This is a genomic window from Vreelandella populi, assembly GCF_003989825.1.
Classification (GTDB): domain Bacteria; phylum Pseudomonadota; class Gammaproteobacteria; order Pseudomonadales; family Halomonadaceae; genus Vreelandella; species Vreelandella populi.
In genome coordinates this window covers 1-57,671 of sequence record NZ_RZHE01000009.1, presented here as the reverse complement: position 1 = coordinate 57,671, position 57,671 = coordinate 1, and the positions used below count along the sequence as shown (strand labels likewise).

At 53.6% G+C, this 57,671-nt stretch carries 50 protein-coding genes; 36 read left to right on the top strand and 14 right to left on the bottom strand.

The features are described from left to right. Window positions 1-21 precede the first annotated feature (21 nt). The 4 genes from guaD to xdhA are packed head-to-tail and all read right to left on the bottom strand — an operon-like array spanning window position 22 to window position 6,067. Window positions 22-1,341, bottom strand: coding sequence for a guanine deaminase (gene guaD / locus ELY25_RS11550; RefSeq protein WP_126951439.1), 1,320 nt, complete (start codon window positions 1,339-1,341; stop codon window positions 22-24). Between the two features lies 1 nt (window position 1,342). After that, the gene (xdhC, locus tag ELY25_RS11545) at window positions 1,343-2,209 is read right to left on the bottom strand and encodes a xanthine dehydrogenase accessory protein XdhC (RefSeq protein WP_126951438.1); all 867 of its coding nucleotides are present in this window, start codon (window positions 2,207-2,209) and stop codon (window positions 1,343-1,345) included. Further along, a complete protein-coding gene (gene xdhB, locus ELY25_RS11540; protein ID WP_126951437.1) occupies window positions 2,206-4,629 on the bottom strand; it encodes a xanthine dehydrogenase molybdopterin binding subunit in 2,424 nt (807 codons plus the stop codon). The genes xdhC and xdhB overlap by 4 nt, the downstream gene beginning before the upstream one ends. After that, window positions 4,613-6,067 carry a xanthine dehydrogenase small subunit gene (gene xdhA, locus ELY25_RS11535; RefSeq protein ID WP_126951436.1) on the bottom strand — a complete coding sequence of 485 codons (1,455 nt, stop codon included), beginning with the start codon at window positions 6,065-6,067 and terminating at the stop codon, window positions 4,613-4,615. Before xdhA ends, xdhB begins: the two co-directional genes overlap by 17 nt. 208 nt (window positions 6,068-6,275) lie before the next feature. On the opposite strand from xdhA, the gene ELY25_RS11530 reads away from it, so the two are divergent. Both ELY25_RS11530 and hrpB read left to right on the top strand, forming a co-directional pair. After that, window positions 6,276-6,944, top strand: coding sequence for a TetR family transcriptional regulator C-terminal domain-containing protein (locus ELY25_RS11530; protein WP_126951435.1), 669 nt, complete (start codon window positions 6,276-6,278; stop codon window positions 6,942-6,944). Continuing rightward, window positions 6,941-9,376, top strand: a complete 2,436-nt coding sequence (hrpB, locus tag ELY25_RS11525) for an ATP-dependent helicase HrpB (RefSeq protein WP_126951434.1) — start codon at window positions 6,941-6,943, stop codon at window positions 9,374-9,376. The genes ELY25_RS11530 and hrpB overlap by 4 nt, the downstream gene beginning before the upstream one ends. Here the strand turns inward: hrpB and ELY25_RS11520 are convergent. Next, entirely contained in the window at window positions 9,373-9,588 is a 216-nt protein-coding gene (locus ELY25_RS11520) for a hypothetical protein (protein ID WP_126951433.1), read from the bottom strand. The genes hrpB and ELY25_RS11520 overlap by 4 nt on opposite strands. A 339-nt stretch (window positions 9,589-9,927) precedes the next feature. Between ELY25_RS11520 and ELY25_RS11515 the strand changes: the two genes are divergently transcribed. From ELY25_RS11515 to ELY25_RS11430, 18 genes are all read left to right on the top strand, one after another. After that, entirely contained in the window at window positions 9,928-10,980 is a 1,053-nt protein-coding gene (locus ELY25_RS11515) for a COX15/CtaA family protein (protein WP_126951432.1), read from the top strand. Between the two features lie 117 nt (window positions 10,981-11,097). Further along, complete coding sequence (locus ELY25_RS11510; protein ID WP_126951431.1) at window positions 11,098-11,565, top strand: DUF2489 domain-containing protein; 468 nt, start codon at window positions 11,098-11,100, stop codon at window positions 11,563-11,565. A gap of 294 nt (window positions 11,566-11,859) precedes the next feature. Continuing rightward, the gene (locus ELY25_RS11505; RefSeq protein ID WP_126951430.1) at window positions 11,860-12,738 is read left to right on the top strand and encodes an OmpA family protein; all 879 of its coding nucleotides are present in this window, start codon (window positions 11,860-11,862) and stop codon (window positions 12,736-12,738) included. A gap of 216 nt (window positions 12,739-12,954) precedes the next feature. Next, window positions 12,955-14,877: a threonine--tRNA ligase gene (gene thrS / locus ELY25_RS11500; RefSeq protein ID WP_126951429.1), complete on the top strand. Its 1,923-nt coding sequence runs from the start codon at window positions 12,955-12,957 to the stop codon at window positions 14,875-14,877. Between the two features lie 60 nt (window positions 14,878-14,937). Then, the gene (gene infC, locus ELY25_RS11495; protein ID WP_126951428.1) at window positions 14,938-15,429 is read left to right on the top strand and encodes a translation initiation factor IF-3; all 492 of its coding nucleotides are present in this window, start codon (window positions 14,938-14,940) and stop codon (window positions 15,427-15,429) included. Window positions 15,430-15,510: 81 nt separating this feature from the next. Then, a complete protein-coding gene (gene rpmI, locus ELY25_RS11490; RefSeq protein ID WP_009724291.1) occupies window positions 15,511-15,705 on the top strand; it encodes a 50S ribosomal protein L35 in 195 nt (64 codons plus the stop codon). A 57-nt stretch (window positions 15,706-15,762) separates the two neighbouring features. Continuing rightward, window positions 15,763-16,116 (top strand): 50S ribosomal protein L20, encoded by a 354-nt coding sequence (gene rplT / locus ELY25_RS11485; RefSeq protein ID WP_009097607.1) that lies wholly within the window; start codon window positions 15,763-15,765, stop codon window positions 16,114-16,116. Window positions 16,117-16,272: 156 nt separating this feature from the next. Beyond that, on the top strand, window positions 16,273-17,292 hold the full coding sequence (pheS, locus tag ELY25_RS11480) for a phenylalanine--tRNA ligase subunit alpha (protein ID WP_126951427.1): 1,020 nt from the start codon (window positions 16,273-16,275) through the stop codon (window positions 17,290-17,292). Between the two features lie 26 nt (window positions 17,293-17,318). Continuing rightward, the gene (pheT, locus tag ELY25_RS11475; protein ID WP_126951426.1) at window positions 17,319-19,700 is read left to right on the top strand and encodes a phenylalanine--tRNA ligase subunit beta; all 2,382 of its coding nucleotides are present in this window, start codon (window positions 17,319-17,321) and stop codon (window positions 19,698-19,700) included. Next, window positions 19,669-20,064, top strand: a complete 396-nt coding sequence (locus ELY25_RS11470; protein ID WP_260578835.1) for an integration host factor subunit alpha — start codon at window positions 19,669-19,671, stop codon at window positions 20,062-20,064. The genes pheT and ELY25_RS11470 overlap by 32 nt, the downstream gene beginning before the upstream one ends. A 246-nt stretch (window positions 20,065-20,310) precedes the next feature. Next, window positions 20,311-20,772 (top strand): flavodoxin, encoded by a 462-nt coding sequence (locus ELY25_RS11465; protein WP_126951425.1) that lies wholly within the window; start codon window positions 20,311-20,313, stop codon window positions 20,770-20,772. Between the two features lie 3 nt (window positions 20,773-20,775). Then, entirely contained in the window at window positions 20,776-21,150 is a 375-nt protein-coding gene (locus ELY25_RS11460) for a hypothetical protein (protein WP_126951424.1), read from the top strand. 193 nt (window positions 21,151-21,343) lie between these two features. Next, window positions 21,344-22,696, top strand: coding sequence for a trigger factor (tig, locus tag ELY25_RS11455; protein ID WP_126951423.1), 1,353 nt, complete (start codon window positions 21,344-21,346; stop codon window positions 22,694-22,696). 67 nt (window positions 22,697-22,763) lie between these two features. Next, on the top strand, window positions 22,764-23,381 hold the full coding sequence (gene clpP, locus ELY25_RS11450; RefSeq protein ID WP_126951422.1) for an ATP-dependent Clp endopeptidase proteolytic subunit ClpP: 618 nt from the start codon (window positions 22,764-22,766) through the stop codon (window positions 23,379-23,381). Between the two features lie 74 nt (window positions 23,382-23,455). Further along, on the top strand, window positions 23,456-24,736 hold the full coding sequence (clpX, locus tag ELY25_RS11445) for an ATP-dependent Clp protease ATP-binding subunit ClpX (RefSeq protein ID WP_126951421.1): 1,281 nt from the start codon (window positions 23,456-23,458) through the stop codon (window positions 24,734-24,736). Between the two features lie 190 nt (window positions 24,737-24,926). After that, on the top strand, window positions 24,927-27,329 hold the full coding sequence (gene lon, locus ELY25_RS11440) for an endopeptidase La (protein WP_126951420.1): 2,403 nt from the start codon (window positions 24,927-24,929) through the stop codon (window positions 27,327-27,329). A 190-nt stretch (window positions 27,330-27,519) separates the two neighbouring features. Continuing rightward, entirely contained in the window at window positions 27,520-27,792 is a 273-nt protein-coding gene (locus ELY25_RS11435) for an HU family DNA-binding protein (RefSeq protein WP_087111465.1), read from the top strand. A gap of 150 nt (window positions 27,793-27,942) precedes the next feature. Next, window positions 27,943-29,760, top strand: a complete 1,818-nt coding sequence (locus ELY25_RS11430; protein ID WP_126951419.1) for a SurA N-terminal domain-containing protein — start codon at window positions 27,943-27,945, stop codon at window positions 29,758-29,760. A gap of 121 nt (window positions 29,761-29,881) precedes the next feature. On the opposite strand, the gene ELY25_RS11425 is transcribed toward ELY25_RS11430, so the two are convergent. Beyond that, complete coding sequence (locus ELY25_RS11425; RefSeq protein ID WP_126951418.1) at window positions 29,882-30,655, bottom strand: UDP-2,3-diacylglucosamine diphosphatase; 774 nt, start codon at window positions 30,653-30,655, stop codon at window positions 29,882-29,884. Between the two features lie 12 nt (window positions 30,656-30,667). Continuing rightward, window positions 30,668-31,168: a peptidylprolyl isomerase gene (locus tag ELY25_RS11420; protein ID WP_126951417.1), complete on the bottom strand. Its 501-nt coding sequence runs from the start codon at window positions 31,166-31,168 to the stop codon at window positions 30,668-30,670. A gap of 155 nt (window positions 31,169-31,323) precedes the next feature. Here ELY25_RS11420 and ELY25_RS11410 point away from each other — a divergent pair, with 155 nt between their 5' ends. From ELY25_RS11410 to ELY25_RS11365, 10 genes are all read left to right on the top strand, one after another. Beyond that, window positions 31,324-33,003, top strand: coding sequence for a glutamine--tRNA ligase/YqeY domain fusion protein (locus ELY25_RS11410; RefSeq protein WP_126951415.1), 1,680 nt, complete (start codon window positions 31,324-31,326; stop codon window positions 33,001-33,003). 11 nt (window positions 33,004-33,014) lie between these two features. Further along, complete coding sequence (gene cysS / locus ELY25_RS11405) at window positions 33,015-34,415, top strand: cysteine--tRNA ligase (protein WP_126951414.1); 1,401 nt, start codon at window positions 33,015-33,017, stop codon at window positions 34,413-34,415. 106 nt (window positions 34,416-34,521) lie between these two features. Further along, a complete protein-coding gene (gene osmF, locus ELY25_RS11400; protein ID WP_126951413.1) occupies window positions 34,522-35,433 on the top strand; it encodes a glycine betaine ABC transporter substrate-binding protein OsmF in 912 nt (303 codons plus the stop codon). Between the two features lie 3 nt (window positions 35,434-35,436). Next, window positions 35,437-36,633 carry an ABC transporter permease gene (locus tag ELY25_RS11395; protein ID WP_126951412.1) on the top strand — a complete coding sequence of 399 codons (1,197 nt, stop codon included), beginning with the start codon at window positions 35,437-35,439 and terminating at the stop codon, window positions 36,631-36,633. Then, window positions 36,630-37,595 (top strand): ABC transporter ATP-binding protein, encoded by a 966-nt coding sequence (locus tag ELY25_RS11390; protein WP_126951411.1) that lies wholly within the window; start codon window positions 36,630-36,632, stop codon window positions 37,593-37,595. Before ELY25_RS11395 ends, ELY25_RS11390 begins: the two co-directional genes overlap by 4 nt. Further along, the gene (locus tag ELY25_RS11385) at window positions 37,585-38,358 is read left to right on the top strand and encodes an ABC transporter permease (protein WP_236995716.1); all 774 of its coding nucleotides are present in this window, start codon (window positions 37,585-37,587) and stop codon (window positions 38,356-38,358) included. Before ELY25_RS11390 ends, ELY25_RS11385 begins: the two co-directional genes overlap by 11 nt. A gap of 249 nt (window positions 38,359-38,607) precedes the next feature. Beyond that, on the top strand, window positions 38,608-39,810 hold the full coding sequence (locus tag ELY25_RS11380; RefSeq protein WP_126951409.1) for a thiamine pyrophosphate-dependent dehydrogenase E1 component subunit alpha: 1,203 nt from the start codon (window positions 38,608-38,610) through the stop codon (window positions 39,808-39,810). A 1-nt stretch (window position 39,811) separates the two neighbouring features. Beyond that, window positions 39,812-40,789: an alpha-ketoacid dehydrogenase subunit beta gene (locus ELY25_RS11375; protein WP_126951408.1), complete on the top strand. Its 978-nt coding sequence runs from the start codon at window positions 39,812-39,814 to the stop codon at window positions 40,787-40,789. Between the two features lie 16 nt (window positions 40,790-40,805). Then, the gene (locus ELY25_RS11370; protein WP_126951407.1) at window positions 40,806-42,092 is read left to right on the top strand and encodes a 2-oxo acid dehydrogenase subunit E2; all 1,287 of its coding nucleotides are present in this window, start codon (window positions 40,806-40,808) and stop codon (window positions 42,090-42,092) included. Between the two features lie 5 nt (window positions 42,093-42,097). Beyond that, window positions 42,098-43,957: a protein kinase domain-containing protein gene (locus tag ELY25_RS11365; protein WP_126951406.1), complete on the top strand. Its 1,860-nt coding sequence runs from the start codon at window positions 42,098-42,100 to the stop codon at window positions 43,955-43,957. On the opposite strand, the gene ELY25_RS11360 is transcribed toward ELY25_RS11365, so the two are convergent. The 7 genes from ELY25_RS11360 to ELY25_RS11330 all read right to left on the bottom strand — a co-directional run bounded on the left by ELY25_RS11360 (window position 43,944) and on the right by ELY25_RS11330 (window position 51,260). Continuing rightward, the gene (locus tag ELY25_RS11360) at window positions 43,944-44,591 is read right to left on the bottom strand and encodes an ABC-type transport auxiliary lipoprotein family protein (protein WP_126951405.1); all 648 of its coding nucleotides are present in this window, start codon (window positions 44,589-44,591) and stop codon (window positions 43,944-43,946) included. The genes ELY25_RS11365 and ELY25_RS11360 overlap by 14 nt on opposite strands. After that, window positions 44,588-45,529 (bottom strand): MlaD family protein, encoded by a 942-nt coding sequence (locus ELY25_RS11355; RefSeq protein WP_126951404.1) that lies wholly within the window; start codon window positions 45,527-45,529, stop codon window positions 44,588-44,590. The genes ELY25_RS11360 and ELY25_RS11355 overlap by 4 nt, the downstream gene beginning before the upstream one ends. A 7-nt stretch (window positions 45,530-45,536) precedes the next feature. Further along, a complete protein-coding gene (locus ELY25_RS11350) occupies window positions 45,537-46,373 on the bottom strand; it encodes an ABC transporter ATP-binding protein (RefSeq protein WP_126951403.1) in 837 nt (278 codons plus the stop codon). After that, entirely contained in the window at window positions 46,370-47,482 is a 1,113-nt protein-coding gene (locus ELY25_RS11345) for an MlaE family ABC transporter permease (RefSeq protein ID WP_126951402.1), read from the bottom strand. The genes ELY25_RS11350 and ELY25_RS11345 overlap by 4 nt, the downstream gene beginning before the upstream one ends. 81 nt (window positions 47,483-47,563) lie before the next feature. Continuing rightward, window positions 47,564-48,385 carry an IclR family transcriptional regulator gene (locus ELY25_RS11340; RefSeq protein WP_126951401.1) on the bottom strand — a complete coding sequence of 274 codons (822 nt, stop codon included), beginning with the start codon at window positions 48,383-48,385 and terminating at the stop codon, window positions 47,564-47,566. A gap of 85 nt (window positions 48,386-48,470) precedes the next feature. After that, window positions 48,471-49,679, bottom strand: coding sequence for a 3-oxoadipyl-CoA thiolase (locus ELY25_RS11335; protein ID WP_126951400.1), 1,209 nt, complete (start codon window positions 49,677-49,679; stop codon window positions 48,471-48,473). A 57-nt stretch (window positions 49,680-49,736) separates the two neighbouring features. Beyond that, window positions 49,737-51,260: a 3-hydroxyacyl-CoA dehydrogenase gene (locus ELY25_RS11330; RefSeq protein ID WP_126951399.1), complete on the bottom strand. Its 1,524-nt coding sequence runs from the start codon at window positions 51,258-51,260 to the stop codon at window positions 49,737-49,739. A 236-nt stretch (window positions 51,261-51,496) separates the two neighbouring features. Between ELY25_RS11330 and ELY25_RS11325 the strand changes: the two genes are divergently transcribed. The 6 genes from ELY25_RS11325 to ELY25_RS11300 all read left to right on the top strand — a co-directional run. Beyond that, window positions 51,497-52,648 (top strand): acyl-CoA dehydrogenase family protein, encoded by a 1,152-nt coding sequence (locus ELY25_RS11325; protein WP_126951398.1) that lies wholly within the window; start codon window positions 51,497-51,499, stop codon window positions 52,646-52,648. Continuing rightward, on the top strand, window positions 52,648-54,249 hold the full coding sequence (locus ELY25_RS11320; protein WP_126951397.1) for a class I adenylate-forming enzyme family protein: 1,602 nt from the start codon (window positions 52,648-52,650) through the stop codon (window positions 54,247-54,249). Before ELY25_RS11325 ends, ELY25_RS11320 begins: the two co-directional genes overlap by 1 nt. Continuing rightward, the gene (locus tag ELY25_RS11315) at window positions 54,246-54,698 is read left to right on the top strand and encodes a PaaI family thioesterase (protein WP_126951396.1); all 453 of its coding nucleotides are present in this window, start codon (window positions 54,246-54,248) and stop codon (window positions 54,696-54,698) included. The genes ELY25_RS11320 and ELY25_RS11315 overlap by 4 nt, the downstream gene beginning before the upstream one ends. Next, window positions 54,695-56,089, top strand: a complete 1,395-nt coding sequence (locus ELY25_RS11310) for a hypothetical protein (RefSeq protein WP_126951395.1) — start codon at window positions 54,695-54,697, stop codon at window positions 56,087-56,089. The genes ELY25_RS11315 and ELY25_RS11310 overlap by 4 nt, the downstream gene beginning before the upstream one ends. 177 nt (window positions 56,090-56,266) lie before the next feature. Continuing rightward, the gene (locus ELY25_RS11305) at window positions 56,267-57,016 is read left to right on the top strand and encodes an electron transfer flavoprotein subunit beta/FixA family protein (RefSeq protein ID WP_126951394.1); all 750 of its coding nucleotides are present in this window, start codon (window positions 56,267-56,269) and stop codon (window positions 57,014-57,016) included. Between the two features lie 14 nt (window positions 57,017-57,030). Continuing rightward, the coding region (locus ELY25_RS11300) for an electron transfer flavoprotein subunit alpha/FixB family protein (protein WP_126949557.1) at window positions 57,031-57,671 on the top strand (641 nt) is incomplete at its 3' end.

Sequence of the window (57,671 nt, the reverse complement as noted above, 5' to 3'; positions counted from 1 at the left end):
TGATACATGGGATTTACTTGATTAGGCTGTATCGCGTTGGTGTTGGCACTGTCCGCCGGCCCAGGTTTCATAAATGGCGCGGTCGTCAGCCAGTATCATTAATGCAAAAAGCCGCTCACCCAATGTTTTACAATGGCTAATACGCCGAGATAAGAGTGGTGTGGCGTTAGGGTCTATCACTACGAAGTCAGCCTCACAAGCAGGCGCTAACTGGCCAATGTGGCTATCCAGTGAGAGTGCCTTTGCGTTGCCCATGGTTAAGCCATAAAAGCCTTGCCAAGCAGTAAGCGGTTGGCCGCTTAGTTGGCCTACCTGATAAGCTGCCTTGAGCGTTGCGAAGCCTGATAAATCGGTTCCTGCACCGATATCGCTAGCCAATGTAAATGCCATGCCTGTTTCATGGGCCGCCTGACGATCAAAAAGGCCGCTACCAAGAAAAAGATTAGAGCTGGGACAAAAAGCAATATTCGCGCCTCGATCTGCCAAACGCTTACGCATGCCATTATCAAGGTGAATGCCGTGTGCAAAGGTGCTGCGAGGACCAACTAAGCCTGCCTCCTCGTAAACCGCTAGGTAATCGCGGCTGCCAGGAAATAATTCTGCTACCCAGTCTAATTCACCGTTATTCTCGGCTAAATGAGTTTGCAACCAAAGCGTTGGGTCATTGCGTAGAAGGGCCCCCGCAGCATCCATTTGGGCCTTAGTTGACGTCGGCGCGAAGCGTGGCGTCACGCTGTAGCCTAATCGGTCCTTGCCATGCCAGTCTTCGATCAGTCGTTCGGTATCGGTAATACCTGAGCTTCCATCCAACAGGTCATCAGGCGCATTACGATCCATTAATACCTTACCAACCATCATGCGTAAGTGACGCTTTTTGCAGGCAGTGAAGAAAGCATCTACGGAGCCAGGGTGGCTAGAGCCAAATACCTGGGCGGTAGTAGTTCCTGCGCGCAGCATTTCATCCAGAAAGACGTTTGATAGCGCTTCTGCGTGGGCATGGCTAGTAAAGCGACACTCTTCCGGAAAGGTATAATCGTTTAACCAGTCAAGCAGTTGGCGACCATACGAGGCCATGATGTCTAGCTGCACATAGTGCACGTGGGCATCAATGAACCCCGGCATGATAAGTTTATCTCGATAGTCCAGTACTTCATAACCTTCAGGTAAAGATTGCGCTAATTCGTTGAAGTGACCAACGGCATGAATATGCTGGTCTTTTAGCCAAAGTAACCCGTCACCATAGTGTTCTACACTGCTAGGCTGGGGTGTATTGCCATCGCCTGGATCGCGAGTAAAGCTAATCAATTCGGCACGAATAAGCGTTTCAGTAGAAGAATTCATATTAACTCGTGGTTGTCGTAGAGTCGGTCATCAGTGTTCGTAGTACGTGAGGATCAAGCCCACGGTTTTCCTGAGAAGAAGGTGTATCCGTCAGCCAAAGCAGTTCCGAGACTACCGTTAAGGCGATAGCATAGGGCGTTTTATCAGTAAGCTTGGCGCCATGGACGAGTCCAATCGGGCTTCGCACTCGAGCCGTTTGTTGATCAGAGTAACCTTCTCGTTTCAATCGTCCTTCAAAGCTTGCCCATTTGCTTACAGAGCCGATGAGCCCAATTGATGCCACATCATCGCGTTCAATAAGTGCTGCGATAAGGGCATAGTCTTCGTCATGGCTATGAGTCAATACCAGTGCATGGGTGTTGGGAGGTAGGGTTGCTACACTTGACTGTAACTCGTAAGGCGAGTGGCAGGTAAGGCGTACCTGGCGTTTGAAATGTTCGTCAAATACACCAGCTCGGCTGTCATACCATTGCACATTCCAGGGAAGCGGTGCACACAGAGAGATAAGTTCGCGGCCTATATGACCTGCTCCAAATACCGCTATATTCGCACTACTTCCGGGAAAAGCCTCGAGTAGAACGTTCAAATATCCGCCGCAGCACTGGCCGCTGCGCCCACCCAAGGAGAAAGCTTCTACATGAAATCCATACTGCCGCGCTTGTAATAGGCTGCGCGCAGCTGCAATGGTTTGCCACTCGAAAGTACCCCCGCCAAGAGTATCGAAGCATTCTGTTAGAGTAATTACCATCCGGGCGCCGGGTTCGCGAGGCGTTGACCCCTGACTGGTCACTTGTGTCGCCAGTACATGCGCCTCGCCTTCATTCTGCAGGCGATGCAGGGCGCCATGCCATGTTTCGCATACGCTCACAGGGCTTTCTCTCTTAACGCTTGCGCGGCGAGCAAAACACGTTCAGGTGTTGCAGGCGTATCCAGGCGGGGTGAAAGCTGGTACTGCGTTAAGCTAGAAAGCGCATCCCGTAATGCAGACCATACGCTGATACTCAGCATGAAGGGTGGCTCACCTACTGCTTTTGAGCGATAGAGGCTAGCCATGGAATTGGGATGTCCTTCAAGTAACGCGACGTTGAAAGTGGCGGGCAGGTCGCCGAACGTGGGAATTTTGTAGGTTGCCGGACCGTCGCTTACGAGTACACCTTTATCATTCCATATTAGCTCTTCGGTGGTTAGCCATCCCATGCCTTGAATAAAACCGCCTTCTACCTGGCCAATATCAATGGCAGGATTAAGTGAATTGCCCACATCGTGGAGAATATCGACGCGATCCACCTGATACTCACCACTTAAAGTATCAACGCTGACTTCGGCGACAGCGGCCCCAAACGCATAGTAATAAAAAGGGCGGCCCTGGCCGGTCGCGCGGTTGTAATGAATCAACGGGGTGGCATAAAAGCCTTTTTCAGATAAAGAGATACGGTTCAGATAGGCGGTTTGAACCAGTTCCCCCCAGGGTATCCGACGCTCGCTTTCGTCCATACCTGCGACCAGCATGCCGTCTTCAAAGCGCATTTCTTCACGGTCCAGCCCGCCATCAAAATGCGAGGCAGCAAAATCAAAGAGCCGTTCCCGCAATTTACTGGCCGCATCCCGGGCAGCCATACCGTTAAGATCAGCACCGCTAGAGGCGGCTGTGGGGGAGGTGTTGGGAACCTTGTCAGTTCTTGTTGCCGTAATACGCACCTGTTCAAGGTCAAGGCCCAGCTCACGGGCTACCACCTGACAAATTTTAGTGTGCAGGCCCTGGCCCATTTCCGTACCACCATGATTGATCATGACGCTGCCATCGGTATATACGTGAAGCAGGGCGCCAGCTTGATTTAAATGCTGCGCTGTAAACGAAATGCCAAACTTGACGGGCGTTAGAGCGAGGCCTTTTTTGACAACTGGGCTTGCCGTATTGAACTCACCAATGGATTGACGGCGCGCCCAGTACTCACTATCCATTTCCAACTTTTCGACAAGACCATGCAACAGCTTAAGTTGATCAACATGTTGGCCATAGTGGGTTATGTCATACCCATCACGATAGAAATTGCGCTTACGGATAACCAAAGGGTCGACGCCAATTTTACGGGCAATATCATCCATGGCCGCTTCAATAATCATCATTCCCTGCGGGCCGCCAAAACCCCGAAACGCTGTGTTGGAGGCCGTATGTGTCTTGGCGCGATAGCCGGTAACGCGAGCCTTGCCCAACGAGTATGCGTTATCGGCGTGAAACATGGCACGGTCCACAATTGCATCCGAAAGGTCGGGTGAGTAGCCGCAATCGCCGATCAGCTTGATGTCTCCTCCTTCGATAATGCCGTTGGCATCAATGGCCAGCTTGTAATGGCTGTGAAAAGGATGACGCTTTCCGGTGGCGCGCATATCTTCACTGCGTGGCAAACGAAGGCGCGTGGCCTTGCCTGTGCGCCGAGCGATAATGGCGGCGATGCAAGCCCATGGCGAGGCCTGAGTTTCTTTACCACCAAACCCGCCGCCCATGCGGCGAACCTCAACCGTTACGGCATGAAAAGGAATGCCCAATACTTCAGCGACCAGCTTTTGGGTTTCACTGGGGTGTTGGTTGGAGGTGTGAACAATGACACCTTCATCTTCGGTCGGTAGAACCATACAAGCCTGACCTTCCAGATAAAAGTGCTCTTGCCCGCCAATGAAAAGCTCGTTTTCAATTACTTGGCTAGCTTGCTGCAAGGCTTGTTGCCAATCGCCACGCTCTTGCATGTGGGTAGGTCTTACAAGCTCTTCGCGTTGAACAGCAGCCACAGGATCAAGGCTGGCGGGCTGTTCGTCAATGGCAATTACAGCGAGCTTTACTGCACGCCTTGCGGCTTGCAGGGTGGTAGCTGCTACTGCAAATAGACACTGCCCGGCATAGCTGATGTCGTTTTCGACAAACAGGGGGTCCCCTGGAAACACAGGACCAATATCCGTATGGCCAGGCACATCGTGAAAGGTAATGACATCTATCACGCCCGGAGCCTGTTTGACAGCCTCGAGTTCTAGGCGGGTCAGCAGGCCATGAGCTATTGGCGATAAGCCCAATGCTACATGAAGCGTATCAGGTGGCGTTTTTAAATCGTCAATGTAGGCCGCCTTTCCAGTAACGTGCTTTTCAGCGCTTTCATGAAAACTGGCCTGCCCGGCATGGCGTTGCCTTGTGCTTTTCACTGTGTGGCGTGCCAGTGGGCCATCGCCTTGAATATGATCATCAAGCTCCCGACGAGCGCGACGGCTATCCGTATCCAACCTAGTGAGCGTACGCATGAAGCATCACCTCCTGATTCGGCGTTGAAAGCGTCAAGTAGAGCCGCTCGATGAGGTTGGCCGCTGCCTGCTGGCGATAATTCTTACTACCGCGAACGTCGTCCATTGGTGAAAATTCGCTTCTCAAAGCGGCTTGAGCCAGTCGAAAGCTTTCTGGTGTGATTAATTGATTATCTAGCGCTTTCTCGGCTGCCAGAGCACGCTTGGGTATAGCCGCCATGCCGCCGAACGCCATGCGTACATCATGTAATCTGCCGTCTTCTACTCGATAGCTAAAGGCGCCCAGTATGGCCGAGATATCGTCCTCCCGACGTTTGGAAAGCTTCCATATGTGTAGTTTATAAGAGCTGGGTAGGCGGGGGATAAAGATGCGGGATAACACCTCGTCAACACCCAGCGCGGTTTTTTTATAATCAACAAAAAAGCTATCCAGCGGTAAGTGGCGAGTTGCGTTAACACTGACTATTTCTACCCAGGCCCCGAGCACTAGCAGTGCCGGTGGTGTATCGCCGATGGGGGAGGCGTTAGCGATATTTCCCCCAAGCGTGCCACGGTTACGAATTTGTTGAGAGCCTAAACGGTCTAGTAAATGGGCAAAGGCCGCAAAGTTGGCTTTTAAGAAGGGGGCAAGCTGAGTATAGGTAACCCCAGCACCCACCCACCAACCGGCCTGGCTGTTAAGCTCTGCGGCCTCAATCGTTAACAGCTCTTCTACTCGGCTAACATCAATTAATTGATTTAGCGGCTTTAAACGCTGCGTGGTTTCCAGCCATAAGTCTGTTCCGCCAGCCACTAGATAAGCGTTGGGAAAGCGCGCTCGGGCCACAGTTAAATCGGCAAGTGAGGTAGGCTGTATAAAAAAGCTTTCTGCCTCAGCCAGCGGCTGTGCTGAAGATTCAGTACTGAAACTGGCAGAATACGAATGGTACCGGCTGGGGCGTTTGTAACCATGCTGCTGCATGTGTAAAGCCGCACCGCGAATGGGGCGATAGCCAGTACAGCGGCACAGATTGCCTCCTAGGGTTGCTTCCAGTTGCTGGCTGGTTAAGGGTGGTGTATCAGCTGCTAGCGATTCGTAGAGGGTAAATAACGACATGACAACACCCGGGGTGCAAAAACCACACTGGCTTCCATGGCATTCAATCATGGCGGTTTGGGCTGGATGCAGCTGCCCATCCACTGCAAGCCCTTCAACAGTAACCAGTGATTTACCCTGTAGCTGATGAGCGGGTGTAATACAGGCATTGACGCTTTGGTACCCAGGCGTGCTGCCTATGGCACCAATCGCTACGGTGCATGCTCCGCAATCGCCTGAGGCGCAGCCTTCTTTTGTCCCTGTGGCCCCCAAATGCTCTCGTAATAACGTTAAAATGCTGGTGTCCGGAGTTACATGGCACTGTTGCGGAGCGCCATTGAAAAGGAACTCAATACTAGCCATACCCGACTCCATTATAATTGTTCTGACCGAACGGTCAGCATTGCTTGAGCTTGAGACAAAAAGGCAGGTCATGCAAGTATTTACTAGGTGCGCTGAGATGGGGCAAGCATGTGGAAAATGCTAACTTTTGGTGCAGCAAATACAATTCAATAAGTACGATCTGACGCTTTATGGCGTGCCTAAATAACGAGTCATCCAGGAAAATTATATGTCATTGGAAGCTGCGCCAAACGAAAGCGCCCATCGCGAGCGAATCGAACAGCGTATTTTGAATGCCGCAGAGCAGGTGTTCTCACAGCACGGTTACCGTGGCGCGAGCCTCCAATCTATTGCCGATCAGGCGGTTTTGCCAAAAGCCAACATACTTTACTACATGGGAAGTAAACAGGCGCTCTATATACGGCTACTCAATCGTATGATGCGGCGCTGGAATGCGGTGCTTGAAGATATCACTCCAGCTAGCGATCCAGGCAGGGTACTCAGCGAATTTATTCGCACTAAAATGGTGCTTGGGCAGCGTTATCCAGAGGGCTCAAAGCTGTTTGCCGCCGAAATATTAGCGGGTGCTCCATTTCTAAATGAATATCTGGCGGTTGAATTACGTGAATGGGTCGCTTCTCGCGCCGCCATCATTCGCCAGTGGTCGACACAAGGTAAGATGGATAATGTCGACCCGCGCTGGCTGATTTTTTTAATTTGGTCCGCAACTCAACATTACACGGAATACAGTGCTCAAGTGACGCGAGTCATTGGTAAGGATGCGCTTGATGACAAAGATCTGGCATCTATTACCCAGTTTCTTGAACACGTCATTTTAAAGGGATGCGGGGTCGCTTCTCAGCCAGTATCTGAGCTTCAGAAAACGGCTGATTCATGAGCCTTCTTCCCATTGATCAACATCTTGAGGCCATCCGGGCGGGGCTTGAAGATCATAATCGCCTAATTCTGATGGCTCAGCCGGGAGCGGGTAAAACAACCCGTGTGCCGCTGGCGTTATTAAAAAGTAATTGGGTGGCTGATCAAAAGCTTTTACTGCTTGAGCCCCGCCGGGTAGCTGCCCGTTTGGCCGCAAGTTTTATAGCCGAACAGTTGGGTGAGCCGGTAGGTCACACCGTCGGTTACAGGATGCGTGGGGATAGCTGCACAGGCGAACATACTCGGCTAGAAGTCGTTACTCAGGGTGTACTACTGCGGATGTTGCAGGAGGATCCTCTCCTGGAGGGGGTTGCAGGGATTATATTTGATGAATTTCACGAACGTAGCCTGGATGCTGATGTTGGGCTGGCGTTTGCCTTGGATGTTCAAACCAGTGTGCGCGATGATTTACGCTTGGTAGTGATGTCGGCAACGCTGGATATTAAAGCATTAACGCAGGTGCTAGGTAGCCAAACGCCGGTGATTATCAGTGAGGGGCGCCAATTCCCCGTTGATACCTATTACCGGCCGATTCTGCCAAATGAGACAGATGAGTTGGCAGCACTTCGGGTGATTCAGGAAGCCCTTGGTGAAGAAACTACCCAGGATATACTGGTTATTCTCCCAGGCGTTGCCGAGATAGAGCGGTTGATACGAACCTTGTGTAAGGCGTTACCCGAGGTAGCTCCCAGAGCGCTGCACGGGCGCATGACGCTTGCTGAACAGAGGGCAGCGTTAGCGACAGATACATCCCAGCGACGGATCATTGTTTCAACGGCTATTACCGAGTCGAGCGTAACGGTGGATGGCGTTAACGTTATTATTGATGCAGGCCTTGAGCGTGTGCCAATGTTTCAACCGCGAACAGGGCTTACGCGACTGACGACCAGACGCGTTAACCGTGCTAGTGCCGATCAGCGCCGTGGGAGAGCAGGGCGACAGCGGTCGGGGACGTGTTTTCGCCTGTGGTCGCAAGAACAGCCCTTGGTTGCCCATCGTGAGCCCGAAGTTCAGCAGGCGGATTTATCGGGTGTAGTGCTAGAGCTGGCGCGGTGGGGCGTTGACTCTCCGGATAAGCTACGTTGGATAACGTCACCTCCCCAAGGGGCTTGGCAGAGCGCTAAGGCACTGCTTGTACAGCTGGGTATACTGGATAATCAGCACAAGCTGACCCGGCTAGGCCATCAGTGTGCTCGCTGGCCCCTTGAACCACGCTTGGCGGTTATGCTGGAACGGGCAAGGGAACTTCAGGCGGTGCCGCTCGCCTGCACGGTTGCCGCGCTGTTGGAAAGCCGTGACAATACCGAGCGTTCTTGGCTAAAAGCGCTGTCTCAACGCCTTGCTACTCCCGGGCAGTTTCCATCTTGGTTGCGAGAAGCCAAGCGGCTTGCCAGACACGCCGACGTGACATTGAACCAGGTTGATCTGGCGTTTTTGGGCAAGCTCTTGGCCTTGGCGTACCCCGATCGAATTGGCCACCAAATAAGTGCTGGGCGGTTCCAGTTGGCGTCCGGTAAAACGGCCGTTATGTCCTTGAATGACCCGCTGGCCCACCAGCCTTTTCTAGTAGCTGCAGGTTTGCAGAGCAGTGCCTCAAACGAAGCCAAAATCGTTGCAGCTGAACCTCTCACCTTGGAAGCGTTAACACAGTTATATGCTCATCAGTTGCAATGGCAGTCCAGAGTCACCTGGTCCGATGAGTTAGGTAAATTAGTCGGTGAGAAAGTTCAGGCGTTCGGGGCATTAATAATCGCTAGGCACCCCATAACCACGCTACCCCAAGAAGCTGTCACTAAGGCGCTATTGAACGCTATACGCCAGCGGCCAACGTTATTGACATCCCATCAGTTACAGCAATTGCAGGGGCGTATGGCATTGCTGCGAGAAACGCTAGGCGATCAATGGCCCGACTGGTCGACGCCGGCGCTTCTGGATACTCTGGAGGTATGGCTTGAACCTTACTTGGCCGATATTACGCGGCTGGCTCAGATAGAAAAACTGTCGCTTCACCGTTACCTATTCGATACCCTGCCATGGGAGCAGCAAAATGAGACGGAACGGCTAGCACCCCAAACTCAGTTAGTCCCAAGTGGTAAACAGATAGCCCTGGATTATATTCCATGTCTGGAACAGCGGCCTGCCGTACTGGCATTGAAATTACAAGAGGCGTTTGGGTGGCTTGATACCCCAGCTGTTGCCGAGGGACGTGCTGCCTTGATGGTGCACCTGCTTTCACCTGCGCGTCGACCTCTTCAAGTCACGCAGGACCTGCGTAGTTTTTGGCTGAATGGATACCCGCAGGTGCGTAAGGAAATGCGCGGCCGTTATCCAAAGCACCCCTGGCCCGAGGATCCCTTGACTGCTGTGGCAACGGCCTATACAAAAAAGCGCTAGTTCTGCTGTTCTGGAATCTCGCCCGGAGTGCGATACCGAACGCCTTCGGCCTGTGGCTCTTCGTAGCGCTTGTTTTCATCTTCAGGAGCAACGCCCAATACGGTTTTCTTGGAGCCATCTGGCCACGTATAGGTAGTACAACCTGCAAGCGAACCCAGCGAAATCAACGCCAGAAATACTATCGTTCCTGCCCTGAGGCGGTGTATCTGCATATATTACTCCCTGCTTGCATGGTCTTTTCTAGAACGGCCAGAATCGTAATGAAGGGACTATAGGGTGCCGAATGGCTAGTTGTAAATCGCCAATTGCCATGGTGCGTTTATTTTAAAAACTAATTGCTTAATTGGTGTAAAAGCGTAACGAATGCTCAATAGTTTCTATACTTACTGCTATGTAAAAAGGCTTCGTTGCCTAGCGCCCGCAGCCCTTGGCAAATAGGCCAGTGATTTCGTTTGGTGCTAATATAATACTGGGAAAACCGCTGAGCGGCATATCTGCGTTTTTATAGTGAAACCAAGGATATGGCTAGCGAAAAAGTGTAAGGACACATCATGAAAGAATCGAAAGAACAACGCTTAAAATGGCTTATACGCTTAACGTTGTTAGGAACACTACTGACTATTGTCGTCATATTGGTAGGAGCGTGGACGCGGCTGGTTGATGCAGGACTGGGCTGCCCTGATTGGCCAGGCTGCTATGGGCGCCTGCTAGTGCCGGACAGTGATCATGCTGCTCTGCGCCACCCTGATGTACCCCTGGATGCCTCAAAAGCCTGGGTTGAAATGATCCATCGCTATATCGCTAGCCTGCTTGGGGTACTGGTCATTAGTACCTTGATTCTCGGCTGGCCGCTAAGAAAGACCGACCAATACCCATGGCGTATAAGTGTGTTGCTGCTAGCGACTATTATAGTTCAGGGTGCCTTCGGCGCTTTCACCGTTACTTTAAAACTTTGGCCGCAGGTTGTTACGCTGCATTTGCTTGGTGGGATAAGCGTACTACTGTTATTTTTCTGGCTGCACTTAAGATTAAAGTGTGTTGCCATGCAAAAAAAGCTTAGCGCCAGACGTTCCACTATCTGGTGGGGGCTAGCTGCAGGGCTGTTGGTCATGCAACTTGGCCTGGGTGGTTGGGTGACCAGCAATTATGCGGGTATTGCCTGCCAGGGAGTACCAGCTTGTAACGGACAGTGGTGGCCAAATATGGATATCAGTGAGGGGTTCCATCTTACCCAAACGGTAGGGCCTAACTACCTGCATGGGCAGTTGCACGCTGAAGCGCGCACGGCTATTCATTTCATACATCGCTTGGGGGCTGTCGTACTGGGTTTGTCACTAGTAATTCTTTGGTATCGGTATCGCCATCATCCGGCTTTATTTCGAGCGCTTAATATAGTTGTCGCAATTTTCTTTTTGCAAGCCTTACTCGGCGCTGCAAATGTGCTGTTATGGTTACCTCTATGGCTTGCACTTATACATACCGCAGGCGCTGTCTTGTTAACAGTCAGTATGCTGTGGGCATGGTGGCAGTGGCGATTAAGTCATGAAAATATTGTTATAACTCAGCCGAATGGCTATCCAGCACATCACGTTCAGCCTATGTAGGTTGATTTGTAAGGGATGGAGCAAGTTAAATAAATATAAATCTTGAAGAAATTAGAAGTAAAAAGGCAAAAGGGTGTACAATTTCTGTTAAGCTATTTTCATGTTTTGAGGGGCTTTATGAATTCGACTGTCGCGCTTATATCTCTTGTAGTGGCTTTAGCCATTATTGTGGGTTTGTCGGTTTATGCGATCAAACTGCGCAAAGAGGTAAAGCGACGTGAAGCATTTCGTATCGATGAGGATCGAAGAGCCCACCAAAACTGTTTGGAAAATCTGGATTTTGTAACAAGCGCATTGATTCAGGAGCAGGTTGATATTACTGAAGGCTCCTGGCGCTGCAAGGTGCTGCTTGAAATTATAGATCCAAGCCTTTCAGAGCGTGCCGAGTTTCAAGCATTTGCTCAAGTTTATGAACGCACAAGGCACTTAAAGACGCATTCCGCACGTGCTGCATTAACACCTCGTGAACGTATGTCGGAAGATAAACAGCGTTTGGCCGTTGAAAATGAAATGCGGCCCGCTGTTCTGGCAGCTGCAGAAGCTGTGATTAAATGGCGTGCGCAGGGCGCTTCTGCGCTACATTGATGGTGTGATGAAGTAGCAAATAATAAGCAAAGTAGTACATTGGTATGTTTTTTTAGTGCCGATTGTGGCAGTTTTGCTATGCTTGAGATGTCGATATTGCCAACAAATTGATATCTCGGCATTGTTGCCTTCAAGCGTCGATGCGTTAATGATAGGCAAACTGTTCAATGCCAAGCAGGGGAACGCCCGCAAGGTAATATTGAACAAGCGAAAAATGGATGCTCTCGCAATAAGAAGCATTGGATAGATTTGGTCATATGGCCATGTCAGCATTGGATCAAGAAGGAGTCTTGCATGAAAAAATCAACGACTGGCTTGCTAATCGGTTCCGCTCTAGTAGTGGGCTTATCAGGCTGTGCCACTTCGGCTAACCAATCATCTGGTCAGGCTCAAGCTAGTGCTAGCAACGGCGAGCGTAGCTGGTATCAGCACCCGTTCGTATGTGGTTTAGCCGGCAGTGTTATCGGTGGAAGCATTGGCTACGCCACTAGCGGCTCATCTGACGAAGAAAGTGGCGCGGCAACTGGCGCTGTTGCGGGCGCAGCTATCGGCGGCCTGCTGTGTGCAGATCGTACGCCCGAGCCTGTTGCAGCTCAGTGCCCGAGCTATGGCGAAGTGCCTGCTGGTGTTGCAGTAGATGCGCAAGGCTGCCCGCTGGATTCCGATGGTGACGGCGTTCCTGACTACCGCGATCAGTGCCCAGGCACCCCTGCAGGCGTTGAAGTAGATGCAGTTGGCTGCCCGCTTGATTCCGATAACGACGGCGTGCCGGATTACCGTGATCAGTGCCCCAACACACCCGCTGGTACCGAAGTGAACGCGCTGGGTTGTCCGGATAGCGTTGTACTTAACGACGTAAACTTCGAATTTGATTCAGCTGAGCTGACAGCTAATGCCCGTAACATTCTGAACGGCGTTGCTGAGCGTCTGGTCAACAACCCGGACGTGCGTGTTAGCATTGAAGGCCACACCGATTCACGCGGTTCTGCTGAGTACAACAAAGACTTGTCTCAGCGTCGCGCCGAATCTGTTACTACTTACCTTGCCCAGCGTGGCGTAGGTGCGAACCGCATGCGTGCAGTTGGCTTCGGTGAAGAGCGTCCGATCGCCTCTAACGAGAACGATCAGGGCCGTGCACAGAACCGTCGCGTTGAACTGGACGAGTGGAACTAATTCGTAGTTTCTCCATGGCGTAAATATTAAAACGCTATTGAAAACTTCGAAATAGATACTGACGGGAGGCTTCGGCCTCCCGTTTTTATTTTCCACTGGGTACAAGTCTGCTAGGCTACGCGCGTATTTTAATTTTGTTTTACGTATACCCTACGATCATTGATAGCGAAATGTGATCCTTGGTATGGATCACCACTGCGCTCAAGGAATATCTGAATGCCGATTGTTACACTACCTGACGGTAGCCAAAGAACATTTGAATCGCCACTTTCAATCATGCAACTTGCTGAGTCCATTGGCCCTGGTTTGGCTAAGGCTTGCATTGCAGGTCGAATCGATGGTGTATTGGTCGATGCCGCAGACCTTATCAAGCAGGACGCAAACGTCGCGATCATTACCGCACGTGATCCTGAAGGCGTCGAGATCATTCGTCACTCTTGTGCGCATTTGATTGGTCATGCGGTCAAGCAGTTATACCCGGATGCCAAAATGGCCATTGGCCCGGTCATCGATAATGGCTTCTACTACGACATCGATTTTGGCCGTTCGATCACGCCTGAAGATCTTGATGCTATCGAAAAGCGTATGCAGGCGCTGATTGAGAGTGAGTATGATGTAGTTCGTGAGTACGTCGATCGCGATCAGGCAATGCAAGCTTTTCAGCAGCGTGACGAAACGTACAAGCAGGAAATTATTCGCGATATACCTGAGGGTGCAGAGATTCGTCTCTATCATCATGAAGAATACACGGACATGTGCCGTGGCCCTCACGTGCCCAATACTCGCCACCTCAAGGCCTTCAAGCTAACCAAGCTTGCAGGTGCGTACTGGCGTGCAGATGCGTCTAACGCCATGTTGACCCGTATTTACGGAACGGCCTGGGGTGACAAGAAGCAGCTTAAAGCTTATCTAAAACGTCTTGAAGAAGCCGAAAAACGTGACCACCGTAAGCTTGCTCGCCGCCTGGATCTTTTCCATATGCAGGAAGAAGCACCGGGAATGGTATTCTGGCACCCCAATGGCTGGGCGCTGTGGCAGCAGGTTGAGCAGTATATGCGTGGCGTTTATAAAGAGGGCGGCTACCAGGAAATTCGCTGCCCGCAGGTGATGGATGTCTCGCTTTGGAAAAAATCAGGTCATTGGGATAACTACGCAGACGGTATGTTCTTTACCGAGTCTGAAAAACGCGAGTATGCCCTTAAGCCAATGAACTGCCCAGGTCACGTACAGGTGTTCAATTCTGGGCTGCGCAGCTATCGTGAGCTGCCTGTTCGTTTTGGCGAGTTTGGCGGATGCCATCGAAACGAGCCGTCGGGTGCGTTACATGGTATCATGCGCGTACGAGCCTTTACGCAAGATGATGGTCATGTTTTCTGTACGGAAGCCCAGGTTGAGCCTGAAGTAACCAGTTTTCATCGCCAGGCTCTGAAGGTATATAACGATTTTGGCTTTGAAGATATTGCTATCAAGATTGCTCTTCGCCCTGAAAAGCGAATTGGCAGTGATGAGGTATGGGATCGTGCAGAGGATGCGTTGCGTGGTGCTCTAAAAGCCTGTGATGTTGAATGGCAGGAACTTCCTGGCGAAGGTGCTTTCTATGGTCCCAAGATTGAATACCATATGAAAGACTGTCTGGGGCGTGAATGGCAGGTGGGCACTATGCAGGTCGACTTCATGATGCCAGAGCGTCTTGGTGCACAGTATGTAACTGAAGAAGGCGAACGCAAGCCGCCAGTAATGCTGCATCGTGCTATTGTGGGCTCCATGGAGCGTTTCATCGGTATCTTGATTGAACATTATGCGGGCGCTATGCCATTATGGTTGGCACCTCAGCAGGCGGTAGTCATGACGATCACCGATGCACAGCGTGATTATGCGCTTGAATTAGAGCAACGCCTGCAAAAAAGTGGCTTACGAGCTAAAGCGGACTTGAGGAATGAGAAGATCGGCTTTAAAATCCGTGAGCATACGTTACAGAAAATTCCCTATCTCCTTGTGGTGGGAGATAAGGAAGTCGAAGCTGACTCGGTGGCCGTTCGAACACGCAGCGGCGAAAACCTCGGCACAATGACGATCAACGAACTTATTGAGCGTCTAACTGCAGAGCGAGCAGCCCTGGCGACATCGTCAATTGCCTAAGGAGACGGAGCAATCAAGCGAAGCAACCAGCGCGGGCGTCCAGCAGACAAACGCCCACCAATGAACGAGCGGATTACCGAAGAAGAAGTGCGTCTAATTGATGCTGAAGGTGAGCAGTTGGGTGTTGTGCCCACCACCGAAGCGCTAGAGCGTGCAGAAGCTGCCGGTTTAGACCTCGTGCAAATTTCGAATGCCGATCCCATCGTCTGTAAGATTATGGATTACGGCAAATTCGTTTTTGAGACGAAGAAGCAGAAAGCGGCTCAAAAGAAGAAGCAAAAGCAAATCCAGGTCAAGGAAGTCAAATTCCGTCCTGGCACTGACGAAGGCGATTATCAGGTGAAGTTGAAAAACCTGACGCGCTTTCTGGAAGGTGGTGACAAGGGTAAGGTCACTTTGCGCTTCCGTGGTCGTGAAATGGCGCACCAGGATATCGGCCGCAAGCTGATGGAACGGATCGCGGCAGACCTGGAAGAGATCGGTGCGGTGGAGTCTTTTCCGAAAATGGAAGGCCGCCAGATGATCATGATCCTTAACCCAAAAAAGAAGTGATCCAACGGCGAAGTCAACGGGCCACCGCTTAAGCGGTGGTTGGCCCTGGGTTTTCTAAAAAATATCGAGCGGAGTTTTCTCATGCCGAAAATCAAAAGCAACAGTGGCGCTGCCAAGCGCTTCAAAAAGACCGCAAATGGCTTTAAGCACAAGCAGTCTTTCCGTAGCCACATCCTGACCAAGAAGTCGACCAAGCGTAAGCGTCAGCTGCGTGGAATGAAGCAGATCCATGCTTCTGATAAAGCGCTAATCCAGCGCATGCTGCCGAATCTGTAAGGTCGAATTTTCTTTTCTGAGTGCCATTGGCCTCAGCCATAAAGTCAGGAGTGTGTTATGACTCGTGTTAAGCGTGGCGTAGTCGCCCGTCGTCGCCATAAAAAAGTATTGAAGCAGGCTAAAGGTTACTACGGTGCCCGTTCGCGTGTTTTCCGCGTAGCTAAACAGGCCGTTATCAAAGCCGGCCAGTATGCTTACCGTGACCGCCGTAACCGCAAGCGCCAGTTCCGTGCGTTGTGGATTCAGCGTATCAATGCGGGTGCGCGCATCAACGGTATGTCTTACAGCCGTTTTGTTGGCGGTCTGAAGAAAGCCGGTATTGAAATTGACCGTAAAGTATTGGCTGATCTGGCAGTACACGAAAAAGCAGCATTTGCTGCTATCGTGGAAAAAGCCAAGGCTGCCCAATAAGGTCATTATGCTGAGCACTATGCCAGCATAAGATGACCAAGGTCATTTTAGTGTGACCCTACAGGGGAAGAGCAGCCGCTCTTCCCCTGTTTTTTTGTCACCTTTAACACGCCACGCCCTCATGAAGAGGGAATCGCTTAATTCGGAGTGAAACGGATGGACCACCTTCCTACTCTGGTATCTGAAGCTCGTGATGCCATTCAGGCTGCGCATGATGTTTCTGCGCTAGAAGAATTGCGAGTTCGCTACCTGGGCAAAAAGGGCGAAGTGACCGCTTTGCTGAAAGGCCTGGGCAAACTGTCAGCAGAAGAGCGCCCGGCCGCCGGTGAACGAATCAACCAGGCCAAGCAAACGCTTGCCAGTGAAATTGATGCCAAGCGACAGCAGCTTGAAAACACCGCTCTAAATGAGCGTCTGGCCGCTGAGCGGATCGACGTTACCTTGCCCGGCCGCGGTCAGGCTGAAGGCGGCTTGCATCCGGTAACGCGTACTCTTGAGCGTATTGAAGGCTTATTCACGCGTATTGGCTATGACGTGGCGGTAGGTCCTGAGATTGAAGATGACTACCACAATTTCGAAGCGCTAAATATTCCTGCCCATCACCCGGCGCGGGGCATGGCCGATACGTTCTATTTTGACGCTACTCGCCTGCTCAGAACCCATACGTCGCCGGTGCAGGTGCGCACCATGAAAAACGGCGAGCTGCCGCTGCGCATTGTGTGCCCCGGGCGCGTTTATCGCAGTGATTCCGACTTGACCCATACGCCCATGTTTCACCAAGTGGAAGGGCTGCTGGTTGACGAAGGAGTCAGTTTTGCCGACCTGAAAGGCACCATTGAAGACTTTCTTCAGGCTTTTTTTGAGCGTGACGATCTTTCCGTGCGCTTTCGGCCTTCTTACTTTCCGTTTACTGAGCCATCCGCAGAAGTCGATATTCAGTGTGTAATGTGTAGTGGAAAAGGGTGTCGGGTTTGTTCGCACAGCGGCTGGCTTGAGGTAATGGGCTGCGGCATGGTGCACCCAGAAGTATTCCGTCACTCAGGTATCGATACCGAGCGCTATACCGGGTTTGCCTTCGGCATGGGAGCAGAGCGTTTGGCCATGCTGCGTTACGGGGTCAACGATCTGCGTTTGTTCTTTGAAAATGACCTGCGCTTCTTGCGCCAATTCGCCTAACACCGCAGCCGAATACAGGAACGATCATGAAATTTTCAGAACAGTGGCTGCGCGAATGGGTATCACCGCAGCTAAGTACTCAGGCAATGGCCGATCAGATCACCATGGCCGGATTGGAAGTTGATGCGGTCGAAGCGGTTGCCGCCTCATTTAGCGGTGTTGTGGTGGCCGAAGTGCTTACCAAAGAAAAGCACCCCGATGCCGATAAGTTAAACGTGTGTACCGTTAATGATGGCTCCGATGAGCCGGTGCAGGTGGTTTGCGGTGCGGCGAACGTGGATATTGGTCAGAAGATTCCTTTTGCCCAGGTGGGTGGAGTGCTGCCAGGCGATTTCAAGATCAAGAAAGCCAAACTGCGCGGTGTTGAGTCTCGAGGAATGATCTGTTCGGCGTCAGAGCTTGGGCTTGAGGAAGAAACCTCGCCTGGTATTCTGGTGCTGCCTGAGTCTGCGCCAGTTGGCGTCGACTTTCGTGAGTTCATGCACCTTGATGACATGACCATCGAGGTTGATCTGACGCCTAACCGCGGTGACTGCTTGAGCATCAAAGGTCTTGCGCGCGAAGTGGGTGTACTCAATCGCTTGGCTGTGAACGAACCTGCAGACGAGCCTGTCACAGCAGAAATCGAAGACACTTTTACGGTGAATATTGAAGCGCCGGAAAAGTGTCCGCGTTACGTAGGTCGTGTCATCAAGGGGGTTGATGTCAAGGCAGAAACACCGCTTTGGATGGTCGAACGCCTTCGGCGTAGTGGCGTTCGCTCAATTGACCCAGTAGTTGATATTACCAACTACGTGATGCTGGAGCTGGGTCAACCGCTACATGCGTTTGATCGCGATAACTTGAGCGGCAACATCATTGTACGTCTTGCTCAGAGTGGTGAGCAGTTGACGCTTTTGGATGGACAGAAAGTAGCTCTGCGCCCTGAAACACTGGTAATTGCCGACCAGGCCGGGCCGCTTGCCATGGCGGGTATCATGGGCGGTGAAAATTCAGGGGTAAGTGAATCCACCGAGACGATATTCCTTGAGTCAGCCTTCTTTACGCCGCTCGCCATTGCCGGGCAAGCACGTTCCTACGGCCTGCATACCGATGCATCACACCGTTTTGAACGTGGGGTTGATCCAGAGCTTGCAAGCAGCGCTATAGAGCGTGCCACGCGCTTGTTGATCGATATTTGCGGAGGCCAGGCTGGTCCGCTCACTGAGTGCAAAAGCGATGCTGATATGCCTGCGCCAAGCACCATTTTGCTGCGCGAAGCGCGGCTAGAAAGTGCGCTGTCTAAAAAGCTGGCAAGCGATGACGTCACCGATATCCTCAAGCGTCTAGGGCTTGATGTTACCCAGAAGGCGGAAGGCTGGCTGGTAGTGGCACCCAGCTGGCGGTTTGATGTAGCCATTGAAGAGGATCTGATTGAAGAGATCGCGCGTATTCATGGTTACAACAATTTGCCCGTGCGACGCCCGGCAGCGCGGCTTGCACTGCGCTCGGCTGATGAGGCTACCCTGACCCATGCGCAGCTGCGTCGCCAGATGGTTGCCCGTGGGTTCCAGGAAGCAGTCACCTACAGCTTTGTCGCGCCTGAATTGCAGGCGGCTCTGCTGCCTGATGCCGTATCGCCCGTGCTTGCCAACCCTATCTCTGCTGATTTATCGGTAATGAGAGCGAGCTTGTTCCCTGGCTTGGTGCGTGCCATGGAGCACAACCTGAATCGCCAGCAGACTCGCGTTCGGCTGTTTGAGACCGGGCTGGTGTTCAATGGAGAGCTGGATCAGCTTTCACAGGTACCCATGATGGGCGCCTTGGCGTGCGGTAGCCGAGAAACAGAAGGGTGGAGCGGTTCTAAAGAGCGTATCGACTTTTATGATCTCAAGGGGGATCTTGAAAGTCTCTTGGGCCTAGGTGGAAATCTTGATGCCTGGCGCTTTGAACCCGCCGAGCATCCGGCGCTACATCCAGGTCAAAGTGCGGAGATTCTGTTCAATGGCGAGCATGCGGGCTGGATTGGCACGCTACATCCCCGGGTACGTGCAACGCTTGGGCTTAAAGTAGATGCTGTACTCTTTGAAGTGCGTCTGGATACATTAAGTCAAGGCAAGATTCCCGCCTTTGAAGCGCTGTCACGCTATCCAGAAGTTCGCCGTGACCTGGCGTTTATCATCAAAGATGAAGTGCCCGTACAGGCACTGTTGGATTGTGCCCGCGAAAAAGCCGGTGATTACTTAAAAGACATTAAGCTATTTGATGTCTATGCTGGTAAAGGCGTGGCGGAAGCCCATAAGAGTATTGCATTAGGCTTGACCTGGCAGCATCCTTCGCGCACGCTAAACGATGAAGAAATCAATCAGTTGGTAGACAACATCGTGACACAAGTGCGTGTCCAGCTTGAGGCTGAGCTGCGCGGCTGATAATAATACGCGACACGACGCTTATCACGTTCTTGGCAATGCGTTTGTTACAAGGAGGGTCTTTATGGGTGCGTTGACCAAAGCAGAACTAGCGGAGCATTTGCATACCGAGCTGGCGCTGTCTAAGCGAGAAGCAAAGGCAATGGTCGAAGCTTTTTTTGAAGAGATTCGAGCCTGCTTACGAGAAAACGAACAGGTCAAGCTGTCTGGTTTTGGCAACTTTGATCTGCGTGATAAGCGTGAACGGCCTGGGCGTAACCCGAAAACCGGCGAAGAAATTCCCATTTCGGCTCGCCGCGTGGTGACCTTTCGTCCAGGGCAAAAATTGAAGCAACAGGTTGAGCACTACGTTCAAAACAAGTAGTACTTAATACGCTGCCGTTTTAGCTATACCAATGGAGTGCCCCTGGGCGCTCCATTTTTTATGCCCGATTTAGAAAAAAACAGCGTAAATGATATGAAGCGTTCAATGTTGATCGTGCAATTTAGCGTGCTCTCGGCCACTGAAATGCGGTGTATAAGCCAGTTATGTTAATATCAAGCGAATGCAATGGCCCCTAGTCAGCTAACGGGTAGGCGCCGGAATATTTTGAGCAGGGGGACAACAGCTATGCCTCAAATGAATATATTAGTAGGTACGATGTATGGTGGTGCGCTGGATGTGGCAGAGCAGGTAAAACCACTTTTCGAAAAAGCAGGATTCGAAGTAAATATCGCTGAACAGCCTACGTTAGATGATTTAACCAGCGGTGAAAGTATTTCTTTATTTGTGCTTTCCACGACCGGTAGCGGGGACTTCCCGGGTAATTTTGTGCCCTTTGTACGCAGTTTGAGCGATACAAGCCCCTCTCTTACCGAGCTGCGTTATGGGTTGATTGCTTTGGGGGATAGCTCTTACGGCGATACCTTCTGTGGTGCAGGCAGAAAGCTGGATATGTTACTTGAGGATCACGGTGCACGTCGTTTGGGTGAGCGCTTGGAAATTGATGCCATGGAAACCTTTATGGCAGATGATGCGGCCATTCCTTGGGTCGAGGCGTGGCTCGAAGAGCAGCAGTTGAAGGTAAGTTAGCCAATGCAACCTAAGCCTTATTCAGCCGAGCGGGTCAGCGTAGCGCTTGGGCTATGTGTGGTAATGCTGGCCGCCTTGCCGCGCTTTATGGCCGGTGGCCATGGTACGAGGCAAACGCTTATCTTGATGGGAGTGGCGCTGGTAGCCACGGCTGCGGTGGCCCAATGGCGCCTACTTTCAGTTGATGAGCGAAAGCAGCTGCCTCGACTCTGCGCGCGGCTTGTGCTCATGTTGATAGCGGGAGCTGCGATTATGGGCCTCTGGCACACTCTTTTTACCGCTTGGATTAGTTGGCAGGTGTTTATTTCCCATGCAGCTACCTGCGGACTGCTGATTCATGCCGTCAGTTTATGGTGGGGGCCTAAACACCAAACATAAGTTGTTTCAAATAATGATTGCTGTAATTCAGGACTTAAAAGTAATAAATTAGTCACTAATTGCCTTGTAATTAATCGCAATGCCCCCATCTTGCGAGCATGGCGCTTGCCACCGTGCGTCAGGGTTCTTAAAATTGCCCTTTTGATCTTATTAAACACAGTCAACATAACGCCCAGCCGCTAGAGGACAATTCATGCAAGTTTCCGTCGAGACAACCTCCCAGATCGAACGCCGTATCACTATTCAGGTACCGGCTGCCGAAATCGACGAGGCTGTCAGCACTCGCTTGAAAGACACTGCGAAAAACGTTCGCCTGAATGGTTTTCGCCAGGGCCGGGTACCGATGGCAGTAGTGCGTCAGCGCTACGGCGACAGCGTTCGCAGCGAAGTAGTCGGTGAAGTAATGCGCGAGCGCTACGTTCGTGCGATCACCGAAGAGAGCCTCAATCCTGCTGGCTACCCTCAGATCGAACCCCAGGTAAACGAGGAGGGCAAGGATCTTGAGTTCGTGGCGATCATGGAAATCTACCCGCAGGTTGAGCTTACCTCTATAGAAGGTACTGAGGTTGAGCGCCCGGTCGTTAATGTTAGCGACGCTGACGTTGACGAAATGATCGAAACTCTGCGCAAGCAGAACGCCGATTGGCAGGAAACCGATGCAGCAGCTGCTGATGGCGATCAAGTAACAATTGATTTTCAGGGCTTCATTGGCGACGAGCCGTTTGAAGGCGGTAGCGCTGAAGGCCATGCGCTGGTTATCGGTTCAAACAGTTTCATCCCAGGCTTTGAAGCACAACTGATTGGCGCCAAAGCCGGTGAAGAGAAAACTATTGAAGTCACTTTCCCTGAAGATTACCAGGCCGAACACCTGGCGGGTAAAGAGGCGAGCTTCAAGGTAACGGTTCATAAAGTCAGTACTCAGCAGCTGCCGGAAGTTGATGCTAGTTTCATCGAGCGCTTCGGTGTTGAAGACGGAGATCAGGAAAAATTCCGCGCCGAGATCAAGAAGAATATGACCCGTGAAGCAACCCAGGCGGTTGATAATCGTGTCAAGCAGCAAGTACTGGATGCGTTGAAAAAAGCCAATGATATTCCCGTGCCCAGCGCTCTGGTTCAGCAAGAGACTGATGCTATGAAGCGTCAGGCGGCACAGCAGTTCGGCCTGGGCGAGGACTTCGATGTCAGCCAGCTGCCTAACGAGCTTTTCGAAGAGCAGGCCAAGGGTCGTGTGCAGGTAGGTTTGTTGCTGGCTGAAGTTATCAAGGCCAACGAACTTGATGCCAACGACGATGCGATTAAGGCGAAGGTTGAAGAGCTGGCCGAGCAGTACCAGGATCCTTCCGAGGTTGTTGAGTACTACATGAGCAACGACCAGCTGAAAACTCAGGTAAAATCTGCCATTCTCGAAGAGAAAGCAGTAGATAAGCTGCTTGAGCAAACGAACGTTAAAGACGTTGAAATGTCTTATCAGCAAGCATTGGCTGCCGCTCAGCAGCAAGCTGAACAAGACGAGGGTGCCGAAGAGGGCGAGAAAGAGAGCGCCTAAGTACCCGTCAGCGCGGCGCATCGTTTTCGGTGCGCCTTTCCCTCACCGGACGCAAGGAATCACCTGAATGAGTGAGTTTGATATTCAAAATGCCGGCGGTTTAGTGCCTATGGTGGTTGAGCAAAGCGCCAAAGGGGAAAGAGCCTACGATATTTACTCGCGCTTGTTGAAAGAGCGTGTGATTTTCCTGGTTGGCCCTGTTGAAGACTACATGGCCAATCTGGTGGTAGCCCAGATGCTGTTCCTCGAGTCGGAAAACCCCGATAAGGACATTCATCTGTATATCAATTCTCCTGGCGGCTCGGTGACAGCTGGCATGTCGATTTATGACACCATGCAGTTTATCAAGCCTGATGTGTCAACCGTATGTATTGGTCAGGCAGCCAGCATGGGCGCACTGCTATTGACTGCAGGTGCAGCAGGCAAGCGTTACTGCTTACCTAATTCCCGTGTCATGATCCATCAGCCGTTAGGCGGTTATCAGGGCCAGGCGTCTGATATTGAAATTCATACCCGCGAAATTTTGGGTATTCGCGAAAAACTGAACCAGATTCTGGCCCATCATACTGGTCAAGACCTGGAAACGGTTTCTCGTGATACGGATCGCGACAACTTCATGAGCGCCAATAAAGCTCAAGAGTATGGCTTGATTGACGCAGTGCTGGATAAGCGGCCTACATCCTGATAGCGTGATGAGGTTTTGCTTTTCTAACGAGCTTTTATGGCGGTGTAAGCCGCCGCAGTGACAGAGGTACGCGAATGGCCGACGGCAAAGGCAAGGATGAAGGTGGTAAATTACTCTACTGCTCGTTTTGTGGAAAAAATCAAAACGAAGTGCGTAAATTAATTGCTGGCCCATCCGTATATATCTGCGATGAGTGTGTCGACTTGTGTAATGACATCATTCGCGAGGAAGTTCTCGAAGCCGATGCCGAGAGCGATGAAGAGCGTTTACCTACGCCTCGCGAAATTCGCCATACACTAGACGATTACGTCATCGGACAAGACCGTGCCAAGATGGTGCTGTCTGTAGCGGTTTACAACCACTACAAGCGTCTGAAAACGGACGTGCGTGAAGGCGATGTTGAACTAGGTAAATCTAATATTCTGCTCATCGGTCCTACTGGTAGCGGTAAAACGCTGCTGGCGGAAACCATGGCGCGTTTATTGAACGTACCTTTTACCATTGCGGATGCAACAACACTGACTGAAGCAGGTTACGTGGGTGAGGATGTTGAAAATATCATCCAGAAGCTGCTGCAGAAATGTGATTACGATGTAGAGAAGGCCGAGCGTGGCATTGTCTACATCGATGAAATCGACAAGATTTCGCGTAAATCCGATAACCCGTCAATTACGCGTGACGTGTCGGGCGAGGGCGTACAGCAGGCGCTTCTCAAGCTGATCGAGGGAACTACTGCTTCTGTACCGCCTCAGGGCGGCCGAAAGCACCCTCAGCAGGAGTTTGTCCAGGTTAATACCGGCAATATTCTGTTTATCGTGGGTGGTGCTTTCGCAGGGCTTGATAAGGTTATTCGTGACCGCGCTGAGAAAGGCGGAATCGGCTTTAATGCAAGCGTGAAAAGCAAAGAGTCATCGCGCGGTGTTGGCGAGCTGTTAGCCGACGTTGAGCCTGAGGATCTTGTGAAATTCGGTTTGATCCCGGAATTCGTGGGGCGTTTACCGGTTATCGCAACGTTGACCGAGCTTAACGAAGATGCGCTGATTCAGATTCTGACAGAGCCGAAAAACTCGCTGGTCAAGCAGTATGCCAAGCTCTTCGAAATGGAAGGCGTAACGCTCGAGTTCAGAGATGACGCGCTGCGTGCGGTGGCATCCAAGGCAATGGAGCGTAAAACAGGTGCTCGTGGCCTGCGCTCGATACTTGAATCGGTTCTGCTTGACACCATGTATGAGATTCCATCATTGGAAAATGTCAGCAAGGTGGTGATTGATGGTTCAGTCATTGCCGGTGAAAGCGAGCCGCTCTTGATGTATTCCAAGCAAGAAGAGGCACGCGTTGATGGGACTGATGGCTAGAGAGGGATTGATAGCTACGGCCTAGCTTCAACCGCCTGCGCCAAACCAAGGGGTCGCCTATGCGACCCCTTGTTGTTCATAAGGTGTCACTGCGTAGCATGCCCTACACTGCGTAGTACTTTTCATACAGTGATGTGCTTGATCAGATGTCTACATCAAGTGCTCATCCGATTGTTGAGGAACGTCTGCGATGCAGCAGAACGCCGAACAGACTCAATGTCTACCCTTATTGCCGTTGCGGGATGTTGTGGTTTACCCGCAAATGGTCATTCCGCTGTTTGTTGGACGCGAAAAGTCTATCCAGGCGCTTGAAGCAGCGATGGAGGCGGATAAGCGTGTATTGCTAGTGGCTCAGCGTGAGGCCTCTCAAGACGAGCCCGATAATGCTGACCTCTACGCCATGGGAACCGTGGCGGATATCATGCAGCTGCTCAAGCTACCTGACGGCACCGTTAAGGTGTTGATCGAGGGAAGCTTCCGTGCCGATGTGCTCGAAATTGAAGAAAACGAGGCGGGTTATACCCAAGCGTACCTTTCACCGCGTGAGAGTGAGCCGCTGACTAGCCGTGAGCAGGAAGCATTAGTGCGCGTACTGCTCAATCAGTTCGAGCAGTACGTCAAACTGTCCAAAAAAGTACCTAATGAGGTGCTTAACTCTCTTGCGGGCATCGAAGATCCGAGCCGGCTGGTAGACACCATCTGCGCTCACTTGTCGCTCAAGATTGGCGATAAGCAGGAGCTGCTGGAAATGGATCGGGTGCGTGATCGTATCGAGCATCTGATGGCGCTTATCGAGTCCGAAATTGATCTGCTGCAGGTAGAAAAGCGCATCCGCTCGCGTGTTAAGGAGCAGATGGAAAAAACCCAGCGCGAGTACTATCTGAACGAGCAGATGAAAGCCATCCAGAAAGAGATGGGTGAGCTTGATAATGTGCCTAATGAAGCGGAAAAGTACGAACAGGCTATCAAAGAGTCGGGCATGCCCCAGGAGGCATCCGATAAAGCCAATCAAGAGCTTAACAAGCTCAAGATGATGGCGACCAATTCCGCTGAAGCAACGGTGGTGCGCTCTTATCTTGATTGGTTGGTGGCTATTCCTTGGAAAAAACGTACCCGCGTCAAGCACGACCTGGTTAAAGCCCAGGAAGTACTTGATGAAGATCATTACGGTTTGGAAGAAGTTAAAGCCCGGATTCTTGAGTACCTGGCTGTACAAAAGCGCGTACGCAAGATGAAAGGCCCAGTGCTATGCCTGGTAGGCCCGCCTGGAGTGGGTAAAACCTCGCTGGGGCAGTCGATCGCCAAGGCGACCAACCGTAAGTATGTCCGTCTGGCTTTGGGCGGCGTACGCGATGAGTCTGAAATTCGTGGCCATCGACGCACCTATATCGGTTCGCTGCCTGGTAAGCTGATGCAGCGCATGAGCCGGGCGGGCGTGAAGAACCCGCTATTCCTGCTCGATGAAGTAGATAAGCTAGGCATGGATCACCGTGGCGATCCTGCATCAGCGCTACTTGAAGTGCTGGATCCTGAGCAGAATAACAGTTTCAGCGATCACTATCTGGAGCTTGATTACGATCTCTCCGAGACGCTGTTTATCTGTACTGCCAACTCGATGAATATTCCTGGCCCGCTTTTGGACCGTATGGAAATTATTCGTCTGCCGGGGTATACGGAAGACGAGAAACTAGCGATTGCCAAGCGCTACCTGTTGCCCAAGCAACTGGCAGCTAACGGCCTTAAAGACAGCGAGCTGGCGCTCAATGAAGACGCCTTGCTTGAGCTGATTCGTTACTATACGCGTGAAGCCGGTGTGCGTGAGCTTGAGCGTCAGATTGCCAAGGTGAGCCGCAAGGTGCTGCGCGAGCGCCTCGAGAAGAAGAAGCTTGATAAAACGCAGACCCTCTCGGCTGAGCAGATCGAGGACTATGCAGGCGTCCGGCGCTACAGCTATGGGTTGGCCGAGCAGGATGACCAGGTGGGTCGTGTAACGGGGCTTGCCTGGACATCGGTAGGCGGTGAGCTTCTAAGTATTGAGTCAGTGGTTACGCCGGGCAAAGGACGTATCAACAAGACAGGCTCGCTTGGCGATGTCATGAAGGAGTCGGTGAGTGCCGCGCAGACGGTGGTTAAAGCGCGTGCTAAAAGCCTCGGTATTGATTCTGCGCGTTTTGAGACCGAAGACCTGCACATTCATGTGCCAGAAGGGGCGACGCCCAAGGATGGTCCGAGCGCGGGCATTGCGATGGTAACGGCCATGGTGTCGGCTTATACGCAGCGTGCAGTGCGATGTGATGTTGCCATGACAGGTGAAGTCAACCTTCGCGGTGAAGTCTTGCCGATCGGTGGGCTAAAGGAGAAATTGCTGGCAGCCCGTCGTGGTGGTATAAAGACCGTCTTGATTCCTGAAGAAAACCGCCGTGATCTCAAGGAAGTACCGGAAAATATCAAAGGACCTCTAGATATTCGCCCGGTACGCTGGATAGATGATGTATTGGCGGTAGCTTTGGTAAGTGATGAAAATGATGGTGGTGCCGCGCTGAAAGGCACTGATGCATCGTTGAGCGCTACCACGGTCGCCAATACCCATTAATGTTAAAGCCATCGGTCTTTAATTTTACATAGTGAATTTGCCCAATGCCTTGTGCAACGGGCATTTCACGGTGTGGTTGCTTGACAGAGGTTTCAAGGCATTGCTATAAAACGCAGCTATGCTTTGAGGTTGTACCTTCTGGTGGCCATGCCGTTCAGAGCCATTTTTTGAAACAGTTAAGGGGTGAAGTGTGAATAAGTCCGAGCTGATTGAAGCCATTGCCGCGTCTGCCGATATTCCTAAAGCAGCGGCAACCCGCGCATTGGATGCCATGGTGGAGTCTGTCACCGATAGCCTCAAGAAAGGTGAAAGCGTTTCACTGGTAGGTTTTGGTACCTTCGCAATTAAAGAGCGTGCTGCACGTACTGGCCGTAACCCGCAGACGGGCCAACCGATCGAGATCAAAGCTGCAAAAGTACCTGGCTTCAAAGCAGGCAAGGCATTGAAAGACGCCGTCAACTAATTGACCTGCGTTTACGGTAAGCTAATGGGCGCATCGCATCCGCGATGCGCCCATGTTATTTTCTGGCCTGGTATTTAAGGGGTTATCCGAAAACAACTTTTCGGGCAACGTTAGGGTTTATTTGTATGGCTGTGTTGATCTGAGGCTAGCATGCTGCAAAGTATTCGAGATGGCTCCAGAAGCTGGGGCGCCAAAATTATTATCGGTCTCATGGTAGCTGCCATGGCGCTGTTTGGAGTGGAATCCCTGTTCAGTGTTTTTGGCAGTGATCCCAATGAAGTCGCAAGCGTTAACGGCGAGCCCATCATGCGCCAGCAGGTTGAGCTTGAAGTACAAAGAGCGCTACGCTCGGGCCAGGTGCCTCCTGAGCAAGAGCGTGCGTTGCGCAACGACATGCTCGATCAACTGATCACTCAACAGTTGCTGACTCAATATGCAGACGATGGCGGTTTTTACGTCTCTGATGCCCAGTTAGACCAAATTATTGTTGGCCTACCTGAATTTCATGATCAAAACGGCCGTTTTTCTGCCGATATTTTCCGCAACCGTCTAGCGGGTGCGGGTTATTCGCCGGTTTCATTCCGTCAGGACTTGCGGGTAGATATCATGCGCCAGCAGCTACAGCAAGGTCTGGCGTTCAGCGATTTCAGCCTGCCCAGTGAGCAGGCTCGCCTGGCCGAGCTTCAGCGCCAAGCGCGCAGCTTCCGCTACGTGCTCTTGGATAGCGACAATGCCGATATCGATATCAATGTTACCGATGAACAGGTGCAGGCGTACTACGATGCCAACCAGGAGCGTTTTGAGCGCCCTGAGCAGGTGCGCGTCGAGTATGTGCTGATTGATCGTCAGGCCATGGCGGCAGAAAGCGATGTTGATGAAGATACCCTGCGTAGCGCCTGGCGTGAGCAGAACCGGGATGCTGATCGACGTGTGTCGCACATCATGGTGACGTTTGGCGATGAGCGTACTCGTGAACAAGCGCGCGATATTGCCGATACTGCCCGCGAGGCGCTCGATGAAGGGGAGTCCTTTGCCGATACAGCTCTGCGTTATTCTGATGATACGGCAAGCGCTGAAGAGGGTGGCGACCTTGGGGTTATCTCACGCGGTATTTTCGGCGGTGAATTTGATAATACCGCTTTCGCGCTTGAAGAGGGTCAGACATCTGGGGTCGTTGAAATTGACGGTGCTTTTCACATTCTTCAGGTAACGGAAATTGATGCGCCTTCTTTTGAAGATCAGCGGGAGGTATTGCGCCAGAACGTTGCCTTGAATGACGTCAACAATGCGTTTAATACCAAGGTGCAGCAGCTCATTGATGAAAGCTTTGCTGCTGACGACCTGCAAAGCGTAGCTGACGATCTGGATTTAACGCTTAACCAGACCGACTGGCTTGCCCGCGGCGAAGGTGAGGGCGTACTTTCAGAGCCTGGCGTTCTGGACGAAGCATTCAGTGATGAAGTGTTGGAAGAGCGTTACAACAGTGAAGTAATTGAGCTGGATGATGATCGTCGACTGGTGTTGCGGGTTGCCGAGCAGCGTGACGCAACACTGATTAGCCTGGATGAGGTACGCGAAGAAGTAGAGCAGGCTGTGGCCTTACAGCAGCGTCAGGAAGCGTTACTAGAGCAGGCCCGGGCGATGGCTGCCGAACTTGCCTCAGGCAACGCCGTAGACGCCGACTGGCAGGAAGCCACCAACGTTAGCCGTCAGTCTGACACTGCTTTACCCCAGGCCTTAGTACAGGAAGTCTTCCGTATGCCGCACCCTGAAGAGGGTGAAAGCCGCTATCGTGCCATCGCGCTACCCCAGGGGGCTGCTCTGGTTGCGCTGGATGAGGTCTCGGATGGTGAAGCGGATGAGCAAATGCAGGGCTTTATTGCTCAAATGGCCGAACAGCTACGTGCTCAATTTGTAATCCAAGGGTTGATTGATGACTTGCATCGCGATGCTGATATCGAACGTTAGAATTAAGCCATACCGCTAACGCAAAAAAGCCGATCATTTGATCGGCTTTTTTAATGGGCGCTGATTGTGAAAGGTACTATTTGAACAAATGCTGCCAATAAGAGAGCCGTAATGCGTCGGTTTAGGCTGCCGGTGGTGTCGCCAAGGAAAACTGGCGAAGCCGCGGTGCGGTATTGCGCTCAGTGCGTTCAATAACGATGTCCCAGCCATGCTGAGCATTCCAATCACCCAGTACAAAGCGCTTAGCGGGCACGTCTTCAACCGTAAGGTCATGAACCTTGGGGCGATGCGTATGACCGTGAATCATGGTAATAACGCCGTAGCGCTCCATCAGTTTCACCACCTCCTGATGGGTCACATCCATGATAGCCTCGGCCTTGCTGGCGTTCGCATCTCCTGACTGCATGCGCAGGCTTTTGGCCAATTCAAGACGCTGCTCTAGGGGGAGCGCTAGAATCTGCGCCTGCCATTCAGGATTACGCGACTGCTGGCGAAAGGCCATGTAGGCGTCATCTTGTGTACACAGGCTGTCACCGTGAAGCAGAACAACGGGTACGCCTTCAAGTTCCACTTCCTGGACATCCGCAATCAGCGTCGCCTGGCAGGCATTGATAAACCGCTCACCTAAAAGAAAATCCCGATTACCGTGGCTTAAGTATATAGCGGTACCGCTATCGCTTAGTTTTCGTAAACGCTGAATTACCTCTAGAGCTACTGCGCTGAGTGGATGGGGAGTATCGAGCAGATCGTCCCCAATCCACGCATCAAACAGATCGCCCAGTATATAAAGGGCATTCGCTCCCTGTGCGGTTTGATCCAAATAGCGATAAAACCCCTGATTAATCTCAGGGGTGTCGCTGCTCAGGTGCATATCAGCTACAAGCAGAGTGCGCATAAGGCTCCCGGGTTATTCCGCGTCCTTGATATAAGCGCGTTCGATAATTACGTCTTCAGCGGGTACGTCGGCATGCATGCCGCGACGAGTGGTGTTTACGGCTTTAATGGTATTGACGACATCCATGCCTTCAACCACTTCACCAAATACCGCGTAACCCCAACCCTGCAGGCTTTTACCGCTGTGGTCCAGAAAGCTGTTGTCACCCACGTTGATGAAGAACTGAGCAGTGGCTGAGTTAGGGTCCTGTGTGCGCGCCATGGCAAGCGTGCCCACCGTATTTTTCAAACCGTTATCGGCCTCATTTTCAATTGGGTCGCGGGTCGGCTTCTGGTTGAAATCCTGATCAAAACCACCGCCTTGAACCATGAACCCGTCAATGACCCGGTGGAACAGAGTGCCATCGTAGAATCCTTCCTGCACATACTGCTCAAAGTTGGCCGCCGTTACGGGCGCTTTTTCATGATTGAGAGCAATAGTGATGTCACCAAAGTTTGTCTGTAATACGATCATAGATAAATTCCTGTTCAATAAAGGCGTTCGCCTTGGCGCTGTGCATCGGCGTCACGCTATAATAGCGGTTTTGCCCTGCACCGCGAAGCGCTAACCTCTTAGCGTAGGCGTTGGTTGCCTGGCACGCCATCCACCACGAGGTTTTCAACACCACCATGACCAACGAGACCACCCCAGCGCCGAATTTCATTCGTAACCAAGTACGCGACGAAATTGAGGGCGGCCAGGTCACAAAAATCGTGACGCGTTTTCCCCCTGAGCCCAATGGCTTTCTGCACATCGGTCATGCAAAGTCGATCTGCCTGAACTTCGGGTTGGCGGAGCAAATGGGTGGTGAGTGTCATCTGCGCTTTGACGACACCAACCCTGCAAAAGAAGAGCAGGCGTATATTGATGCGATCAAGGAAGACGTCAGCTGGCTAGGCTTTAACTGGACAGGCCCGGTTCGCTTTGCATCCGACTACTTTGATCAGCTCTACGCCTGGGCGCAGCATTTGATTCGCGAAGACAAGGCCTACGTGGATGACCTCTCGCCTGACGAAATCCGCGAATATCGCGGCACGCTGACCGCGCCGGGTAAGCCAAGCCCCTATCGCGAGCGTAGCGTCGATGAAAACCTGGATTTGCTGGAGCGCATGCGCAACGGCGAATTTGGCGAAAGCGAAAAAGTGCTGCGTGCCAAGATCGATATGGCCTCGCCCAATATCAATCTGCGTGACCCCATTCTTTACCGCATCCGTCACGCAAGCCACCACCAGACGGGCGACAAGTGGAAGATTTATCCTTCCTACGACTTCACTCATGGCCAGTCAGATGCCATCGAAGGCATCACGCACTCGATCTGCACCCTGGAGTTTGAAGACCACCGCCCCCTTTACGAGTGGTTCTTGAACAATTTGCCGGTACCCAGCAAACCCCGTCAGATCGAGTTTGCCCGTCTGAATCTGGATTACACGCTGACGTCCAAGCGCAAGCTGAAGCTGCTGGTTGATGAGCAGATTGTGGACGGCTGGGATGACCCGCGTATGCCGACCATTTCCGGTATGCGTCGCCGCGGTTATACGCCTGCCTCTATCCGCAAGTTCTGCGAAATGATTGGCGTGACCCGGGCGGATGGCGGATTGGTAGATATAGCCATGCTGACCCACGCGATCCGCTCGGACCTTGAAGACAACGCACCGCGCGCCATGTGCGTGCTGAAACCGCTCAAGGTGGTACTAACCAATGTGGCTGAAGATCACGAGGAAGTGTACGAAGTGCCAGGTCACCCCGCGCGTGACGACATGGCGATGCGCAAGGTGCCGTTTGGCCGCGAACTGTACATCGATCAGGATGACTTCATGGAGGATGCCCCCAAGAAGTTCTTCCGCCTGGCGCCGGGCAAAGAAGTGCGCCTGCGCAACAGCTATGTCATCCGCTGCGATGAGGTAATTAAGGATGATGCCGGCGAAGTGGTCGAGCTGCGCTGCTCGGTAGATTTCGACACCCTCGGCAAGAACCCGGAAGGGCGCAAGGTAAAAGGCGTGGTGCACTGGGTCAGCGCGACCCATGGCGTGCCTATGGAAGTGCGTCTATATGACAACCTATTCATGGTCGAGCAGCCAGACCGTGACAAAGATGTCGACTTCCTTGAGCACTTGAACACGGAGTCCTTGGTCATCTGCCAGGCAATCGGTGAGCCGAGCCTTGCCGATGCCGCGCCGGAAGACCGCTTCCAGTTCGAGCGCATGGGGTACTTCTGCGCTGACCGTCACCTTTCCAAGCCGGGTCAACTGGTGTTCAACCGTACCGTAGGATTGAAAGACAGCTGGGCGAAAATCAAACAGAAGGGTTAAGGAATCGTCATATGCAAATTTACAATACGCTGACACGTCGCAAGGAACCATTTACGCCGCTGGTCGCGGGTAAGGTAAGCATGTATGTCTGCGGCATGACGGTGTATGACTATTGTCACCTTGGCCACGCCCGCGTCATGGTGGCGTTTGATGTGATCACCCGATACCTGCGCCATCGTGGCTATGACGTAACCTATGTGCGCAACATTACGGATATTGACGACAAGATATTGAAGCGCGCCGACGAGAACGGTGAAAGCATCACGGCGCTGACCGAGCGCATGATTGATGCCATGCATGAGGACGAGGCGCGCCTGAACGTGCTGCCGCCAAGCCAGGAGCCCCGGGCAACGGGGCATATTGGCGATATCGTTGCCATGATTGAAACCCTGATCGAGAAAGAGTTTGCCTATCCGGCCGAGAACGGCGACGTGTACTACCGGGTGCGCAGGTTCGCCGGCTACGGCAAGCTCAACAACCGCCAGCTTGATGATATGCGCTCAGGTGCACGCGTTGAGGTGGATGTCCATAAAGAGGACCCGCTGGATTTCGTGCTCTGGAAATCCGCCAAGCCAGGTGAGGCACACTGGCCATCGCCTTGGGGTAACGGGCGGCCCGGCTGGCACATCGAGTGCTCGGCGATGTCGACCTGCTGCCTGGGTGATACCTTTGATATTCATGGCGGCGGGCCTGATCTGACCTTTCCCCATCATGAAAACGAAATTGCCCAGTCTGAGGCGGCTACGGGTAAAACTTACGTCAACACTTGGATGCATGCCGGGGCGGTGCGTGTGAATCAGGAGAAGATGTCTAAATCCCTGGGCAACTTCTTCACTATTCGAGATGTGCTGGCCGAGCATGACCCGGAAGTAGTGCGCTATCTGTTAGTGGCGAGCCACTATCGTAGTGCGATCAATTACTCGGTGGATTCGCTGATTGAGGCGCGCAAATCCCTGACACGCCTCTATACGGCGCTGGAAGGTGTTGAGTGCGAAAGCTCAGCGCCGCTGGAGGCAGCAAGCGCCTACCGTGAGCGTTTCACCGTTGCCATGGATGACGACTTCAACACGCCGGAAGCACTCGCGGTACTCTTTGAGTTAGCGCGGGAAGTGAACCGAGCCAAGAGCGAGGCGCCAGACAACGCCTTGCCCTTGGCGGCGGCGCTTAGGCAGTTTGCTGCCGTGCTGGGCCTTCTTCAACAGTCGCCTCAGGTCTTTCTGAAAGGCTCTCAACAGCAAGGTGTCGCGCTAAGCGAAGCGGCGATTGAGGAAAAAATTGCCCAGCGCCAAGCGGCAAAAGCCAATAAGGACTTTGCCCAGGCTGACGCTATTCGTGATGAGCTGGCCGCCCTGGGGATTATTCTCAAGGACTCAAGGGAAGGAACTACCTGGGTCATCGAAGCCACTCAGTAAGGGCATAACTGCCAGGCGCCAACAGGTGGCGTCTGGCAGCCCCTTAAATGCCTCTTATACTTGCAGTATTTCTTCCAGAAAAGACGTCTACTAAAGGATTGCCCAGATGCGCTTTACACTGAAACCTCTACTCTCTGTCGTCAGTCTGTCGCTTGTGACGTTATCGACTGCAAACGCCAATGACCCGGTGGTGGTATCTTCCAAGATTGATACCGAAGGCGCTGTGCTGGGTGAGCTGATCATCCAGACACTTGAACGCAATGGTATCCCGACCGAAGATCGCCTCCAGCTAGGGGCAACCAATGTCGTACGGACCGCGCTAAGTGCGGGGGAGATTGATCTATATCCCGAATACACCGGCAACGGTGCGTTCTTCTTTGATATGGCCGACAGCGATGTGTGGAAAAATCCCGAGCAAGCCTATCAAACGGTGCGCGAGCTTGATGCCCAAAACGGCTTGGTGTGGTTAACACCGGCCAGTGCCAACAATACCTGGGCAATGAGTATCCGCGAAGACGTTGCGAGCGAGCATGACCTGAAAACACTGGATGATTTGGCGACCTATATTGCCGACGGTGGAGAGTTCAAGTTTGCCGCGAGTGCCGAGTTTGTTGAATCTGCCCAGGCGCTACCAGCGTTTCAGCAAGCCTACGGGTTTGAACTGAGCGATGGCCAGCTGTTAGTGCTTTCCGGCGGTAATACGGCTGCCACAATGCGTGCGGCGGCCCAGCAAACCAGTGGTGTGAATGGGGCAATGACTTACGGCACCGACGGTGGCCTGAGCGCTCTAGGCCTGGTGGTGCTTGAAGATACCAAAGGCGTACAGCCGGTTTACCAGCCAGCGCCAGTAGTACGCGAGAGTGTGCTTGAAGCCTACCCCGACATTGAGACTTTGCTTCGTGATGTCTTTTCAACTCTCGATGAGCTAACGCTGCAAGAACTCAATGCCAATGTGGCGGTTAACGGTTTATCGGCCGATCAAGTGGCCAACGACTATCTAGACAGTTTGGATAACTAATTAATGTCGCTTCTGGATGCGCTACCCACGCCTAAATTAAGGCGTGGTGGGTGCCCTAATGCTGTTTTAGCCAGCCTGAGCATCGTGATGCTGGCAGTAATTTGGGGGATGGATGCTGTCAGCGTAGCGCCTAACCGCATTGTTCAAGGCACAGGTGTCGATGTGCTGGGGGCAATCGGTTTACCAGGAGCACTTTTGGCGTCTCTTCTGATATTGGCCATCGGCGGCCTGGCGAGTCAGCCAAGCCGCACCAATTATGCAGCGGCCATGGGTGTGGTGGTTCTGCTGTTGGCGCTTATGCCGTTTGGCCTGATGGTGGCCAGCCATTTTCTGATAGACCCTACGCTACCCCAGGCGCGCCTGGGAATAGGGGCTAGCTACTGGTTAATACTGTTTATCTTGCTGCTGTGCTTGATTGAGCTGCGTTTGCGGCTTGCTCTGACGCGACTCTGGCCAGTGCTTATCCTGACGGGAGTAGGGCTTTTATGGTGGCTATGTGCTTCGCTTTGGCTGGACGATCTGGCATTGGTTCAGGAGTTCAATGCACGTGACCGGCAATTTATACGCGCGGTAGGCCAGCATATTGTCCTGGTAGGCGTAGCTGTAGGCATAAGCATTGTACTGGGGGTGCTGCTTGCCATGCTGATGCGCCGCTTTAGACGGCTGCAAAAAAGTGCGTTTGCAATGCTCAATTTTCTACAGACCATACCCAGCCTGGCACTATTTGGTTTGCTGCTGGCGCCACTTGCCTGGCTGGCCGCCAACGTGCCGGTGCTGGCGCAACTGGGTGTTAGTGGTATTGGCAATACGCCTGCGCTGATCGCCCTGGTGGCTTACAGCCTGCTGCCCATAGTACGTAATACCTATATTGCGCTGGAACAGGTAAGCCCTGACACCCTTGAAGCAGCCACTGCCATGGGGATGCGGCGTGGCCAGCAGTTCTGGCAGGTGCGCTTGCCTCTAGCGCTGCCGGTGTTGCTTGAAGGTGTACGCATTACGACTGTTCAGGCAATTGGCCTGACGGCGGTAGCGGCATTAATTGGAGCCGGTGGGTTGGGCACGTTTATATTTCAAGGATTGGGGCAAGCTGCCATGGATATGGTGCTACTTGGTGCACTACCTATTCTCATACTAGCTCTATTAGTGGATGCTGCTTTGGGAGCGCTGGCAGAGGCACTGCGCCCCGGAGGCATTCAATGATTGAGCTTTCACAGGTGTCCAAGCGGTTTGGTGATGAAACTGCCGTGGATGATATCAACCTCAAGGTGGCCAAGGGCAAGTTTTGCGCGCTGGTAGGTACCTCGGGCTGCGGCAAGTCAACTACATTGCGTATGATCAACCGTCTGATTGAGCGTAGCAGCGGAGATATCATCCTGGATGGTCAGGCGCTTGAAGCTTACGACCCGGTCAAGCTGCGCCGTCGTATAGGCTATGTAATACAAAGCACCGGCTTATTTCCGCATTGGACAGTAGCCCGCAATATCGGCCTGGTTCCCCGGCTGCTCAAGTGGTCAGCTGACGATATACAAGCGCGGGTGGATGAACTGATGGCGTTGCTTGGCCTGCCCATCGAGGAGTTTGCCCACAAGTATCCTCACCAGCTTTCCGGCGGGCAGGCTCAGCGCGTGGGCGTGGCTCGCGCCTTGGCTGCCGATCCGGATATTTTATTGATGGACGAGCCCTTCGGGGCGCTTGACCCGATTACCCGCATCAAGCTTCAGGATGAGCTGGCAAGCCTTCAGTCTCGCCTGCATAAAACAGTGGTATTTGTTACCCACGATATGGATGAAGCACTAAAACTTGCCGATCATCTGGTAGTGATGCGTGACGGTCGGATTGTGCAGCAGGGCACGCCGCTGGCGCTTTTGCAGCATCCCAAGGATCTCTTCGTAGAATCTCTGCTGGGCGGGCTTGAGCGCGGTCTGAAGCAGGCGGCATTGACGCGTGTAAAAGACCATATGTCATCCCTGGGCCCCACCTTGCCTTCGCAGTATCGTATTTCGGCCGACTTTTCTCTGCGCCAGGCACTTTCCATGATGCTGCGCGATCATACCGACCGCCTTGCCGTTGTCGATCAGCACGATGTGCCAATCGGTGAGCTGTCGCTGCGTAAAATCGTCAAGGAAGCTCAGCTGGAAAAAGGAAGTATGCGTGAAGCATAGCGATCAGCACGCAGATAGGCGCCTATGGATACGCTCATTACTCTGGGGCTTGCTGCTCGTTGTCTGCGTTATGGGTATTGCTCATGCAGAAGGGCTTTTTCGTTGGCTGGAGCCGGATGCCAGACAGGTTATCTACCAGCGCGCCCAGTTTTATGAGCTGCTTGGGCGCCATCTACTGGTGGTAGGGGTGGCCGCTTTGGTCACTATTCTCCTTGGCGTAGGCGCAGGGATTGCCGTCACGCGCAAAAAAGGCCGCGACTTTCTGCCCCTAGTGGCGCAGTTGTCGTCCCTGGGGCAGACCTTTCCGCCGGTAGCCGTACTGGCGCTTGCCGTGCCGGTCCTTGGGTTCGGCACGCTGCCGATTATCATGGCGTTAATGCTCTATGGCCTGTTGCCTATTGTACGCAACACCCTGGCCGGGCTGCATGCTGTGGATGAAGACATCAAGATGGCTTCTCGCGCAATGGGGATGACGCCGCTACAAACGCTCTATCAGGTAGAGCTGCCCCTGGCCGCCCCGGTCATACTGGCCGGTATACGTACATCGGTGACAATCAATATTGCAACCGCAGCGCTTGGTGCCACCGTTGGTGCCAGCAACCTGGGCGACCCGATTATTGCCGGTATCATCAACGGTAACATGGCCTATGTGGTGCAGGGCGCACTGATTATTGCCTTGCTCGCTTTGACTATTGATAGCCTGTTTGAGGGGCTACAAGGCAGGTTACGCCAACGGCTGTCTTCTTCTCAGCGTTTATCTTGAGCGTACGTCTTCAAAGCGTTCATTCTTAGAGCCTGGCATTAAGAACTTGGTCCTAGCTATCTTGCTGGCAAGTCTTTCTGATCAGGTCTTTATATAGCTGATCTATTCGTCTTAAGTGGTATCCCTAAAGTCCTTGTGCTGCGTTATCGTCGCAGTAGTTGCGTTGACTCAAACCAGATAAATCCACTGGCATAAACGGTCATCACGAACAACACTGCCCTCAAAAGGGGTAAAACAAGGATAATAATGATGACGAACCACGTACACCAGCCGGCCTTCCTGACCGGCGATGAGTTCTCTATTGCCACCTTCAGCCTGCTTGACGCAGAAGGGGAGCTTTACAACGGCGCTACAGAGCCACCGCTTGAGCGTGAGCATGCGCGCAGGCTTTATCAGTCAATGCTGGCCACGCGCATTCTCGATGAACGGATGATGGCGGCCCAGCGCCAGGGACGACTCAGTTTTTACATGCAGTGCATGGGCGAGGAAGCGGCTGTTATCGGAGCGACCGCCGCCTTGAATGATGCCGATATGATCATGGCCCAGTACCGCGAGCAGGGCGCGCTGATGTATCGCGGCTTCTCCATCGACGAGTTCATGAACCAGCTTTTCGGCAATGAGCTGGATTATGGCAAGGGGCGGCAGATGCCGGTCCATTATGGCTCGCGCAAGCTCCACTACATGACGATTTCCTCTCCTTTAGCGACTCAGATTCCTCAGGCTACAGGCTACGCCTACGGCCAGAAATTGGCAGGTGATGGCCTTTGTACACTGACCTTCTTTGGTGAAGGAGCGGCGTCCGAGGGAGATTTCCATGCTGCGCTGAATATGGCCTCGGTACATAAGGTGCCGGTCATCTTTTTCTGCCGCAATAATGGCTATGCCATTTCCACACCGGCAGTCGAGCAGTTTGCCGCCGACGGCATTGCGCCGCGCGCATTTGGTTATCACATGCATGTCTTGCGTGTGGATGGCAATGATGTGCTGGCAGTCTATGAAGCCACACGTCAGGCGCGCCAAATCGCGGTTGAGCAAAACCAGCCCGTCCTTATTGAAGCCATGACCTACCGGCTGGCCGCTCACTCCTCGTCAGATGACCCGTCGGGGTATCGGCTGAAAAGCGAGGAGGAGACCTGGCGGCTTAAAGACCCCGTGCTGCGTATGCAGAAATGGTTGCTAAAGAAAAACTGGTGGAGCGAAGAGGAAGAAACCCAGCAGCAGGAAACACTACGTCGGGAAGTGCTGGATACCATGAAGCGTGCGGAAAAACGTACCTCTCCACCGCTGGAAAGTCTGGTGAGCGATGTCTACGCCGATGTTACCCCTGAGCTCCAGCGCCAGTTTGATCAGTTGAAAAAGCATATCCGCCGCTATCCGGATGCCTACCCGCGGGGCGCGCGATCTCTGGATCTGGACGTTGAGACCCATATTGACTCGCAGGGAGATGCGTAACATGCCCACCATGAATATGTTGCAGGCGATCAATAATGCGCTGGATATTGCCATGGCCGAAGACGAAAAAGTCATCTGCTTTGGCGAAGACGTGGGTATTTTTGGTGGAGTCTTCCGCGCTACAAGCCATCTTCAAGAAAAATATGGCAAAACACGCTGCTTCAATACGCCGCTGGTAGAGCAGGGCATTATCGGTTTCGCCAATGGCCTTGCTGCCCAAGGTTCGGTACCCGTAGCGGAAATTCAATTTGCCGACTATATCTTTCCTGCCTTTGATCAGATCGTGAATGAAACCGCCAAGTACCGTTATCGCTCGGGTGACCTGTTCAATGTAGGTGGGCTGACCATCCGCACGCCCTACGGCGGGGGGATCGCCGGCGGCCTGTACCATTCCCAATCGCCTGAAGCCTACTTCACGCATACGCCTGGCTTGAAAGTGGTGGTGCCGCGTAATCCTTATCAGGCAAAAGGGTTGCTTCTAGCGGCTATTCGAGACCCGGATCCGGTCCTCTTTTTGGAACCCAAGCGGCTTTATCGCGCCGCTGTAGGGGAAGTGCCCGAAGAGGATTATCAGCTGCGCTTGGGCGAGGCTGAAGTTATCAAGGAGGGCAGTGATATCACCGTCGTGGGCTGGGGGGCTCAAATGGAAGTAATCGGTAAGGCAGTGGAACTTGCTGAAGAGCAGGGTATTGCCTGCGAAGTGATTGACCTGCGCTCCTTGCTACCCTGGGATGCCGATACCGTTGTTGAGTCTGTCCTCAAGACAGGTCGTCTGGTGGTTAGCCATGAGGCACCACTGACCGGTGGCTTTGCCGGTGAAATAGCCGCGACCATTCAAGAGCGTTGTTTTCTCTACCTGGAATCGCCGATCAGGCGGGTAACCGGGCTGGATACGCCTTTTCCTCTCGTATTGGAAAAAGAGTATTTTCCCGATCACCTGAAAATTTTTGAAGCGATTCGCGAAAGCGTTAACTTTTAGCGCAAGGAGAAGAACAATGAGCGATTTTAAACTACCGGATATTGGCGAAGGCATTGTCGAATGTGAAGTAGTGGAGTGGCGGGTTGCCCAAGGCGATACCATTGAAGAAGACCAGCCCATTGTCGAGGTGATGACAGATAAAGCGCTGGTGGAAATTACTGCGCCTGAAGCGGGAGTCATCACCAAGTTGTATGTTGCTCAAGGGCAAATTGCCAAAGTGCACGCACCTCTATACGCCTATCAGGCGCAGGGCGAAGAGGATGCGTCCGCTGACGAGCAAGCGCCCGACACATCTCTTGTCAGAGAAGCGGAAACGCCGGTCGAGATTGACCAGACATCGCCTGGCAAGCCGTCTTCCCCGGCGGCGAGTGGCAGTGGAGAAGCGCTTCATGGCGAAGCTCATCATCGTAAAGTGCCGGCGAGTCCCGCCGTGCGCCGCCTGGTGCGCGAGTATGGCATATCGCTCACCGCCATCGCCGGTAGCGGTAAAGCTGGCCGGGTGCTGAAAGAGGATGTGCTGGCGCATGTGGATGGAAAAAGCGCAGCGGCACCGGCTCTATCGGCATCTTCTGAGTCCCACGCTAGCGGCTCAGCGTCTGCTCCCCGCGTTGAGCCCTTGCGGGGCGTGCGCGCCGTCATGGCCAAGCGAATGGTCGAGTCTGCCACCACGATTCCGCACTTTCATTACGGTGAAGAAATTGACGTCACCGAGCTTCTGGCGCTGCGCGAGCGTTTGAAACCCCAGGCCGATGCCCAAGGGGAGCGGCTTACCTTGATGCCATTTTTCATGAAGGCACTGGCATTGGCTGTCGCTGAAAGCCCCATCCTTAACGCCCAGTTAAACGAGTCGGGCGATGAGCTCCACTATTACCCTCAGTGCAATATCGGGATGGCGGTAGATGGCAAGGCGGGTTTGATGGTGCCGAATATTAAAGGTGTAGAGCATCTGACGCTGTTGGAAGTCGCCCGCGAGGTAGGTCGTTTAACCGCTGCGGCCCGTGAGGGGCGTGTGGATCAGGCCGATCTTAAAGGCGGTACCATCAGTATCTCCAATATTGGCGCTTTAGGGGGTACTTACGCGGCCCCTATTATCAATGCCCCAGAAGCCGCCATTGTCGCGATAGGCAAAACCCAGTGGCTGCCGCGTTTCGATGACCAGGGTACTGTTCAAAGGCGCGCCATCATGACGATTACCTGGGCCGGTGATCACCGTTTTATTGATGGCGGGGCCATTGCACGGTTTTGTAACACCTGGAAGGGATTCCTGGAAACCCCCGAAACCATGCTGCTTCATCTCGCCTGACCAGCATGCCACAGGCGCCGTTACAGCAGTTCTATATACCCGAGGAGCAGTCGGTCTACCTGCTGAATCACCAGGACGCGCAGAAGCTCAAGGATTGGGTAGCGCTTTGTCAGGCACAGCTTGCCCAACTGGGGTATCAAGATATCGAGCTGATTGGCAAAGGCGCCTACGGTTTTGTCTTTGCCGGGAGTACCTCGACGGGCAGTACTGCGGCCCATTATGTTTTCAAGTTCTCCCGTATTACGCTACCGACCCACTTGCAGGAGCGCCTCGAAGACGAGGCGTTCATGCTGGATCAGGTTTCGCACCCGCGCATTCCCCGCCTGATTACCTATCAACGTGCGCGAGGGCAATCCATTCTGGTGATGGAGCGTGCACCCGGCTGGAACCTTGAGCAGATATCACTGAAAGAGGGGCGTCTTTCGCCACGTCTTGTCATCCATATTGCCCGACAGCTTGGCGAACTCCTCGACGCTCTGCGCCAGGAAACCGGCCCTAATGCCCGGCCGGTAGTACACGGCGATATCAAACCTTCCAACCTGGTATTCGACCCGGCAACAGAATCGGTTGCTCTGATCGACTGGGGTTCATCGGTATTTGCCCAGCTGGATGCCAGGCTTCAGTTTGTCGGCGCTAACGTGATGGAGCTTATGTCGGATAACCTGCAACAAACCAATGCCCGGCTAGGGGATGTGTACTTTATTGGCGAAGAGCAGCTCAATGGCGCACTGTCTTCACCGCGGTTTGATGAGCAGGGCGTTGCGGGCACGTTGTATGCGTTGGCTTCTGCTCAGTCCTGCCGGTTTGGGCATCGGGCTATTCCTGCCAGTTCGCTGGGCTTGCCGGTGGAGTTTGCTCGTACCCTGGACGGCATGCTCGACCCCGATCCACAAGTGCGGCGCAACGCCGGTGATTATTTCCTGCAGGCCATGCCGCGTATGGCACGCACCGTCATGATTGATCTGCCAGTTGCCCCACCGGTGCCGCTGGTGCCGGTATGGGCGCGCTCTGCCCGTCAGGAAATAGACACGGTCGTTTACAGCTCGCGTAAAGCTTTTTTACGGGAAGCCGATGCTCAAGAAACCCTGAATGACGTCAACGATGTCCAGTTGGATCGCTACTACAAGCAGTTCATGCAGGGAATGGGCGAAACTGAAAAAGCATTTCTAGCCTCGGTGAGTCGGTTGGGAAAATATCCTGTGGTGGGGGGGCTTGCCGTGCGCTGGGAGCGTGAGGGTATCTATATTGATTCATCGTTGAATCTTCACGACCCGAGCTTGAAGCCAGCTTTTATTGAGGCCGTGAACAATATGGTGTACTTGGCCCGAGCAATTCATCGTCAAGGGGTATTCAAAAGCTGCCTGTTCAATGCACGGCAAACCCTGCACTTGGAGCGGGCCTCGCCTGAGGCATCCTTTTATCCGGGGCCCACGATGACCATTGGTTATGAACTCAGTGCGATGCCCGAACTTGAAAATCGCACTCGTTTGCATAGCTACTTTGAGGATGGCCCAGACCCCGAGGAGCTTTTGATACTGCCAGGGTCAATCATGGGACTTTTAGAGCAGCTTAATAGAATTCATCATACCGGCATGATCATTTTTGAGGCGTTGCCTCAGCACCTTAAAATCCACAGCTACTATCGCCTGCTAGATCCCGCTAAGGAGAGAGAATTTCGTACGTTATTGGCTGGCATTCTGGCTTTCGTGAACCAGATCGAGGGCCTGGGTGTTTCAGGTTTTATGAAGATGCCCTATAAGGACACACGCTTTTTCACCCACCTGGAACGCCAGCCGGAGCGTTTTTACCCCCGCGACCCGCGGGAGTACATCAGAAAAACGGCAGCGTCTGCTACCCAGAAGTGAGGCGTGCAGATCGGGTGTTTGAGTGCTCGGCAAGCCACGCGGTAAGTTGCTCAACCAGGGCATCGCTGGCGCGCCCGAAAGCATCTACCACGGCGGGTATTTCCACATTGGATGCCTGGCTGGTCGTCCTGAAACTTTCTGATGCAAGTGGGGCGCGCGAGTCGGCCTCAACCAGCTGTACATCTATCTGAATGACTGCACGGGGTCTGCCATTGTCATACTCACTTTGAAAGTGACGCAGCTCGCTGAGCAGCAACAAATCAGACGGCAGATGATCGCTGCCCACACTGGCAAAAAGTGTGCTTTGCTGTAATCCCTCTATCAGGCGCGCTTGGATAAGATCCGGGGTATCTTCATGCCAGCGAGCGCCTTCATAGACGTTGACCCGCGTATTTTCGGGATATACCACAATCCGGTTGCTGCTCAGCAGATAACCGGCTTCAGGGGTAGCCACGCCCAAACGCTGCGTTGAGGTGGAGGAAGCTGTCCCGTGGTGGGATGACTCAGAAGAAGAGCGCTCAGAGGAGGGCAGGCGGTAAAGCGATGGAGGATCGTTCTCAGGCAGTATTGAACACCCTGCGCTGGTTAGCAGTACCAATGAGGTCAACGTGACGAAAAAGGGGCGCATACTCATGGACGAAACTCCTCTACCTGATCACGGCCCAGTAAAAAATCCCTGGGGCTCTCTTCCAATTGGCGGGTAATACGGTCTAGCGTATTTAGCGTGGAACGCAGTGCAGAAAGCGCCGGTGCTATATCGCGTGTTCCCTGCAGAGTGCTCTCGACCGCACCTGCATTTTGATCAATCAACTGCTCGATGCGCTGAGCGGCGCGTGCCACATCACGGCTGGCATCGGCAGCACTTTGCATGACCTGCTGACCATCCTGCTTGAGCAGTTGGATTGCTTCCTGGCTTAGTTCATCAATGCTTTCAAGTGTGGCGGTTGCCTGACGCGACGCATCGCCAAACAGTGCCATGTTTTCATCCAGCGCCTGCTGCTGTGAAGCAATCATCTCCGTGATCTGCGCCACATTGGTCAGGATACTGCCGGCGTTTTCGCGGTTATCATCATTAAACAGTTCGTTGACGTTTTGCATAATGGCGTTGATGTTGTCGATCAATTCCTCGCCTTCCTCAAAGAGGGTAGCGATAGGCGAAGGGTCGGCGCGAATAAATGGCGCATCATCATCGGTCTGATCAATCAAACGCGGGCTTTCCGGTGTGCCACTGTGAAGCTGCACCGACATGCTGCCGGTAATACTGGCAAACGCAAGTTTGGCGCGTGTATCCATCTTGACCGGCGTATCATCCACCACCCGGATTCTGGCAATCACCTGGCGTGGATCCGTCGGGTCGAGGGTGAGCTTCGTCACATCACCCACTTCAATACCGTTATATTGCACGGTACTGCCAACCGAAAGTCCGCTGACGCTACGCTCGAACAGAATGCGATAAGATTGATAGTCACGCTGTCCTGCGGCTTGGCTCATCCATAGCGCGAACAGCAGGGCGGCGGCGGCGGTTAATATTGTAAAGAAACCTATTAAAACGTGATGAGCGCGCGTTTCCATGTGCTACTCACTCCTTGGGCTTGGATGTTGAAGACGTGGCGGCGGACTGTTCAGCGGCGCGGCCACGAGGTCCATGAAAGTAATCCTGAATCCATTCATCATCGGTTTGGGCGACGTTGTCGATGGTATCCACCACCAGAACACGCTTTTGAGAAAGCACGGCAACCCTGTCGCAGGCAGCATAAAGTGTGTCTAAATCATGGGTTACCAGAAAGACGCTAAAGCCTAGAGCATCCCGGAGCGTGACGAGCAGCTGATCAAAGGCAGCCGCGCCGATGGGGTCAAGCCCGGCGGTAGGTTCATCAAGAAACAGGATATCCGGGTCCAGCGCCAGCGCGCGGGCGAGGGCGGCGCGTTTGATCATGCCGCCGGAGAGCGAATCGGGGTACTGCAAGGCCGCTTCCGGCTCAAGCCCCACTAATGAAAGCTTTACTCGGGCAAGACGCTCAGCATCTTCCCTGGCAAGCTTGGCGTGCTCGATCAACGGTAGGGCCACGTTCTCCTGCAAATTGAGCGAGCTGAACAGCGCGCCTTGCTGAAAGAGAACGCCAAACCGACGCTCTATTTGGCTACGCTCCTTATCGTTTAGTTCGCTCAGGTTGGTGCCCAGCACCTCAACGCTGCCCCCATTGGGGCGTTTTAAACCCACAATACTGCGTAACAGTACCGACTTGCCTGTACCCGAACCGCCCACTACGCCGAGTATTTCGCCACTTAGAAGATCAAGATCCAGAGATTCATGCACGACATGATCGCCAAAGCGGTTTTCCAGGTTGCGTACCTTGATAGCCGGGGCGGGCTGCGCGTTATCCTGAGATGAGGTTTTATGATCTTCGTTGCTCACCAGCCCATCTCCATGAAAAAGAGCGCGGCAAGGGCATCAATCAAGATCACCATGAAGATGGACTGGACAACGCTTGAGGTCGTATGCGCGCCTACCGACTGGGCGCTGCCGCTGACCTTGAACCCTTCCAGGCAGCCGATTACGGCAATCACAAAGGCAAATACGGGCGCCTTGCTTAGCCCAACCAAAAAATGCACCACCGACACATCTTTCTGCAGGGTGGTCATGAACTGGCCAATAGAAATATCCAGGGATAGCACCGCCACTAGAGCGCCACCCACCAAGCCACTGATCATTCCCACAAAGGCAAGTAAGGGCAGGCTGACCAGCAGGGCCATGACCCGGGGCAGAACCAGAAGCTCGATGGGATCAAGGCCCTGGGCCTGCAAAGCATCGATCTCCTCGTTGGATTTCATCGCCCCAAGTTGAGCGGTAAAGGCACTTGCTGTACGCCCCGCCAATAAAATAGCCGCCAGCAGGACGCCAAACTCGCGCAGAAATGAAAAGGCTACAAGGTCGATGGTATAAACGGTAGCGCCAAAATCTTCCAGCACAGTGGCGCCCAGAAACGCGACTACTGCACCTACCATGAAGGTCAGTAAAGCAACGATAGGAACCGCATTCAGGCCGCTTTGCTGGATATGGGCAACGGTCGCGGTTAAGCGCCAGTGGCGTGGCCGTAACAGGGTGTGCGACAAGGTGGCAAGCACCAGCCCGATAAAGCCTAATAGCTGGCGCTGCTGTGACCATAGCCCGACCATGTGCTCACCAATGTTGGCCAGCGCATCGGTTATTCGCTTTGAATTCTGCTGGTCAACGTCAAGAGGCGCTTCCATGGCTTCGGCAATACGCGTTAAAAGCGCCTGTTGCTCTTTGGGAAGCTCGCTCGCCCAGTCACTGACCGTTTGAGCTTTTTCAGGACCGATAATATCTATCACCAGCATGGCGCCGGCGGTATCCAGGCGCTCAATATCGACCAGCGATATATCGTCTGACTGCGCTTCTAGATAAGGGGCACAAGCATCTTTAAGCCTCTGGTAATGGGCGAGTGTCCACTCACCCTTTAATACGAGTTTTTCATCCTGACGCGTAATCCATTCGCTTGGCATCCCTGCTCCTATACGCCTACCTCATGTGTAGCGTCTATGATGCATTCAAACGAGCGTTAGGGGAAGGTTGGTAAAGTACTCTTAGCGCATTAAGCGATACTTTGGCGCTAATTCCTGCTTGATCTGGGCAGCAACTTCTTTGAGCCGGGGGCCAAGATTATTAACCAGACGATCGCGATCCAAGCGTAAACTCGAGCCTCCACAGTTGATTGCCATGACTTCAGCGCCATCTTCTAAAATAAGAGGCATCGCCACGGCACTGATATCACGTTGCCAATCCTGCTCGGATAAACAGAACCCATAATGGTCATAGTCCTCCATGCTCTGCTTGATGCCGGCTTCGAGGGCGGGCCACTCCTTGCCATGAAACTCTGCCAGCTCGCTTAATAGCTGCTGACGGCGGGAGTCGGGCAAGCCACATAGCCAGGCCCGGCCAATGGCAGAGGTCGCAATGGGCAAGCGCGAGCCAACGTCCAGACGAATAATGAGCGGACCACTGCCATGGCAGGTTTCGAGATACACCATGTCGCTGCGGTCCGCACCTCCCAGGCTCACATTACAGTCGGTGACTTCGGCAAATTTCTGCAGATGGGGGCGCGCAATTTCACGAATACCCATGTTGGCGAGAAAGCGATAGCCAAGCGCTAGTACGCCTGGCCCTAGCCGATATTTCTCCAAGTGAGTATTGTGCTGCAGATAGCCAAGCTGAGTAAGGGTATAGGTAAGGCGCGAGACCGTCGGGCGGGGAATGCTCGTACGGTTAGAAAGTTCAGCATTGCCCAGATACTCTTCACCAGCCCCAAAGGCGCGCAGCAACTCCAGACCGCGCGCCAGCGCGGTCACAAAGTTACGATCTTTTCCAGGTAGCTGCGGGTCGTCAGCTTCAGTGTCGGTGGGTTGCATTCAATGTCCCAACATTAAGTGGCTAATGGCGTGCAGTATCGCATATCTACTTAGCCGCGGCTTTCATACCATTAAAGCAAAGGTATCAACTATCCAGGCGCTCGATTACTGTTGCGATACCTTGGCCAACACCAATGCACATGGTGACCAGCGCGTAGCGGCCGCCGGTGGCTTCTAGTTGGCGTAGTGCGGTCAGCGCCAGACGTGCCCCGGAAGCACCCAGCGGATGGCCAATGGCGATAGCGCCACCGTTGGCATTCAAACGGCTATCATCTTGCGAGAGACCAAGCTGTTGCACGCAGCCAAGTACCTGAACGGCAAACGCTTCATTAATTTCAATGACATCCATTTGTGCAAGGGAAAGGCCGGCGCGTGCCAGCGCCTTTTGCGAGGCGGGTACCGGACCCAGGCCCATGACGCGTGGTGCCACTCCGGCGACGGCGCTGGCCACGATACGTGCGCGAGGAGCCAGGCCCACGCGTTCACCGGCGGCCTGGGTGCCCACAATCAGGGCGGCGGCGCCATCGTTCAAGCCCGAGGCATTCCCGGCGGTAACAACGCCACCCTCAAACAGCGCACCTAGCTTGGCCAGCTTGTCTTCAGTGCTCTGTGGACGAGGATGCTCGTCTTTATCAACTAGTAAAGACGGCTGTTTACGTCCTTGAGGGACTTCAACGGCAAACATTTCACCGTCGTAAAAACCGGCCGCTAGCGCCTTGGCATAGCGCGCCTGAGAGCGGGCTGCAAAGGCGTCGCTGGCTTCACGGCCAATGTTCAAGTCGTGGGCAATGTTGTCAGCCGTTTCCGGCATGCTGTGGCTACCGTACTCCTTGGCAAGCCATGGGTTGGGAAAGCGCGAGCCGATAACCGTATCGTACATAGGTTGATTACGGGCATAGGGGGAGTCTGCCTTGCCAAGTACATAGGGCGCGCGCGACATGGATTCCACGCCGCCCGCCAGGAAAAGTTCGCCTTCGCCTAACCGGGCCGCCCGAGCCGCATCCATCATCGCCGCAAGGCCGCTGCCACACAGGCGGTTGACGGTTTGCCCTGCCACTTCAATGGGTAAACCTGCCAGTAGCGCAGCGTGACGGGCCACATTACGCGAGTCTTCGCCTGCCTGATTTGTACAGCCTGCCAGCACCTCTTCATAACTTTCTGGCGCGAAAGGGTTGCGCGCCACCAGCGCTTTTAACGTAAGGCCCAGCAGTTCATCAGGCCGAATGGCCGCCAAGCTGCCCCCGTGGCGACCAAAAGGCGTGCGTAAACCGTCGTAGATATAGGCATCTTGCATGTGGATTCTCCAGATCAAAGGTTGCTTTTATGCGCAGTTGATCTTGTCAGCGATGTTTTAAGCAGTAGTCAGGGACATGTGCAACGCGGCGCGGCGGCGTAGCCAGGGGCTTGGGCGATAACGCGGGTCGCCAGTGGCCTCAAGCAGGTTGTTGAGGATGGTCATGATGCGTGTGGAGCCGTAATGGTCACCCATGCGCAGCGGACCAAAGGGATAACCCAAGCCAAGCTCAACGGCCCGGTCGATAGTGGCCGGGTCAGCTACTCCTTGCTGGGCAATATCGGCACCCACATTGACGATGCTGGCAATAACCCGCTGAAGAACAAAACCGTTACTGTCCTGCAGACGGCTTACCGGCGTGCCGTCGTGGTGAAGCAGGCTGCAAGCGGCATCAACGACGTTGGGTTGGGTCTGCGGCGTTGTCATCAGGCTGCGGCGTTTATCAAGCCCGGCAAGCATGTCGACAGCCACGCACTGCTTGGCATTCAGCTTCTGGCGTAGTGCGCAGGTAGTGGCATCTTCACCAAAGGGGGTAAGCAGGCAAAGTGCTTGGTCAGTAGGTCTTGCGCCTGTCTCCAGAGGCCAGCCTGCCGCGTTTACCAATGCAGCCAGTTCCTCTGCACTTTCGGGGTCTTCCCGGCTGATCCATACCGGACAAGGAGGTGCCGGGGCAATGACCGGCTCATCCGGCATCTGCTGCTGGCCTTCAATATAGCGATAAAAGCCTTCGCCGGTTTTGCGGCCCAGCAGGCCCGCAGCCAGACGTTGACGTGTCAAAGGAGAAGGGCGAAAACGCGCCTCTTCATAATACTGTTGGTATATCGACTCCATCACCGCATGCGATACATCCAGGCCGGTAAGATCCAGCAGGGTAAACGGACCCATTCGAAATCCGCCCTGATCTACCATGATCCGATCAATGGTGGCTGGGTCGGCCACGCTTTCCCCTAAAATACGTAGGGCTTCGGTGCCGAAGGCGCGACCGGCATGGTTGACCAGAAACCCCGGTGTATCGGTTGTCTGGGCCGTAAAATGCCCCATGGCCTCGCCCAGTGCATTAAGGCGCTGGGTAACCTTGTTTGAAGTGCGCAGCCCAGGAATCACCTCCGCGATTTTCATAAGCGGCACAGGGTTGAAAAAGTGAAACCCAATGACCCGTTCTGGGTATTGGCAGGCAGCAGCAATGGCGGTTACCGATAACGATGACGTATTGGTGGCTAACACAGCCTGCTGACTGACGATAGCTTCCAGATCGCTGAAAAGGCCTTGTTTGGCTTCCAGCTTCTCGACAATGGCTTCAATGACGATATCGCAGGGAGCGAGTGCGTTTAGCTCGTCTGCCTTTATCAACCGCTCGCTATATTGTTGGGCCTGCTGGGTGGTGATGCGCTGCTTGTCAGCACTTCTTTGCCATAAGCCATTAATAAAGGTTCTGGCTTCCTCCACGGCTCCTTCTTTTACATCGAAAAGCATGACCTCAAGGCCTGCCTGGGCTGCCAATTGAGCGATGCCGCGCCCCATGGCGCCGGTGCCGACAATACCCAGCGTAGTGAATGGGGAAGGTGTTGACGTGTTAGTCATAGGCCAAATCCTCTCTGCAAAAGAACGATTGTTTTAGCTTATAGTTTTGCATTGCAAAATAGCATTTCGATTATTGACTGCCATCCTAGGCTATGCAAAAGTGCCTGACAAGCAATGCGGGCGTTAATTTCGCATGGCGAAACTAGCTTGCCCATACCACTGCTCACGCTACTTGGTAGCCCTTTTTATTAAGCTCTATTTCTAACGATAAAAACCTTTTACCGCCAGGAGCCGTCATGATTCGTGACCCCGAACTGATCAATCAGCTTGTCGATACTATCGCCCGTTTTGTCCGTGAACGTTTAATTCCCAACGAGGTACGTCTGGCTGAAGAGGACGCTGTGCCACCAGAATTGCTTGCGGAAATGAAAGAAATGGGACTGTTCGGGCTATCGATCCCGGAAGAGTACGGCGGGCTTGGCCTGACCATGGAAGAAGAAGCGCTGGTGGCGATGGAGATTGGCAAAACCTCGCCCGCGTTTCGCTCTGTGTTCGGTACTAACAACGGTATTGGTGCCCAGGGAATTTTGATTGATGGTACCGAGGAGCAAAAAGCCAAATACGTTCCCCGCCTGGCGACGGGTGAGATTCTTAGCTCATTCTGTCTCACCGAGCCGGATTCAGGTTCGGATGCTGCCAGCCTGCGTACCACTGCTGTGCGCGATGGCGACTACTATGTCCTAAACGGCACCAAACGCTATATCACCAATGGGCCGGAAGCCGACCTGTTTACCGTAATGGCGCGTACCAACCCGGAAAACAAGGGCGCAGGCGGCATATCTGCTTTTATTGTGGAAGGTGATACACCCGGATTAATACGTGGCCCGGCAGACAAGAAAATGGGCCAGAAGGGCGCTCACACCTGCGATATCATTTTTGATAACTGCCGGGTACCTGCCGAGAACATTATTGGTGGCAAAGAGGGGCAGGGCTTCAAAACGGCCATGAAAGTGCTGGACCGGGGGCGGCTGCATATTTCGGCGGTATGTGTCGGAGTGGCCGAGCGCCTGGTAGAAGAATCGCTGCGCTATACCATGGAACGTAAGCAGTTTGGTGCCGCGCTTGCCGAGCATCAGCTGGTTCAGGCAATGCTGGCCGATAGTAAGACCGAGGCTTATGCGGGCAGGACCATGGTGATGGATGCCGCACGACGCAAGGACGATGGCGAAAACGTCTCGACGCTGGCTTCCTGCTGCAAGTTGTTCTGTTCTGAAATGGTAGGCCGTGTCGCTGACCGCGCCGTGCAGGTCCATGGCGGCGCAGGCTATATGTCCGAGTATGCGGTGGAGCGTTTCTACCGCGATGTACGGTTATTTCGTATCTATGAAGGTACCACGCAAATTCAGCAGCTGGTGATTGCTCGTAATATGGTGCGGGAGGCATCCTGATGGCTTTGTCGGTACCCTACCAAGCGCCGGATGAGCAGATTTTTGGACGCCTCGCCAGTGAGCTGGTGGCAGAAATTCCCGAGCGGCTGAGCACGCGCGTGCTTGAAAACGCACGGCGCCTGGCTGACCATGCAGCGATTGTGGATGGCGATGTACGCTGGAGCTACGCTGAGCTTGGGCACGAGATAAAAGCTGCCTGTCGCTGGCTTGCCGAATTGGGTGTTCGCCCAGGCGACCGCATCATGACTGTGAGTGAAAACTGTCGGGCCCTGTTGGTTTTGCTACTCGCAGCCAGTGAAATGGATGTATGGGTGGCCATCGTCAACTCGCGCTTATCGGCGCAAGAGGTCGATCTTATTCAAAACAACTGCCTGCCAAGGCGTGTTTTCTATACCTGCGAAGCCTCTCTCGAATCCTGCCAGCATGCCGAGCGACACGCGGCTGATCGCTATCAACATCCTCAGCTGGGCGGGCTTGCGATTTCACCGCTATATGACAGCGAACCAGAGCCTGTTTGTGCCAGCGGTGCCGAGCAGGTAGCGGCGATGATCTATACCTCGGGGACAACTGGCACGCCCAAGGGGGTCATGCTGACTCATCGGGGCATCCTTTATATTGCCTCTATCTCAGGCGGTATGCGCCATTTGAGTGAGGGGCAGCGTGTTTACGGGGTGCTGCCCATGTCCCATGTGTTTGGTCTTTCATCGGTATGCATGGGGTCGCTGTATAACGGTGCCTGCCTTTATACCGTGCCGCGTTTTGACGCCGCCCATTTACTTGCCACTTTAAAGCAAGAACGCATTACCGTTCTCCAAGGGGTGCCCGCGATGTACGCCCGCGCGCTGGAGTTTTTAAAACGCGAGCAGTGCCCGCTGGAAGCGCCCGAGCTGATTTATATCTCGGCAGGTGGCTCGCCCCTGGATAGTGACACCAAGGTGCGGGTGGAAGCCGCTTTTGGATTAACGCTGCATAACGGCTACGGGTTGACCGAAGCGAGTCCAACTATCAGTCAAACGCGTATTGATGATCGCCATACCAGCAGCACCGTCGGCCGGGTACTGCCATTACTGGAGTATCGCCTAGAGCCATTGGGTGATAGCGGAGCGTCCGAGCAGCCCGGTGATGAAGTGGGTGAGCTATGGGTGCGCGGGCCTAATATCATGAAAGGTTACTTTCGTCAGCCCGATGCTACCCGAGCAACGCTGACCGATGATGGTTGGCTCAATACCGGGGATATCGCCAGGCTCGACCATGACGATCAGCTGTATATTGTCGGGCGTAGCAAGGAGCTAATTATCCGCTCGGGATTCAATATCTATCCGCCTGACGTTGAAGCGGTCATCAATGAGCACCCCGCGGTCACGCTAACCGCAGTGGTGGGGCGTCAGGTTGCCGGTAACGAGGAAGTCGTGGCGTTTGTTCAGTGCGAGCCGGGCGTGGAACTGGATATGGCAGAGTTAAAGGCTTTTATTGCCGAACGGCTGGCGCCCTACAAAAGGCCTACCCAGATTGTGTTGATGGATGCGTTGCCTTCCACTGCCAGTGGCAAAATCCTCAAGGGTCGGCTGCGGGATTTAGCTCAGCAGGAGAGTGCCTTATGAGCCAGGCTGAAAAAAGCGATGCGCTAATGGGCTATCACGACTTGTTGGGTATGCGAGTTGTTGAATGGCAGCCGGGCCGAGCCATGATCGAATTGACGATCGAACCCAAGCACCTCAATCGTAGTAACAATGTTCACGGTGGGGTCCTGACCTCCATGTTGGATAGCGCACTAAGCCTAGCGGGCTTGCACTGCAGCGTGCCTGGCAATATCCGTAAGGGAATGACGCTCTCGTTAACCACCACCTTTGTCAGCCCCGCCCGTAAGGGTATTTTGACGGCCACAGGAACATTACGCGGCGGCGGGAAGAAAACGTATATGGCCAGCGGTGAAATTAGAGATACTCAGGGGAATCTAGTCGCTATCGGCGAAGGCTCGTTTCGACGTCGCGGCGGTAGCGAGTCACCTGAAGGCGTGCCTGAAGAAACATCAGGGAAGCCCGGCGAGTGAGATTAGCCCGCCTGCGGGTCTCTTTACTGCTGGTCGTCACCTGTTCAACGCTGATCCACCTAGTGATAGGCAGTAACCTGGGCCAAGCCATTGGCGTAGGCGCGTTACTACTTTATCTGCTGACACTTGGCGGTCAGCTGACGACAATGGCCAAAGGGCTACTGTTTGCAGCCGGGGCGCTAAGCCTGATCGCTCTGTGGCGCGCTTCAATGCCCGCTTTACTGTTATTTGAAGCCGGAGGGCGTTTTGCATTCTTTGCCACCTTTGTCGTGGCGCTCAGCATGCTGCGTTTACCAGCCTATCGTTCACGCTTAGTGCGCCGCTGTGGGCAATGTATGCTGCTGCAGCCGCCAAGCCGTCGCTATCCTATTTTGTCGTTGGGATCGGCGCTATTTGGCATTATTCTCAATATCGGCGTGCTTAGCCTGTTTGCCGGCATGATTGAAAAGAGTAATACCCTGGAAGCTGCGCAAGGGCGCACCTGGGTCCGTGAGGCGCGCCAACGGCGTATGATGCTGGGGCTTTTACGTGGCTTCTCGCTGGCGCCGCTGATCTCGCCAATGGGTATTGGTGTCGCTGTGGTGCTCTCAAGTCTTCCGCAGATTACCTGGCTTGAACTGGCCCCCTATATTTTGGGAGCCGCCGTATTAATTTTCCTGACAGGCTGGGTCGTTGATTTTCTGACGGGTCCTCATCCCGCTGCCGGTAGGCTCAAAACGTCAGCTCTTTCCCCATCCCTGCAGCCGTTGGTGCAGTTCAGCGGGTTGCTGTTTGGCATCGTCACATTGGTTTTTTGCATTGCCTGGTTACTAACGTTGCGATTGCCTATCGCCGCGCTATTAGGCGCGCCCCTGGGAGCGCTTGTCTGGCTTGCCTGGCAGCGACGTCGGCTTGGTTATGCAGGGCTGCCAGCTGCCATTAGTGCTGTGCATCGCCAGTTACCGTGGCTGCTTTCTCCAAGTGCAAATGAAATCGTGGTGCTGGGAGCGGCGGGTTATCTCGGGCACTTATGTGTCGGCCTAGTAGATGGTCATCAGTTGGCACCTTTATTAAGCGTTCTGAATCAGTGGGGGGCGTTTAACGCTGTCATTGCCATGCTTATGGTCGTGGGGCTGGCTCAGTTAGGCATTAACCCCATTGTCACGGTTACCTTGCTTGTGGGCTTACTGCCTTCCTTAGCCATTGAAGGGCTTTCGCCGCCAATGATCGGTGCTTCATTAATGGTGGGGTGGGCGCTGGCATTAATGTCCTCGCCAATGACGGCTTCCATGCTGATTCTTTCGCGGTTTACAGGCGTGTCGGCTACACATATCGGTTATCGCTGGAATGGTAGATTTTTAGCGACTGCTATTCCTATATTAGCCCTCTGGTTCATCTGGTCGCCTTTTTAGACTACTGGTTGACCGGGTAAACACTTGATTTACGCTGGGCAATTTCTTAAGGTGTTTATATATATTGAAATCTAGTTTCGCTATGCAAAATAAATGTTATTTTGCAGCATAATTATACAGCGTAAGCCGAACCAGCCGTTTGCATAACAGGCGGCTGTGAAAAAGGAGTATGTCTCTATGAAAATTCTTGTCGCGGTTAAACGCGTCATCGATTACAACGTCAAGATTCGCGTCAAGGCGGATCACTCCGACGTTGACCTTACCAACGTCAAAATGGCCATGAACCCCTTCTGCGAAATCGCCGTGGAAGAAGCGGTGCGCTTGAAAGAGAAAGGTGTGGCCACCGAAGTAGTAGCGGTCACCATCGGCCCCAAGGCGTCTCAGGAGCAGCTGCGCACCGCGTTGGCGCTGGGCGCCGACCGCGCCATCCAGATCGAAACCGACGAGCGGGCAGAATCGCTGGCGGTCGCCAAGCTCTTGGCCAAAGTGGTCGAGCAAGAGCAGCCGGGTCTCGTGATCCTGGGCAAACAGGCCATCGACACCGACAACAACCAGACCGGCCAGATGCTCGCCGCGCTCACCAACCTGCCGCAGGGAACCTTCGCCTCGGAAGTGGTCGTGGAAGGCGACCAGGTCCATGTCACGCGTGAAATCGACGGTGGCCTGCAGACAATCGCACTGACTTTACCCGCCATCGTGACCACCGATCTGCGCCTGAACGAGCCCCGCTACGCCAAGCTGCCGGACATCATGAAGGCCAAGAAAAAGCCGCTGGACGTCAAAACCCCCGCCGATTTCGGGGTGGACGTGGCGTCCAAGGTCAGCCTGCTCAAGGTGGAGTCCCCGGCCGAGCGTAAAGGTGGCATCAAAGTCGCCTCCGTGGACGAACTAATCGATAAACTCAAAAACGAAGCCAAGGTGCTTTAAGAGGAGTGGAACGCATGAGCATTCTGGTACTTGCCGACCTCCATGAAGGCCAGCTGGCGGGCGCGACCGCCCACGTTGTCGCTGCTGCACAAGCGATTGGGGGCGATATTGACGTACTGGTCGCCGGTGAAGGCGTCCAGGCGGCAGCGGATGCGGCCGCCAAGCTTGAAGGCGTACGCACGGTGCGCGTTGCGGACAACGCGGTCTACGCCCACCAGCTCGCCGAGCCCCTGGGCGCCTTGCTGGTGGAGCTGGCAGGCGATTACACCCACGTGCTGGCCAGCGCCTCCACGACGGGTAAAAACGTGCTGCCACGTCTGGCGGCGCTGAAAGATGTCAGCCAGCTGTCTGACGTTATCGGGGTGGAAAGCGCGGATACCTTCCAGCGCTCCATCTATGCGGGCAACGCCATTGCCACGGTGAAAAGCGACGACACCCTCAAGGTGCTGACGGTCCGTACCACCGCGTTTGATGCCGTCAGCGACACGGGCAGCGCCACGGTGGAAGCCGTGGACGTGGTGGTCGAGAACACCCAGTCGCGCTTTGTGAAGGAAGAGCTGGCGCAGTCTGACCGCCCCGAACTCGGCGGTGCCAAGGTGGTGATTTCCGGTGGCCGCGGCATGGGCAACGGTGACAATTTCAAGCTGCTCAACGG

Bases quoted from the DNA above. Each gene is read 5' to 3' on its own strand.
- ELY25_RS11515 (WP_126951432.1), top strand. From the start codon at position 9,928: ATGAAAGAATCGAAAGAACAACGCTTAAAATGGCTTATACGCTTAACG.
- ELY25_RS11325 (WP_126951398.1), top strand. From the start codon at position 51,497: ATGATTCGTGACCCCGAACTGATCAATCAGCTTGTCGATACTATCGCC.
- hrpB (WP_126951434.1), top strand. From the start codon at position 6,941: ATGAGCCTTCTTCCCATTGATCAACATCTTGAGGCCATCCGGGCGGGG.
- xdhA (WP_126951436.1), bottom strand. From the start codon at position 6,067: ATGGCTAGTATTGAGTTCCTTTTCAATGGCGCTCCGCAACAGTGCCAT.
- clpP (WP_126951422.1), top strand. From the start codon at position 22,764: ATGAGTGAGTTTGATATTCAAAATGCCGGCGGTTTAGTGCCTATGGTG.
- ELY25_RS11375 (WP_126951408.1), top strand. From the start codon at position 39,812: ATGCCCACCATGAATATGTTGCAGGCGATCAATAATGCGCTGGATATT.
- ELY25_RS11520 (WP_126951433.1), bottom strand. From the start codon at position 9,588: ATGCAGATACACCGCCTCAGGGCAGGAACGATAGTATTTCTGGCGTTG.
- ELY25_RS11355 (WP_126951404.1), bottom strand. From the start codon at position 45,529: ATGGAAACGCGCGCTCATCACGTTTTAATAGGTTTCTTTACAATATTA.
- osmF (WP_126951413.1), top strand. From the start codon at position 34,522: ATGCGCTTTACACTGAAACCTCTACTCTCTGTCGTCAGTCTGTCGCTT.
- tig (WP_126951423.1), top strand. From the start codon at position 21,344: ATGCAAGTTTCCGTCGAGACAACCTCCCAGATCGAACGCCGTATCACT.
- ELY25_RS11365 (WP_126951406.1), top strand. From the start codon at position 42,098: ATGCCACAGGCGCCGTTACAGCAGTTCTATATACCCGAGGAGCAGTCG.
- ELY25_RS11510 (WP_126951431.1), top strand. From the start codon at position 11,098: ATGAATTCGACTGTCGCGCTTATATCTCTTGTAGTGGCTTTAGCCATT.
- ELY25_RS11505 (WP_126951430.1), top strand. From the start codon at position 11,860: ATGAAAAAATCAACGACTGGCTTGCTAATCGGTTCCGCTCTAGTAGTG.
- cysS (WP_126951414.1), top strand. From the start codon at position 33,015: ATGCAAATTTACAATACGCTGACACGTCGCAAGGAACCATTTACGCCG.
- rplT (WP_009097607.1), top strand. From the start codon at position 15,763: ATGACTCGTGTTAAGCGTGGCGTAGTCGCCCGTCGTCGCCATAAAAAA.
- ELY25_RS11465 (WP_126951425.1), top strand. From the start codon at position 20,311: ATGCCTCAAATGAATATATTAGTAGGTACGATGTATGGTGGTGCGCTG.
- guaD (WP_126951439.1), bottom strand. From the start codon at position 1,341: ATGAATTCTTCTACTGAAACGCTTATTCGTGCCGAATTGATTAGCTTT.
- infC (WP_126951428.1), top strand. From the start codon at position 14,938: ATGAACGAGCGGATTACCGAAGAAGAAGTGCGTCTAATTGATGCTGAA.
- ELY25_RS11370 (WP_126951407.1), top strand. From the start codon at position 40,806: ATGAGCGATTTTAAACTACCGGATATTGGCGAAGGCATTGTCGAATGT.
- ELY25_RS11330 (WP_126951399.1), bottom strand. From the start codon at position 51,260: ATGACTAACACGTCAACACCTTCCCCATTCACTACGCTGGGTATTGTC.
- ELY25_RS11345 (WP_126951402.1), bottom strand. From the start codon at position 47,482: ATGCCAAGCGAATGGATTACGCGTCAGGATGAAAAACTCGTATTAAAG.
- ELY25_RS11425 (WP_126951418.1), bottom strand. From the start codon at position 30,655: ATGCGCACTCTGCTTGTAGCTGATATGCACCTGAGCAGCGACACCCCT.
- ELY25_RS11410 (WP_126951415.1), top strand. From the start codon at position 31,324: ATGACCAACGAGACCACCCCAGCGCCGAATTTCATTCGTAACCAAGTA.
- ELY25_RS11460 (WP_126951424.1), top strand. From the start codon at position 20,776: ATGCAACCTAAGCCTTATTCAGCCGAGCGGGTCAGCGTAGCGCTTGGG.
- rpmI (WP_009724291.1), top strand. From the start codon at position 15,511: ATGCCGAAAATCAAAAGCAACAGTGGCGCTGCCAAGCGCTTCAAAAAG.
- ELY25_RS11530 (WP_126951435.1), top strand. From the start codon at position 6,276: ATGTCATTGGAAGCTGCGCCAAACGAAAGCGCCCATCGCGAGCGAATC.
- pheS (WP_126951427.1), top strand. From the start codon at position 16,273: ATGGACCACCTTCCTACTCTGGTATCTGAAGCTCGTGATGCCATTCAG.
- ELY25_RS11380 (WP_126951409.1), top strand. From the start codon at position 38,608: ATGACGAACCACGTACACCAGCCGGCCTTCCTGACCGGCGATGAGTTC.
- ELY25_RS11340 (WP_126951401.1), bottom strand. From the start codon at position 48,385: ATGCAACCCACCGACACTGAAGCTGACGACCCGCAGCTACCTGGAAAA.
- ELY25_RS11305 (WP_126951394.1), top strand. From the start codon at position 56,267: ATGAAAATTCTTGTCGCGGTTAAACGCGTCATCGATTACAACGTCAAG.
- ELY25_RS11395 (WP_126951412.1), top strand. From the start codon at position 35,437: ATGTCGCTTCTGGATGCGCTACCCACGCCTAAATTAAGGCGTGGTGGG.
- ELY25_RS11420 (WP_126951417.1), bottom strand. From the start codon at position 31,168: ATGATCGTATTACAGACAAACTTTGGTGACATCACTATTGCTCTCAAT.
- ELY25_RS11315 (WP_126951396.1), top strand. From the start codon at position 54,246: ATGAGCCAGGCTGAAAAAAGCGATGCGCTAATGGGCTATCACGACTTG.
- ELY25_RS11320 (WP_126951397.1), top strand. From the start codon at position 52,648: ATGGCTTTGTCGGTACCCTACCAAGCGCCGGATGAGCAGATTTTTGGA.
- clpX (WP_126951421.1), top strand. From the start codon at position 23,456: ATGGCCGACGGCAAAGGCAAGGATGAAGGTGGTAAATTACTCTACTGC.
- ELY25_RS11335 (WP_126951400.1), bottom strand. From the start codon at position 49,679: ATGCAAGATGCCTATATCTACGACGGTTTACGCACGCCTTTTGGTCGC.
- ELY25_RS11390 (WP_126951411.1), top strand. From the start codon at position 36,630: ATGATTGAGCTTTCACAGGTGTCCAAGCGGTTTGGTGATGAAACTGCC.
- thrS (WP_126951429.1), top strand. From the start codon at position 12,955: ATGCCGATTGTTACACTACCTGACGGTAGCCAAAGAACATTTGAATCG.
- ELY25_RS11360 (WP_126951405.1), bottom strand. From the start codon at position 44,591: ATGAGTATGCGCCCCTTTTTCGTCACGTTGACCTCATTGGTACTGCTA.
- ELY25_RS11430 (WP_126951419.1), top strand. From the start codon at position 27,943: ATGCTGCAAAGTATTCGAGATGGCTCCAGAAGCTGGGGCGCCAAAATT.
- pheT (WP_126951426.1), top strand. From the start codon at position 17,319: ATGAAATTTTCAGAACAGTGGCTGCGCGAATGGGTATCACCGCAGCTA.
- xdhB (WP_126951437.1), bottom strand. From the start codon at position 4,629: ATGCGTACGCTCACTAGGTTGGATACGGATAGCCGTCGCGCTCGTCGG.
- lon (WP_126951420.1), top strand. From the start codon at position 24,927: ATGCAGCAGAACGCCGAACAGACTCAATGTCTACCCTTATTGCCGTTG.